Genomic DNA, 57,671 nt, shown 5'->3' with positions numbered 1-57,671 from the left:
ACACTCAGTTCGTCGAACGCGTGCTCATGACCCTGCAACAAGAATGGCCCGCTGCCCGTGAGCAGCAGGCCGTCAAGGTGATCGACCCACTCAACTGAGTTGTACACCGCTACTTGAGCCCGGCCCGCAAGGCCGGGCTTTTTCATGCCCGGCGCGGTCTCACGCAATGGGATCAATGAGGCGTCAGGATGATTTCTTGGCTGGCACCCGTGGCGTGAAACGCCCTTTCTTGCTGCGCTGCAAGTGGGCCGGCTGAAGCTGCTCGGATTCGTCGTGGGTCATGTTGGCAAAACCCAGGTGAAAGGCCGTCTGGCCGCAACGCACCTGGTTATTGATCGGGAATGCGTCGTTCAGGTCTTCGATATAGGACTCGCTCATGCCCTGTCTCCCTCCAAAGGCGTCCGCGTCGGCAAGCAACCTGCTTGCCCAGAGAAACACGGCCCGTAGAAATGAGACTAGTCGGTCATTTGCAGACCACTCGGACGAAAGTCCTTTGCCCGACCAATGGCACCTGGCCGCTATCTAAGGCGCACAGCCGTGCCGGTGGCGAACACCACGACCATTCCGCCCTGTACGGACGGCATGCTGATTTCGAAGTCCACGCCAACCACTGCATCGGCCTGCAAGCGACGTGCCCGCTCCAGCAACTCCTCGGTGGCCTGCTCGCGCGCCTGGCGCAATGCGCTTTCCAGGGTTTGCGAGCGACCGCCGAAGAAGTCGCGCCAACGTGCGAAGAAATCGCGCACGAAGTTGACGCCCTGCACCGATTCGGCGCTGACCACGCCGAGGTACTCGGCGATCGGGCGACCTTCGAGCTGGCTGGTAGTGGAAATGATCATGGGCGCGGCTCCGTGGTTCTGGAAAACCCCAGATCCTAACAGAGCCTTGCACTGAACAGCGCTAGTGCGCGCTGGCAGCTCGCAGGCGCTGGCTCAGGCGAGGCCCGAAGACGTTGATCAGCAGCCCCAGCATCACCAGCAGCGCCCCCCAACCCTGCGCGGCGCTGAGGCGCTCGCCGAGCAGCCAGGCCGAAGAGCTCAGGCCAATTACCGGCACCAGCAGCGAAAATGGCGCGACCTTGCCGGCCGGGTGACGCGACAGCAATGTGCTCCACAGGCTGTAGCCGAGCATGGTGGCGACCAGCGCCAGGTAGAGCAGCGCCAGCACCGAACTCATGCCGATGTTGGCCAACGCATGGCCAATACGCTCCGGCCCCTCCAACCACCACGACAGCGCCAGGAACGGCAGCGGCGGAATCAACCCGCCCCAGATCACCAGGGCCACCAGATCCACCGAGCCGAAGCGACGGGTAATGATATTGCCCATGCCCCACATGGCGCCGGCGCACAGGGTCAACAGCAGCGCCACAAATGGCACATGGCTGCTGTCTTCGCTGCCGATCACCGCAAGGCCGCCGGCCGCCACAAGCAACCCGAGCACACTGGCCGGGCGCAAGCGCTCGCCCAGAAACAGCGCGGCGAAACCCAGGGTGAAGAACGCCTGCGACTGCAGCACCAGCGAAGCCAGACCCGGGGGCATGCCGCTATACATGGCCTGGAACAGGAAGGCGAACTGCCCCAGCGAGATGGTCGCGCCATAGGCAATCAGCCAACGCCAGGGCAGGTTCGGACGCTTGATGAAGAGGATTGCCGGAAAGGCCACCAGCATGAAACGCAAGGCACCGAGCAGCATGGGCGGAAGGCCATCGAGCCCGACCTTGATGACCACGAAGTTGACGCCCCAGGCAATGATCACCACCAGAGCGATCAACAGGTCCTTGACTGGCATTTCGGTGTTCCTTCTCTCAGGCTTTACTAGACATATTTCGTTACAGCATAAGGGTATTCCGTCGACAGCGACCAGCACAGTTGCGGCCCAGGGTTGCGCAACAGTCAGCTGTTTGCGCAAGGGTTGAGCGGTTTTGCAGCGGTCGTCTCGCGGCAAGTCGGAGCGCCTAATCGCTGCTTGTGTCCTGAAAGGTGCCGCGTAGCGGGTCCAGGATCTGTGCAGATACACAGAGTATCGGGGGCTGCTGCGCAGCCCTTTCGCGACATGAGGCCACTCCTGCAGGGCCGATGGCCGTCGAGGGCAGAGACCGAAGTCACTCCGGCAACCGATACCGCTCGGCAAAGTACTGCCGGAAGAACTCCACCGCCACCCGCACTCTGGCCGATCCGGCCAAGGGCGCGGTGTACACCGCCCAGATGTCCGCCGCCTGCTGGTAATCCTCCAGTACCTGTACCAACCGGCCATCGACCAGGTTGTCGTGCACATCCCACCACGAGCGCAGCAGGATTCCGCGCCCATCCAGGCACCACTGGTGCGCCACCTCGCCATGGTTGCTCGACAGCGGCCCGGTCACCCGCACGCTTTCTTCGCCACTGGGCCCCTCCAGGTGCCACAGACCGAATGGATGATCGCGTTCCTTGATCACCAGGCAGTCGTGGCTGGCCAGCTCCGCCAAGGTGCGCGGTGTACCGTGCCGGGCCAGGTAGGCCGGCGCCGCGCAGAGCACCCGGCGATTGCGCGCCAGAGGTTTGGCAATCAGGTGCGGTGCGATGACGTTGCCCACGCGAATGTCCAGGTCGACACCTTCGGCGATCAGGTCCACCAGCCGATCGTGCACGTCCAGACGGATGTCCAGGCGCGGATAGCGCGCCGCCAGCTCCGACAGTGCTGGTGCCACGAAACGTCGCCCCAGCCCCAGGCTGCTGGCGATGCGCAGTTGCCCGGCAGGCTCACGCTGGCCGGCGTTGAGATCGTCGTCCATGCCCTGAAGCGCATTGAAGATCTGTTGTGCCCACTGATAGACCCGTTCGCCCTCCTCGCTCACCGTCACCCGTCGCGTGGTGCGATGCAGCAGGCGTACGCCCAGGCTTTCTTCGAGTAGCCGAATACGCTTGCTGACGAACGCCGGCGACATGCCGCGCTCGTCCGCCACTGCAGCAAAGCTGGCACGACGGGCCACGTGCAGGAAGATATCGAGGTCGTCGAGGTTAGGCAGATTATTCACGATATGTACACTAAGAATAAATGAATGGATGGATTATCTCTGAATAGCCTCCTTATAGCATGAGCCGCATCTGTTCCCACACACGAGATGCACGTCATGACCAAGACCTTCAAAATCGCCGCCATCCCGGGTGACGGCATCGGCAACGAAGTCCTCCCCGAAGGCATCCGCGTGGTCGAGGCCGCGGCACGCAAGCACGGCCTGGACCTGCAATTCGAGTTCTTCGAATGGGCCAGCTGCGACTACTACCTGGCCCACGGCAAGATGATGCCCGATGACTGGTTCGAACAGCTCAAGGGCTTCGATGCGCTGTTCTTCGGTGCCGTCGGCTGGCCAGACAAGGTGCCCGACCACATCTCGCTGTGGGGCTCGCTGCTCAAGTTCCGCCGCGACTTCGATCAGTACGTCAACATCCGCCCGGTGCGCCTGTTCCCTGGCGTGCCCTGCCCACTGGCCAACAAGCAGCCGGGTGATATCGACTTCGTGGTGATCCGCGAGAACACCGAGGGTGAATACTCCTCGCTCGGCGGACGCATGTTCGAAGGCACCGACAACGAATTCGTGCTGCAGGAATCGGTGTTCACCCGCCGCGGCGTCGACCGCATCCTCAAGTACGCGTTCGAAGTCGCCCAGACCCGCGAGCGCAAGCACGTGACCTCGGCGACCAAGTCCAACGGCATGGCCGTGAGCATGCCCTACTGGGACGAGCGCACCGCCGCAATGGCCGCGCACTACCCCGAGATCAGCTGGGACAAGCAGCACATCGACATTCTCTGCGCACGCTTCGTGCTGCAGCCAGAACGTTTCGACGTGGTGGTGGCCTCCAACCTGTTCGGCGACATCCTCTCCGACCTGGGCCCGGCGTGCGCTGGCACCATCGGCATCGCGCCCTCGGCCAACCTCAATCCCGAACGCAAGTTCCCATCGCTGTTCGAGCCGGTGCATGGGTCGGCGCCAGACATCTACGGCAAGAACATCGCCAACCCGATCGCGATGATCTGGTCCGGCGCGCTGATGCTCGAGTTCCTCGGCAAGGACGGCGACGACGCGCGCTATCAGGCCGCTCACGACGACATCCTCAAGGCCATCGAGACCGTGATCGCCAACGGCGACACCACCCGCGACATGGGCGGCAGCCGTTCGACCCAAGAGGTCGGCAAGGCCATCGCCGAACTGCTCGACGCCTGACCAGCAGTATGGATATCCGTGAGAGCGGCGGGTCGCCGCTCTCACAGGGATAGAGCGGGCTTCGCGCGCTCACCGGAACTGCACCAGCCTCGCTTTGACCACATCGCCACAAAACCCGCCATCAGGATTGTCCGACGATCCTCTTGCGGCCCTCGACAAATCCATGCACACTTTCCGTTAACCAATGGATTTGTGTTAATCAATGGTTAACAGAATAAAAAGCCTCACCGATACGGACTTCCCCAACGCCTGACTCCTACTACAAGAAAAGCTCCAGGAGACAATTGATGTCCCCCGATAACAAAAAGATCGACGTGTTCCTGATTGCCATGAGCCTGCTTGCTGTACTGCTCACCGTGATCGGCCTCGCAGCCTTCCCTGTTCAGGCAGAAGGCATGGCCAACCAGCTGTTCGAACTGTCCACCCGTACCTTCGGCACCAGCGTCCAGGTGCTGGTGTTCGCCAGCACCCTCGCGGTGCTGTACATCGCCTTCAGCAAGTACGGCAACATCCGCCTGGGCAGTGGCAAACCCGAATATGCCACCACCACCTGGGTGTTCATGTTCATCTGCGCTGGCATGGGGTCCTCGACCCTGTACTGGGGCGTGATGGAATGGGCCTACTACTACCAGACACCCGGCCTGAACATCGCACCGATGTCCGCCCAGGCCCTGGAATACAGCGTCAGCTACTCGTTCTTCCACTGGGGCATCAGCGCCTGGTCGATCTACGCCTTGGCATCGCTGGCCCTGGCCTACCACTTCCACGTACGCAAGAAGACCGGCCTGAACCTGGCCTCGATCATCGAAGCGGTGACCGGCTTCAAGGCCACCGGCCCCGTTGGCCGCGCAGTGGACCTGATCTTCCTGCTGACCATGATGGGCGCGCTGACCGTGTCGCTGGCATTGACCGCCTCGACCCTGACCCGCGGCCTGTCGGACCTGGCCGGCACCCCCAACACTTTCACCGTGCAACTGCTGGTGATCGGCGCGGTGGCGCTGCTGTTCTCGCTCAGCTCCTACATCGGTATCGATGGCGGCCTGCAGCGCCTGTCGAAGATGGTCTGCATCGGCGCCCTGGTGTTCGCCGGCGTGGTGCTGCTGGTCGGCCCGACCCAGTTCACCATCAACAACACAGCCAACGCCGTCGGCCTGATGTTCCAGCACTACGTGCACATGAGCCTGTTCACCGACCCGGCCGGCGACGGCGCCTTCACCCGCAACTGGACAGTGTTCTATTGGCTGTGGTGGGTATCCTATGCCCCAGGCGTTGCCATGTTCGTCGCCCGTGTATCGCGCGGCCGGCAGATCAAGGAAGTGGTGTTCGCCCTGCTGATGGGCGGCAGCTTCGGTTGCTGGTTCTTCTTCGGCGCGCTGGAAAGCTACAGCATGCACCAGTTCATCAACGGTCAGATCGACGTGCCGAAGATGCTCAGTGAACTGGGCGGCGAAGCGGCGGTAACCGACCTGCTGCTGGCGTTGCCGTGGGGCACGCTGTTCCTGGCGGCGTACCTGTTCATCATGGCCGTGTTCTGTGCCTCGCACATGGACGCCGCCGCTTACGCCGTAGCCGCCACCAGCACACGCAACCTGCGCGAAGGCGACGACCCGAGCCCGACCCTGCGCCTGTTCTGGTGCGTGGTGCTGACCCTGGTACCGCTGGCCATGCTGTTCGCCAAGGCCTCGCTGTCGACCATGAAGACCGCTGTGGTCCTGACCGCGATACCGTTCATGGTGATCCTGCTGGTGAAGATCTACGGATTCTTCAAATGGCTTGCCGCGGACTACGGCGACATGCCGGCCTACCGCATCGAGGAAGAAGCGGCGCGCCTGGCCGGTGAGCAAGCGCCCGCGAAAGCACCGCGCAGCGCGGCGGCGGTTCACTGATCGGCGGTGAGCATGTGGTGAGTGGGCGGGCCTCTTCGCGGGCAAGCCCGCTCCTACGAGGATGCTCGACACGGGATCGAAAATTTTTTTGCCCTGCTTGTTAACTGACAGATACGCGTTAACCCAAAATAAAACCGAGAGACAGCCATGAACGATTTCAAACGCCTGCCCGCCGACTTCTGCACCAACCCTGAAGAGGCCTACACCATCCCGGCCAACTTCTATACCAAGGCCTCGGTGTTCGAGCACGAGAAGGAAGCCATCTTTGCCCGCAGCTGGATCTGCGTCGGCCACGGTAGCGAGGTTGCCGAGAAGAATGCCTACATCACGCGCGAAGTGATCGGCGAAAGCATCATCGTCGTGCGTGGCCGCGACGATGTGCTGCGTGCCTTCTACAACGTCTGCCCGCACCGCGGCCACCAGTTGCTCGAAGGCAGCGGCAAGGCCAAGAACGTCATCACCTGCCCCTACCACGCCTGGACCTTCAAGCTCGACGGCGAACTGGCCCACGCGCGCAACTGCGAGAACGTGGTCAACTTCGACAAGCAGAACTCCACCCTGGTGCAGCTGCGCGTTGAAGAGTACGCAGGCTTCATCTTCATCAACATGGACAACGATGCAGGCTCCGTCGAAGACCAGCTTCCAGGCCTGCAGCAGCGCATGCGCGCGGCCTGCCCGGTGATCGACGACCTGCACCTGGCGGCGCGCTTCGTCAGCGACACCCCGGCCAACTGGAAATCCATCGTCGACAACTACCTGGAGTGCTACCACTGCGCCCCAGCCCATCCTGGTTTCTCCGCGTCGGTCGACGTCGGCCAGTACAGCCATAGCCTGCATGGCAACTGGACCCTGCAGTACGGGGTGGCGACACCTTCGGAGCAGTCGTTCACGTTCGACGAATCGGTCAAGGACCCGTCCTTCGCCGGCTTCTGGGCCTGGCCGTGCACCATGTTCAACGTACCGCCAGGGGCCGACTTCATGACCGTGATCTACGAGTTCCCGGTCGATGCCGAAACCACCCTGCAACACTACGACATCTACTTCCTCAACAAGGACATCAGCCAAGAGCAGCAAAAACTCATCGACTGGTACCGCGAAGTGTTCCGCCCCGAAGACCTGCGCCTGGTGGAAAGCGTGCAGAAGGGCCTCAAGTCCCGCGGCTACCGCGGCCAGGGCCGGATCATGGTTGACCAGCAGCGCAGCGGTGTGAGCGAGCACGGTATTGCCCACTTCCACAACCTGATCGCCGTCGCCCACCTGGACGACTGATTTCCCGAAGTTCGTCCCGCGCCAGGGCCTGGCGCGGGGCTTTGCTGTCGAGGTACGCCATGGCCAAGCAATACGAAATGTTCAAGGTAAAGGTCACCGGCGTGGAGCAAGCCACCCCGCTGATCAAGCGCTTCACCCTGGCCCGCGCCGACGGCGCCGCCCTGCCGGCCTTCACCGGTGGCAGCCACGTCATCGTGCAGATGCAAGGTGCCGACGGGCGCCAGTTCAGCAATGCCTACTCACTGATGAGCGACCCGCGCGAACTGTCCAGCTACCAGATCGGCGTGCGCCTCGAGGAGCAGTCCAAGGGCGGCTCGGCGTTCATGCATCACCAGGTGGAGGTGGGCAGCGAGCTGACCATCTCCAGCCCCAACAACCTGTTCGCCCTGGAGCCGGAGGCCGGTCGCCATGTGTTGGTCGCCGGCGGCATCGGCATTACCCCGTTCCTGGCGCAGCTGCACGAACTCGAAGGCGGCGCGACGCCCTATGAATTGCACTACGCCTTCCGCGCCCCCGAGCACGGCGCATTCCAGGCCGACCTGGAAAATGGCCCGCATGCGCACAGCACACGGTTCTACATCGACAGCCTCGAGCGCAAGCTTGACCTGGCCGCCCTCTGCGCCAACCTGCCCGATGATGCGCACCTTTATGTCTGCGGCCCCAAGCCGCTGATCGACGCAGTGATCGCCAGTGCCGCAGCAGCCGGGATCGCCGAGTCACGCGTGCACTGGGAGCAGTTCGCCGCTGCCGCCCCTGCCGCCGGCAGCGCTTTCACCGTGGTGCTGGCGCGCTCGGGCACCGAACTTGAAGTCGAGCAAGGCATGACCATCCTCCAGGCCATCGAGAAGTCCAAGGCGGCCAAGGTCGAGTGCCTGTGCCGCGAAGGTGTGTGCGGCACCTGCGAGACGGCCATCCTCGAAGGCGAAGCCGAACATTTCGACCAGTACCTGAGCGATGAGGAAAAAGCCTCGCAGCAGACCATGATGCTGTGCGTGTCGCGCGCGCGCAGCGCACGGCTGGTGCTGGACCTGTAAGGCACGCCACCCGGCAGCTCGGCACCGCGGCCTCGCCCGCGGTGCAGTACCATGTAGACGTCCTTCCAGCGTCGACATGCCCATGACCCATCCCGCCAGCTTCCCGGATACCCCCCACGTCTGCCACGACCTGCCGCGTCGAGTGTTGTTCCTCGCCTACCCGCAAATGGGCCTGCTTGACCTGACGGGCGCACAGACCGTGTTCTGGGCGGCGAGCAAGGCCCGCAACGAACGAGGGCTGCCAGGCTATGAAGTGCGTACGGCAAGTCTTGGCGGTGGGCTGATCACCACAGCCGAGGGCCTGGCGGTGGCCAGCGAATGCCTGCAAGTCCTGCTCGACCAGGCCCTGGACACGCTGGTGGTGCCCGGAGCACCGCAGATGATCGGGCTGCTGCCTGACCAGGGCGAGTTGATCGAAGCCCTGCGACACGCCAGCCACAAGGCACGACGCACGGCATCGGTGTGCAGCGGCACCTTCCTGCTTGCCGCGGCCGGTTTACTGCAGGGGCGTCGTGCCGCCACCCACTGGGCGATGTGCGACGACCTGCAGCGGCTGTTCCCTGAGGTGCAGGTCGATGCCGAGTCGATCTTCGTCGAACAGGAGCATTTGTGGACCTCGGCCGGCGTCAGCGCCGGCATCGACCTGGCACTGGCCCTGGTCGAGGCCGACTGTGGCCGGGAGGTCGCCATGCAGGTGGCACGGGAACTGGTGGTGTTCCTCAAGCGGCCCGGCGGCCAGACCCAGTTCAGCCAACTGCTCAAGGTCCAGGGTGAAGACAGCGCAGCCTTCGAAGCCTTGCACCTATGGATCAACGACAACCTGGGCGACCCGCGCCTGAGCGTGGAGCGCTTGGCGGACCAGGCGAACATGAGCCTGCGCAACTTCACCCGGGTGTACAAGCAAAAGACCGGTCGCACCCCCGCCAAGACCCTCGAGCTGTTTCGCGTGGAAGCCGCGCGCCGCCTGCTGGAGACCTCCGCGCAGCGTATCGAGCAGATCGCCCGCCTGTGCGGCTTCGGTAACGAAGAACGCCTGCGCCTGGCTTTTCAGCGTCACCTGCAGGTCAGCCCACGCGATTATCGCGCCCGTTTTGCCCGTAGCGTGCCACTGGCCGAAATCCAGGGATCTTTGACCTAGGGCCGCCCCGGCAGCGCACGTAGCATCGCCGTGACAGATCGAGCCTTGCGGCTACGCCTGTCGGGCCACGGCCGTGCGACGCCAGCAAGCCTCATCATCGACTTCGGCCAGTCAGGCGAACCGCACTGCGCCGCCAACCGTTCGAGCGACCCTTCCTGCGTCATCGCATGCCGTGCCCGTTACCGACAACACCCATAATTTGCGGTATCCGGAATTTTCCAGGAGCACAACGATGAAACAGATCCTGATCCTCGGCGCAGGCTTCGCCGGCCTCTGGAGCGCCCTGGGCGCTGCGCGCCAGCTCGACCTGCACGCACGCGACGACGTCCAGATCACGGTGCTCGCACCACAGGCCGAGCTGCACATCCGCCCACGCTTCTACGAGCCTGACGTTCACCAGATGGCTGCCCCGTTGCAGGCGCTGTTCGACGCAGTAAACGTGCGCTTCGTACAAGGTACGGCCCACCACATCGACGAAGCAGGCCAGCGCGTCGGCTATCGCAGCGCAGATGGCAGCGAGGCGACCCTGGCCTACGACCGGCTGATCATGGCGTGCGGCAGCATCCTCAATCGTCCGGCGCTTGCGGGCATCGAGCGAGTCTTCGATGTCGACAAGATCGACAGCGCCACACGCCTGGAAGAGCATCTCAAGTCGTTGCCTACCCAACCCGATACACCGGCACGCAATACCGTGGTGGTTGCCGGCGGAGGCTTTACCGGTATCGAGACCGCCACTGAACTCCCCGCACGGCTGCGCAAGATCCTCGGCGACCAGGCCAAGCATCGCGTGGTGGTGGTCGATCGCGGTGCACGAATCGGTGCGGCGCTGGGCGACGGCATCAGCCCGGCGATCGTCCAGGCATCGCAAGCGCTGGGCGTGGAGTGGATCTGCGGCGCGTCAGTGGCCGCAGTGGACGCCGCCGGCGTCACGCTGGACAACGGGCAGCGCATCGATGCAAATACCGTGATCTGGACCGTCGGCTTCCTGGCCAACCCGCTCACCGCACAGGTCAGCGGCGAGCGCGACCGGCAAGGGCGCCTGCATGTGGATGGCACCCTCAAGGTCAAGGGCAACGCGGCGGTCTACGCGGCGGGTGACGTGGCCTATGCCGCGTGCGACGAGATGGGCAACTTTGCGGTGATGTCGTGCCAGCACGCCATTCCGCTGGGCCGCTATGCCGGCAACAACGCTGCTGCCGAGCTGATCGGCGTGGCGCCGATGACCTACAGCCAGCCCAAGTACGTGACCTGCCTGGACCTCGGTGCCTGGGGTGCGGTGTACACCGAAGGCTGGGACCGCAAGGTCAGCCCGCCGGAGGACAAGCACGAGGCCAAGGCGCTCAAGAGCCAGATCAACAGCATCTGGATCTACCCGCCTGCGGCCGATCGCAAGGCGGCCCTCGCCGCAGCCGACCCCTTGATCCCCGTGGCCTGATGCAGACCGCTGCGCGTCTGCAAGCCCCTGGCAGACGCGCAGCGGTTATAACCCCTGCGCAATACTTCACTTCCCTTGACCACTTCTCCTGCCCTAGTCTTGGCCAATCGCACCCTGATCGCATCAGGCGATCGCAATGGGATCGAAGACCATCAGGAGATTTCATCGGATGAGCAACAGCCCCTACGTCCCACCGAAGGTCTGGAAGAACGACGCCGCAGCCGGCGGCCAGTTCGCCAGCATCAACCGCCCGATCGCCGGCCCCACCCACGACAAGGTCCTGCCCGTCGGCAAGCATCCCCTGCAACTCTATTCGCTGGCCACGCCCAACGGCGTCAAGGTCACGGTCCTGCTCGAAGAGCTGCTGGCCCTGGGGCACAGCGGCGCTGAATACGACGCCTGGCTGATCCGCATTGGTGATGGCGACCAGTTCTCCAGCGGCTTCGTCGAGGTCAATCCGAACTCCAAGATACCGGCCCTGCTCGACCGCAGCGTCGAGCCGCCGGTGCGGGTGTTCGAGTCCGGTTCGATCCTGCTGCACCTGGCGGAAAAGTTCGGTGCCTTCCTGCCGAAAGACCCAGCCGCCCGCGTCGAAAGCCTGAACTGGCTGTTCTGGCAGATGGGCTCGGCGCCTTACCTGGGCGGTGGTTTCGGCCACTTCTACGTGTATGCGCCGGAAAAGATCGAGTACGCCATCAACCGCTTCACCATGGAAGCCAAGCGTCAGCTCGACGTGCTCGAGCGACGCCTGGCGGTGAGCCGTTACCTGGGTGGCGACGAGTACAGCATCGCCGACATCGCCGTATGGCCGTGGTACGGGCAGTTGGTGCGCGGCAACCTGTACGGCGCGGCCGAATTCCTGGCGGTGGACGAATATCCGCACGTGCAGCGCTGGGCCGAAGAAATCGCCCAGCGCCCGGCCGTGCAGCGCGGCACCCGGGTCAACCGCACCTGGGGTGACGAGCAAAGCCAGGTGCCGGAGCGACACTCGGCGGCAGACTTGCAGTAAAGGCTCTACCCGCGAACACCGGCCATCGTGATGGCCTTTTCGCGGGTAAACCCGCTCCCACAGGTACGCGTCAACGCACCAGGTGCAGGAAGTGCAGGTGCCGTTCGAAGTGATCGAGAATGTCGCCGATCACTTCGTCCTTCGACCAGCCCATCACATCGTGGTCCTGCCCGCCCTCACGCAAGTGCACTTCGGCACGGAAGTACTTGCGCTCCTCCCCGGCGGCATCGCTCAGGACGAAGCTGGGCATGGCATAGGCGCGTGGGCGAATCTCGTAGACGAACACCTCATCGCTCGGCCCGACCTTGAGCGTCACTCGGCCAGCCTCGCCTTCCTCGACACTGCATTCATAACCCTGGCGACGCCACTCCTCGGCCACCGATTGGCAGGCCGGCAGCGCTACGTCAGCGATGAAGCGCTGCACATGTGAACGGCGCGGGAACATCGCCAGGGTGCGCAGACGTCGCTGCCAGTTGCCCGCAGCACGCGAAGCCGTCGGCGAGATAGCCAGCGCCTGGTAGCGCAGGTCACGCTTGGTGGCGTCGAGTTTGAGCGCCTTGAGCAGCCCGCGCATGCTCAGCAGCAACGCCAGGGTAAACGGCAGCGCACTGGCGATGGTCGCGGTCTGCAGCGCCTTGAGGCCGTCGGCCAGCAGCAATGCGATGGCGACGATGCCCATGCTTGAGGCCCAGAAGATCCTCTGGCGGATCGGTGTGCCCTCCTTGCCGCCGGAGGCCAGCATGTCCACCACCATCGCGCCGGTATCGGCCGAGGTGACGAAGAACACCACCACCATGACCACCGCCAGGGTGCTGATGATGCTGGCGAAGGGGAAATGCTCGAGGAAGGCGAACAGTGCAAGCGACGTATCCTGCTCCACCGCCGCGGCCAGGTCGGTCAACCCCTCGTCAAGGATCATGTGGATCGCTGTGTTGCCGAACACCGTCATCCACAGCAGGGTGAACGCAGTCGGCACCAGCAGCACGCCGGTCACGAATTCACGGATGGTGCGCCCGCGCGAGATGCGCGCGATGAACAGCCCGACAAAGGGCGACCAGGCCAGCCACCAGCCCCAGTAGAACAGGGTCCAGCCACCGATCCAGTCGGTCGGCTGATAGGCGTATAGGTTGAGCGTGCGACTGACGATCTCGCTCAGGTAGCCACCCGTGTTCTGTACGAAGGTCTGCAGGATCAGCACGGTCGGCCCCAGCAGCATCACCATCAGCAACAGCAGCACCGCCAGGCCCAGATTGAGCTCGGACAACCGCCGAATGCCCTTGTCCAGCCCGGACATCACCGACAGCGTGGCCAGGAACGTGGTACCGATGATCAGCGCGATCTGCACCGGAATGGATACCGGCACACCAAACAGGGCATTGAGCCCGGTGTTGATCTGCGACACGCCAAAGCCCAGCGAAGTGGCGACGCCGAACACCGTGCCGATGATTGCAAAGATGTCGACCGCGTGCCCCAGTGGCCCGTGGATACGCTCGCCGATCAGCGGGTAGAGTGCCGAACGCAGGGTCAGCGGCAAGCCATGGCGATAGCTGAAATAGGCCAGGATCAGTGCGACGATGGCGTAGATCGCCCAGGCATGCAGCCCCCAGTGGAAGAAGGTGATACGCATTGCCTCGCCCGCCGCCAGCACCGTGCCGCCCTCACCCAGCGGTGGCTTGAGGAAGTGCATCACAGGCTCCGCGACACCGAAGAACATCAGGCCGATGCCCATGCCTGCGGAGAACAGCATGGCGAACCAGGTGGCATTGTTGTAATCGGGGGTGCTGTGGTCGGGGCCGAGCTTGATATCGCCGTAGCGACTGATACCCAGAAACACCACAGTGCCGAGAATCAGCGCCACACCGAGAATGTAGAACCAGCTGACATTGACGATGATCCAGCCCTGGATATGTGCGAACAACGCCTGTGCATGGGCCTGGAACACGCTGGCGTACAGCACCAGAATCAGCAGCAGGACCGCGGAAATCCAGAAAACCGGTGGGTTGATGGTGGGCTTGCGAGGTTGCTCGGGCGGACTTGCCATGTACGGGTAATCTCCATCAGGGCGCTTCATGCGCACGGTTAGCTACGACAAACGGTAGACGCTGATGGTTTTGCCCGTCGTGACATATCGGATGTTTCTGAATTTTTCAAAGCGCACCCTCCTGAGCACACGCCTTCCTGCCCGCACATGCCGTGCTGCAAACAGGTTTTTCCCTGGTGCAAACCTGCGCCCGCGCAGGGCTTCTTGTACACTCGCCTGCATAAAATCCACCTGTACATTTTGGTGACAGCATGATCGAGGTAACCGAGGTTTCCATTGCCGAGCTGCGCAACGCGCTCGAGTCCGGCCGCACGACGGCGGTCGAACTGGTCAAGGCCTACCTGGCCCGTATCGACGCCTACGATGGAGCCGACACCGCCACCGCGCTGAACGCCGTCGTGGTGCGCAACCCCGAAGCGCTCAAGGAGGCCGAGGCCTCCGACGCCCGCCGCGCCGCCGGCATCACGCTTGGCCCGCTGGACGGCATCCCCTACACCGCCAAGGACAGCTACCTGGTCAAGGGCCTGACCGCCGCCTCCGGCAGCCCGGCATTCGAGCATCTGGTCGCCCAGCGCGACGCGTTCACCGTTGAGCGCCTGCGCGCCGCAGGGGCGATCTGCCTGGGCAAGACCAACATGCCGCCCATGGCCAACGGCGGCATGCAACGCGGCGTCTACGGCCGCGCCGAAAGCCCGTACAACGCGGCCTACCTCACCGCCCCTTTCGCCTCTGGCTCCTCCAACGGCGCCGGTACCGCCACGGCGGCCAGCTACAGCGCCTTCGGCCTGGCCGAGGAAACCTGGTCGAGCGGTCGCGGGCCGGCGTCGAACAACGGCCTGTGCGCCTACACCCCGTCGCGTGGGGTGATCTCGGTGCGCGGCAACTGGCCGCTCACGCCAACCATGGATGTGGTCGTGCCTTACGCACGGACCATGGCCGATCTGCTGGAAATCCTCGACGTGGTGGTGGCCGACGACGCCGATACCCGTGGCGACCTGTGGCGCATGCAACCCTGGGTGCCGATCCCGGCAGCCTCGAGCGTGCGCCCCGCCAGTTACCTCGACCTGGCCGTCGGTGCCGGCGCGCTTAAAGGCAAGCGCTTTGCCGTACCCCGCATGTACATCAATGCCGACGCCGAGGCCGGCACTTCGGAAAAACCCGGCATTGGTGGCCCGACTGGCCAGCGCATCAACACCCGCGCCAGCGTCATCGACCTCTGGGAGCAGGCCCGCAACGCGCTGGAGGCGGCAGGCGCCGAAGTGGTCGAAACCGACTTCCCGTTGGTCTCCAACTGCGAGGGTGATCGTCCGGGTGCGCCGACCGTGTACAACCGCGGTATCGTCAGCAAGGAATTCCTGCACGACGAGCTGTGGGAACTGTCCGGCTGGGCTTTCGACGATTTCCTGCGCGCCAACAACGACCCCAAGCTGAACCGCCTGGCTGACGTCGACGGGCCGAAGATCTTCCCTCACGATCCGGGCACCCTGCCCAACCGCGAAGACGACCTGGCGGCCGGCATGGACGAATACGTCAACATGGCCAAGCGTGGCCTCAAGTCCTGGGACCAGATCGCTACCGTCCCGGACGGCCTGCGCGGCCTGGAGCAAACGCGCAAGATGGACCTGGAAGACTGGATGGACGAGCACAAGCTGGACGCGGTGCTGTTCCCCACCGTCGCCGATGTCGGCCCGGCTGATGCCGATATCAACCCAGCCTCGGCAGACATCGCCTGGAGCAACGGGATCTGGGTCGCCAATGGCAACCTGGCAATCCGTCATCTGGGTGTGCCGACAGTGACCGTGCCGATGGGCGTGATGGCCGACATCGGCATGCCAGTAGGCCTGACTTTCGCTGGCCGGGCCTATGACGACAATGCCTTGCTGCGCTTTGCTGCAGGTTTCGAAGCCACCGGCTCGCGCCGGGTGATTCCACCGCGCACTCCACCACTGAGCTAAAGTTCGAGCGCAATCCACACTCGCCAGATTTAACTATTTGTGTAAAATTCAACACAATTAAGAATCTGGCGATTTCCCATGCCCACACTTCCCCTTCAGCAAGAACGCCAGCTCACCCTCACCGTCCTCAAGGCTGCGCTCCAGGCCTTGGGCAGCGTTGCGCCGCGCAACCTGGAAATCCTCCTGCACGACCTCGACAATCCCGAGCACTCGGTGATCGCCATCGTCAACGGCCATCTTTCGGGCCGTCGAGTGGGCAGCCCGATCCTGGCCGCACCGGAACAGGACCAAGGCTTCAAGGCACTGATGCACGCCGGCCGTACTCAGGACGGCTGCGAACCGGTGGTGCTGCCGGACTACCCCACAACCCTCAAGGGGCGCACGCTGCGCAGCGCCACGGCAATCTTTCGCGACAGCGGCGGCCACCCGTTCGCCAGCCTGTGCGTGAACACCGACATCACCGGCCTCGATGCGGCCATGACCTTTCTCCAGCACTTTCAGCCACTCGGCGCCCTCGCGGACACACACACGCCCCGTGAGGCGGCCGACATGACGCTGCTGATGAGCGAGATCATCCAGGACTCGCTGCAGCGCTCGGGCCGAGGGCGGATGAACAAGCAAGCCAAGGTCGAGGCCGTACGAGTGATGCAGGAGCGCGGCCTGTTCATCGTCAAAGGTGGCGTGGAGAAGGCTGCCGACGCCCTGGGCGTGACCCGCTACACCATCTACAACTACCTGGAGCAGCTGCGCGGCGACGCCACGCCGGCTGCCCGCGAACGCTGAATGCGGAGCCCGCCATGACCTTGCATATCCAGACCCCTTTGATCGAATCCCGCCCGCTGTCACTGGCCGCCGGCCGTACCCTGTGGCTCAAGCTCGAGGCACTGCAGCCCTCTGGCTCTTTCAAGCTGCGCGGCGTAGGCCATGCCTGCGAAGTGCACCATGCACGTGGCGCCCGGCACTTCGTGTCGTCTTCCGGAGGCAACGCCGGCCTCGCCGTGGCCTATGCCGGGCGCAAGCTCGGCGTGCCGGTAACCGTGGTGGTGCCGGAAACCACCAGCACGCGCGCCATCGAACTGCTGAAACTCGAAGACGCCCAGGTCGTGGTCAAAGGCAGCTCGTGGCAAGAAGCCAACCAGCATGCGCAAGGCTTGCTGGGCGCGGGTGATGCGTTCATCCACCCGTTCGACGACCCGCTGCTGTGGACCGGACATGCCAGCATGATCGACGAAGTCGCCCAGGCTGGGCTCAAACCCGATGCAGTGGTGTTGTCGGTAGGGGGCGGCGGACTGCTCAGCGGCGTGGTCGAGGGGCTCAAGCGCAATGGCTGGCACGACGTGCCAGTGCTGGCGGTGGAAACCGAAGGTGCCGCATCACTGCACGCTGCCATCGCTGGGGGCCATCCGGTGGAACTGCCGGCCATCACTTCGGTGGCCACCTCGCTGGGCGCCAAGCGTGTGGCGGACCAGGCGCTGGCCTGCGCACAAAACCATCCACTGCACAGCGAGCGAGTAACCGACCATGCGGCGCTCCAGGCCTGCGAGCGCTTTCTGCACGATCACCGGATACTGGTAGAACCTGCTTGCGGCGCAGCGCTGGCCTTGGCCTACGCACCCGAGCGCCTGGCGCAGTACAACAACGTGCTGATGATCGTCTGCGGTGGCGCGACTGCCACGCTGGAGCAGATTCGCGACTGGCTTGCAGCCTAGCGGCCAGTGCTCGCGAAACAAGGCCACTCCTGCAAGAACTGCAGGAGTGGCCGTTTCTTCAGGCGTGGTTGATATCCCGGTCCTTGGTCTCAGGCAGGAAGAAGATACCCAGAACCGCGGTCATCACCGCGATGACGATCGGGTACCACAACCCGTAGTAGATATCCCCCGTGGCCGCCACCATGGCAAAGGCCACCGTCGGCAGGAAACCGCCGAACCAGCCATTACCGATGTGGTAAGGCAGCGACATCGAGGTGTAGCGGATACGCGCCGGGAACAGCTCCACCAACCAGGCAGCGATGGGGCCGTAGACCATGGTCACGTAGATCACCAGAAGCGTCAGCAGCAGCAACACCATCGGGTAGTGGATCTTCGCCGGGTCAGCCTTTTCGGGGTAGCCGGCCTCCTTCAGCGCGCCGGTCAGGGTCGCGGTGAACGCATCGCCCTGGGCCTTGAGCTCGGCCGCCGCCAACCCTGTGCCCTCGAAGCTTGCAATGACCCGTTCACCGATACGCACCTGCGCCACACTGCCGGGCTGTGCACGTTCGTTTTCATAGGGAATGGCGCGCTTGGCCAGCAGGCTCTTGGCGATATCGCAGGAACTGGTAAATTTGGCCTTGCCCACCGGATCGAACTGGAACGAGCACTGCGCCGGGTCGGCCACCACCACGACGGGATTCTGCTCCTGGGCGACGAACACGTCCGGGTTGCCGTACTCGGTCAGGCCCTTGAAGATCGGGAAATAGGTGAGCGCGGCAATGATGCAGCCCGCCATGATGATCTTCTTGCGCCCGATGCGATCGGACAGGCTGCCGAACAGGATGAAGAACGGCGTGCCGATCAACAGCGAACCTGCAATCAGCAAGTTGGCGGTCTGGGGGTCGATCTTCAGGGTCTGCAACAGGAAGAACAGCGCGTAGAACTGCCCGGTGTACCACACCACGGCCTGCCCGGCAGTACCGCCGAGCAGCGACATGATCACCACCTTGAGGTTATCCCAACGCGCGAAGGATTCGGTCAGCGGCGCCTTGGATGCCTTGCCCTCAGCCTTCATCTTCAGGAACACCGGCGACTCGTTGAGCTGCATGCGGATGTACACCGAAATCACCAGCAGCAGGATCGAGATCAGGAACGGAATCCGCCAGCCCCAGGCTTCGAACGCTTCGGTACCCATCACCGTGCGGCAGGTCAGGATCACCAGCAGCGACAGGAACAGGCCCAAGGTGGCGGTGGTCTGGATCCACGACGTGAAAAAGCCACGCTTGCCGGGCGGTGCGTGCTCGGCCACGTAGGTCGCTGCGCCACCGTACTCGCCGCCCAGCGCCAAGCCTTGCAACAGCCGCAGCGAGATGAGAATGATCGGCGCCGCCACGCCGATGCTGGCGTAGCTGGGCAATATGCCGACCACGGCAGTGGACAGGCCCATGATGATGATGGTGATGAGGAAGGTGTGCTTGCGCCCGATCATGTCGCCGAGTCGGCCGAACACGACGGCCCCGAACGGCCGCACGGCAAAGCCTGCGGCAAACGCCAGCAAGGCGAAGATGAACGAGGTGGTTTCGTTGACGCCGGCGAAGAAGTGCTTGGCGATGATCGCCGCCAGCGAGCCGTAAAGGTAGAAGTCGTACCACTCGAACACGGTGCCCAGGGACGAGGCGAAGATGACCTTGCGCTCCTCCCGACTGATGCCGCGTTGGGGCGCACTGCCCGTCGATGTGCTGTCGATTGCCGCCATGGGTTGCCTCCGTCTTGTTCTTGTCAGGCCGGAGTACCTCAGAAAAACAGCATCGCACCCTGGCCCCGGGTCTAAGCAGGACTACGGTTGCGCGAAGCACGACAGGGCGGGCTGCCCAGAATCGCAGCAAGGTACGTTGAAGCATAATCGGGATTACGCGGATATCCACTGCGCCCTTGATGACGCTAGGGACGGGTAGCCTGCTCGCCAACAGGCCCTTTCAGCTCGACCTGGTTGCCATCGGGGTCATAACAGTAAAGCGACAGGCCCTCGCCCTCGGCGCCGTATCGCACTTCGGCGGCATCGACCGCAACCCCGGCGGCTTGCAGGTAGCGGGTCAACGCCTGCTCGTCGAACGGTTCGATACGCAGGCAGAAGTGATGCAGGTTACGCCCGCTCTCGCCTGCCGCAGCACCGCCCGGGCGTCCCAGCTCACCGTCCAGGCTCACCAGATCGATCATCGCGGTACCGGTGGCCAGATGGATCATGCCCAAGTCCGGCCGCTCCTTGCTCACCCGGCAGCCAAGCACGTCACGGTAAAAGGCGACACTGCGCTGAAGATCGCGCACGCGCAGCACCAGATGATCGATATGACGAATGGCAAAGGGACGCATGGGGGCAGCTCCTGGTCGTCGCTTCGAAAGGGCATCGCAGCACCATAACCGATCCCTCGCAGAGAGGACAATTCACGATCAGGTGCTAGCCATCTACAGGCGCGCGCGCCCTCCTGGCCCGTCCAATGGACGCTCCCCACGAACGGAGCATTCCATGAGCAGCCTTCCCTACCAGCATGAACAACAGATCCTGCGCACCTTGCCGAACTGGAGCAAGGACCTGCATCCGCAGCACTTCAGTGCGCTGCTGGACACACAGCGCAGCCCCCACCTCTACCCCAGCGGTCACGCGTATGACTGGTACGCCTCGGCACTCCCCGAAGATCAGGCGGCCCTGCGCAATGCACTCGACCAGCGCGCCAAGAGCGTGCGCGCCCTGCAAGCCAGCCTTTCGGAGCTAAAGGGCATCAGCGATTTCTGTCGGCCATTACTGCAACAGTACTTCAGCAATGAGCGCACGCCCGATGGCGAGGAGCATTCGGTCGATGTCATGCAGTACTACACGCAAGCTGCCAAGGTCGAACTACCAAAACCCGGCCAGACGGAAACGGTTTACACCCCTACAGGCACTCCTGTTTATCGCTCCGTGCTGGCTGCTGCACTGCACAACTTCAAGAGCGAGCAAGACAGACCCCGATTCGCCGGCCTGCGGCATTTCAAGGGTGATAATCGAGAGTTCCTGATCCACAACCTGACGGACTTCATCGTCCTGACGCGGCGTCTGGATCTGGGTCAGCAGTACCAGGCGCACCTGGCCTCGATCTATGACGGCAGCAATGCCGAGCAGATCAGGCAAGATTCAATGCTTGCGCGCCGGGACGAGCTGAGGGTGCAAGCTCGTATCGCCTACCTCAAAGGCGACATCAGCCAGACGACATACACCGCCCTGCACGAGCTCTGCGCCGATTTGCCCACGGACGGGAGCAAGACACACGAGGTCAAATGCCAGTCGCTCAGTGTTTTCGGTTTTGAGCTGTACGAACTCATGCTGATTTCGATTGTGACCCCCAAGGCCAGATGCGTGGTGCTCTACCTTCCGGGGAACAGCAGCGAAACGCTGAGAGAATTCAAATCAATGGCCGAATGTCATATCCACCTGCGCACACGCTTGCTCGATGCAAATGTACGCCAGACATTCATCGGGTACACCGCACACGCCGTGCAACCTGCACTCAGCACGCGGCTGCGCAATGCGCTGTACAGCAACCCGACAGCGAACGATGCGGCGCTGATCGCGCGGACCACCGTCAACCTGGACACCAGCCTTACGGACCTGCCGTCTAGTCCGTGGAGTGAGCTGGAGAGACGCCATGTCAAACGGATGAAGGCCGATGCCCGCTCGATCGCAGTGCCGACCGCCGACGTCGATGCCCAAGCCCGTCTGGAGCGCCTCGAGTTCTGGGCTGTCATCGGGATGGACATCCTCAACATCGCCGCCGCCTATATACCAGGGCTCAACCCCGTCATGTCCCTGGTGGTCGGCGCGCAGATGATGGAATCGGTATTCGACGCGCTCCACGCCTGGGAAGAAAACGACAATGCCCAAGCCATCGCGCACTTGAAGTCGCTGGCGATCAATACCGGCCTGCTGGTTGGCACGGTGGCAGGTGGCGCGGTACTGCAATCGCACTTCGTCGATTCGATGCAAAGCATTCACGTCAATGGCCAGGAACGGCTGTGGAGCCCGAACATGGGGGGATACGCCAGTGACCTTCAACTCCCGTCCGAGCTCGAACCCAACGCACGGGGTCAATATGTCTACCAGGACAAGACCTATGTACGCCTGGGCGAAGATCTCTACGAGCAGTTCCAGGACATGGACGGCCAGTGGCGCGTACGCCACCCAAGCAACCCGCACGCCTACAGCCCTCTGCTCGTTCACAATGACGCCGGGGCCTGGCGCGTGGCGCACGAAAATCCCCTGGCATGGGACAGCGACACCCTGCTCGAGCGCCAGGGTTCGGTGGCACGCAGCCTCAGCGTAGAGCAACGCAACAGCGCGCTGCTCAGCACCGGATTGGGCGCAGACGCGCTACGTCGCCAATTGATGGAAAATACTCGTACGCCTGCACAATTACTGGACGCCTTCGAGCGTCTGCGCACATCCGAGGAAATCTCCGGCCTGACACGCAGCGTTCGCGAAGGAACGCGCTTCCCCGCGCACAAGAATTTTGCTCTCAATGCCCTGACCCAACTGCCAGAATGGCCAAGCGATCACGTTCTGGAAGTGTTCGCAGGGAACGAGCGTGCAGGCGAATCCATCACCTACCCCAGGGCCAGCAGGCCCGACGATCATGTGGTGCAGCTCAGCAGGGAGGAGCTGGAGAATGGCGAGCTAGCAAGCGTCGTGCTGGCTCAGATGGATGCCGAACAGGCCTCGCACCTTGCACCAGTCGGAGCTGAACAGACGTCCCAGGTAGTGGTCTTGCAGGAGCGCCTCGCCAACCAGCTCGAAGCTGACCGCCAGTCGATCTTTGCCAGCCTGCGCGCGGCCAAGGTCGAACACACTTCACTGGCGACCGAACGCCTGTCGCAGCAGTTCCCCGGCCTGCCCGAGGTGGCGGTGGATGAGATCGTCGAAAGTGCCAGCCCCCAGGAGCGTGTGAGGATGAACAGCCATGATGGACGCATCCCTCTGCGCGTCGCCGAGGAAGCGCGCCTGCTGCAAGCCAGCATCCGTCTGGATCGGGCCATCCTCGGTTTGAAACAGACCGACCTGGCGACCACGGATACCGCGATCCTGCGCGACGGCCTGCAGACACAACCACCAAAGGTAGATGCCGCGCTGTTCGAGCTCGCCACAGCCGACCGTAACAAGGCACGCCAACTGATCGGCCAGCAACCGGTCAGGCCTGGCTTCCGCTCTCCCCTGCGCCTGAGTGACGGTCGGCTGGGCTATCCGCTCAGTGGCCGTGGCGTGCCAGGTCCGCGGGCAAGACTCCGCGTACTGTACCCCGGGTCCACCGACGCACGGATCAATGAGCTGATAGCGACCCTGGGCGAAGGCCGCGTACTGCGCGACAACATTGCTCGTCTCGAACACGAGTGGCGCACGCTCAACAGGGATATTGACCAATGGACGCAAGCTTCATGGGAGGCCGGCATAGATACCGGCAGCATAGGCTGGGACCTGATGGCCGCTTGGCGAAATACGCAGGCACGCGAACTGGAGCTCATCGCACTGGGTGATGAGGTCTCTACACTGCCCAGGATCTCGGCGCGCTTCCCGAATGTCCGTACATTAAGGCTCAATCGGCTGGGGTTGACGGCACTGCAACCCGACCTGCTTGACTGCTTCCCAGCTTTGGAAAGACTGGAGATACTCGGCAACCCGCAGATAGGCGAACCCTCCCTGACACTGGCCCTGCGAGCGGCTCCAAACCTTCGCAGGCTGGTACTCGTCGACAATGGGCTGACCGGGCTAAGCATGCAGATGCAGGAAACCCTGGCCGCCATGCCTTATCTGCGTGATCTGGACCTTGGGTACAACTCACTCTCCCTGAGTGCCGCAGATATCGACTTTCTCGCCGCCCGCCGCCTTGAAACCCTCAACCTGAACAACAATCACATCACTCTCGATGCTACCAGTGCCGGGCGTTTCCGGCAGATGGTCGACGTACGGCACTTGAACCTGCGAGGCAACCCTCTTGGCGTGGCACCTGATGTTGGCTATATGGCTCGGCTGTCGCACCTGAACTTGTCCCGTTGCAACCTGGAGCAATGGCCACAAGGGTTGACGACCCTGATGAGTCAAAGACAGTACCAGTTGCGCGAGCTCGACCTGTCGAGAAACCGCATCAGCACCCTGCCCGACCTCGACAACATCCTCGTCACGCCTTTCGCCCAGGGCATCAGGGCGCGCCAGGTGGGCCTGCGCTGGAGCTTCAACTACAACGCGCTGGAACGAGAGGCCCGCTCCGGGCTTGCGCGTATCCAGCTCGTTGTCCACGAGCACGAAGGTGTAATGAGCCCGACAGAAGCATTCATGCAGACCGACGCCACGCCAGCGCAACGTCTCCTCTGGGCGGATCTGTTCGGAGCAGGCGAAAACCAGGCGCTGCTGGACAAGTTGGGCTTGTTGCGTGAGTCGGCGGACAGTCAGCAACAACCCGTCGCCATACGCAGGCGGGTTTGGGCATTGCTTGAAGCGGCTGGTGAAAGTACTGAACTTCGCGAGAAGCTCAACGATGTCGCTGAGCAGTACCCCACCAGTTGCGGTGACGCCGGCACCGATGCGTTCAGCGCACTGGAGACGGAGGTCAGCTTGCAGAAGATCAACCAAGGCGACTTCAGTCTCAAAGACAAATGGACCTTGCTACGCCAGCGCTACCGTCGTGAGCAGGTCAACAACCTGGCTGATCGCATTGCCCTTGCCCGCAGCCTGCGCAAAGCCGCCCTGCAGCGGGTACTGGAGGGTAACGGCGAAGACATCCCTGCACTCGATGACTTGGACGATCCGGCCGCTGTTCCGGATCAGGTGTTGTTAGACGGGCCGGTCGACGACATAGAGATCCGCCTTGCACTGCGTCAGACACTCGCTGACGATCTGGACTACCCAGAGCCGAGCGATAACATGCTCTACAGGCCGACCGCCCAACTGTCGCGCAAGATAGAGACCAATGTAACCAAGGAAGTGACGCGCCTGGACCAAGACCCGAAACAGGTCCGCGAATGGATCGTCGAGCAGCCGACTTGGCAGCTCAGTCTCCGGCGTGCCAATGCCTCACAGTTCGAGGCGGTCACCGAGTTCTGGCGACCCGGCCTTGAATACCTGCAGTATTGCCGGGACTTCGCAGCACAGTTGGATGGTGAGACCGTGGAGCTCCAGCCCATTACATCCTTGTCGGCCTCGGTCAAGAAAGCGTTGGAGAACGCGATCGGCCAGGAGTTGCCCAGCAGCAACGCTGAGCTGCAGCCGCTGGTGCTCACCGATGCACAGGCTGCAGCGGCATACAACGCGCTGCGCGATGAGCAGGCCAGCGTCGAGCGCGGCCTGTTCGACAGCCTGACCCGTGAGGTCGAAACCCACTGACACTCTCCACCCTCACTGGCCGCGCAAGTCCTCGAAGAAGGCTTGCCGGCCCTGTACCTGGCTGGACGCACGATGCAGCGCCGCCGCCTCGCCGCTGACAGCTTCCACATGCCAATAGCAGTGCCTGATCGCCCGCGTCACCCCGACGTAGGCCAGGCGCTGCGCTTCGTCTTTCTGCGCGCTGTCGAACGGCTGTGCATCCCCGGTACGCCCTAACCCAGCCATGCGATACACCTGGTTCTTGTAGGGTGAACTGGTCAGGTACTGACAATCTCCAAGCATGAACACGGCATCGGCCTGCAGGCCCTTGGCGCTGTGATAGGTGAGCTGACGCAGACGACGCTGCTCAGGCGGCAGGCTCGAATCAGCCCTTACAACCGCGTCTATATGATTTGAAATCAATGACTTATCGCTACTTCTTCGAAACAGCATCATCACCGTTTCGCCCCGTTGGTAATGCTCGATCAGGGTCTGCCCGAGAGCGGCTTCGTCGCGCTCGAACACCTTGACTGGCGACAGTGGCAGCGCGGCAGCGCCACCGCAGGCCCTGGCTTTCTTGCCGTTGATCGCCGTTGTACCGCGCACAAGGTGTTCGGCCGCATCGATGATGTGCTGCTGGCTCCGGTAGTTCTCGACCAGCATCACCCGGGTATTGGCCGGTGATGGGAAGGTCTTGCCAAACTCCATGAAGTACTTCGGTGAACTGCCGCGCCAGCCATAGATCGACTGCCAGTCATCACCCACGCACATCAACGACGAATGCCCCGCGTTGCGCCCGGCATGCATGCCTGGGCCACGCCTGCGGATCTCGCCCAATGTAGCGCGCAACCAGCTGACGATCTGTGGCGAAACATCCTGGAACTCGTCGATCATCAAGTGCGCCAGCGGGCGTAGCAGCCGGTCTGGCAGCAGTTGCAGGTTCTCGGGGTTGTTCTCGCCGAACAGGGCGAACATGCGGTTATAGGTCATCACTGGCGGCGACTGCCCAAGCAGGTGAGTTTCCAATGCCTTCCAGTACAGGGCCAGCGCTTCGAAAAACGGCGCATCGCTGTCGCCTGGCGCAAAGCTCATGCGAGCCACGGCGCTCCCCACCTCAAGCCCCAGGTTCTCGATGAAGCTCGCCGCACCGACGAAGGCATCGAGCAACGGCGCAGGGGCCAGTTCGCCCTTGACCTTGAACTCGAACCCAGGCCCCGCCACCGCATCACCCGCCAGCGACGCGGCGAGACGTTTTGCCGAAGTATAGTTATCAAGCCAAATCAATGGCTTATCACAGAAAGCTTGAAACAACGTGCGCTTTACAGCCCACTCGGCACGCACCGACAGCTTGGCGTTGGCACGCTGATACTGGGCGCTTTCCGACGGATCGAAGCCCAGCACTACCCAGGCATCGAGCCCTTCGAGACGCCCGTGCACATGGAAACGCTGGCCACGGATCTGCACGGTTTCCCGACAGGGCTCGATGCCCTTGATCGGCCAGGCGCCCGCAGCGAACCACAGGTCTTCGATCACGTCGCACAGTTCTTCGTCGCGCTGGGCAGCCAGTTGAGTCACCTGCACGCGCTTCTGCACATCGGGATGATCCGGATCGAGGGGCTTGAGCTGCAGGGCCTCGCGGCGCATCGTCGCGACCAGTTCGGCAAAGCGTGGGCTGTCACGCAGCAGGTCGCGATAACACAGATTGAGCTGCTGGCGCTGGGCATCGTTCAGGCGCAGGTCGAAAGGATTACCTTCGCTCTCGGCTTCGCTGCCAGCCGGTAGATCGTTGCCCAGTGTCTCGAATGCGCGCAGTTGGGAGAACCCCGGCAAGCTGCGCACCAGCGGCAGGATGCGCGAATGGAAGGTGCGAACCAGGTCACGAGCACGGGCCGGCGGCAGGTCGATCTGCCAGATGGCGAAGACCTGCACCAGCCGCTTGATGAAGTCCTTGCGCGACTCACGCGTGAAGGTGACCACGGTCATGGCGTCCAGCTCGAAGCCCAGGTAGTGGCGCAGCAGCAGGATACGCAGCACCAGCGAAGTGGACTTGCCGGCACCGGCACCCGCCACCACGCAGGTAGATGGCGTGTCGCTGAAGATCAGCTTCCATTGTGCGGCGCTGGGCTGGGCGTCGGCAGGCAGGCGCTGGGCGACATCGGCCTTGAAGCGTTTCTTCAGCTCTGCTGTCAGCGGCAGGCGCCAGTCGTCGAACAGCTTGTCATCCTGGCCTGGCACTGCAGCGCTGTCAGGGCGGCTGTCGCGGATCACCAGGACCTGCCGCCCGGCCTCGTACCCTTCGGCACGCCCACGTTCGTAGCCGTCACGCAGGCCATCGGCGTGCCCGCTGCGTTGGCCGGTGGCGTGGCCGAGGAACCATGAGTCGCGGTGCTGCGCCTGCAAACGGCTCAATCCTCGCCCAAGCAGGCGTGCGGCCAGGCGGCGCAACCAGGGTAATTGCGCGGGCGGGGTCAGGTCCGGTGGCGCCGGGGGCTGCTCGAGAGACACGGTCACTCCATTGCTAGTCGAATCAGTGGAGCATGTTCCACCGGACGGCTGAAAAGTGCCAGCTAATGCTTGCAGATCATAGGATTAGGCGATGAAACGCAGAAAGTACCGCAACGAAAAACATCGATTTATCAGATAAAAACAAGTCGATATTTACGCTTATTTTCGATACTTGAAAAAGGCATCATGAGCCCATTCCCACCTACCGAGGACCCTGATCATGCTGCAACTGCGCCCCTTCGAAAGCCTCGGCCATGCCAACCACGGCTGGCTGGACGCCCATCATCACTTTTCCTTTGCCGAGTACTACGACACCGAACGTATGCACTGGGGCAACTTGCGCGTATGGAACGACGATCTGATCGCCGCCGGCAGTGGCTTCCCGCCGCATCCGCACCGGGACATGGAGATCATCACCTACGTGCGCGAAGGTGCAATCAGCCACCAGGACAATCTGGGTAACAAAGGCCGCACCGAAGTCGGTGACGTACAAGTGATGAGTGCGGGCACGGGTATCGTGCACAGCGAGTACAACCTGGAGAAGGTCGACACCCGCATCTTCCAGATCTGGATCGTGCCGGACAAGGTCGGAGAGGCGCCGTCCTGGGGCACTCGACCCTTCCCTAAAGGTGACCGCGGCGAAGGCTTCGTGACCCTGGCCAGTGGCCGTGTCGAGGATCAGGATGCCCTGCGCATCCGCGCCGACGCCCGGCTGGTGGCCGCGACCCTGCGCGCCGGCGAGAGCGCCGAGTACCGCTTCGATGCCGGACGACGTGGGTATCTGGTTCCAGCCAAAGGCGTGATCGAGGCCAATGGCGTGCGCGCCAAAGCCCGGGATGGGGTTGCCGTGGAGGGTGAAGAAGTGCTGCGCGTCACGGCGCTCGAGGACAGCGAGATCGTGCTGGTGGACGTGGCCTGAGGCAGATGACCGAACCGCGCTTTTCGCGGGCTGGCCCGCAAAAAGTACGGTTCGGCATGCGCGTAGGCAATCAGCTGATCGCCGCATCCACCAGTGCCTGGGCCTCTTGCACCAAGCGCTGCAGATGCGCCTCGTCAATGAAGCTTTCGGCGTAGATCTTGTAGATGTCCTCGGTACCCGAAGGACGCGCGGCAAACCAGCCATTGGCGGTCATCACTTTCAGCCCGCCGATGGCCTGGCCGTTGCCCGGTGCGTGGCTGAGGATCTGCTGGATCGGCTCGCCGGCAAGCTCGGTGGACTTCACCTGCTCGGGTGCCAGCTTGCTCAGCAGCGCTTTCTGCCGCGCATCGGCCTTGGCCTCGACCCGGGTGGCGTAGGGCTTGCCTAGGGCGGCGGTGAGATCGGCGTAGGCCTGGCTCGGATTGCGTCCTGTGCGTGCAGTCATCTCGGCCGCCAGCAAGGCGGGAATCAGGCCATCCTTGTCGGTCGCCCAGACGCTCCCGTCCAGACGCAGGAACGAAGCACCCGCACTCTCCTCCCCACCAAAACCGAGCGAGCCCTCGAACAAGCCCTGGGCGAAGAACTTGAAGCCCACCGGCACTTCATGGAGCTTGCGCCCTAGCCGCTCGGTAACCCGGTCGATCATGCCGCTGCTGACCACGGTCTTGCCGACAGCGGCGTCGTTGCGCCACTGCGGGCGATGGCGGAACAGGTAATCGATGGCCACGGCGAGGTAGTTGTTCGGCTGCAGCAGGCCGTCACTGGTGACGATACCGTGGCGGTCATGGTCCGGATCGCAGGCAAAGGCCACGTCGAAACGCTCGCGCAGGCCGATCAGGCCCTGCATGGCGTATGGCGACGAAGGGTCCATGCGAATCTGCCCGTCCCAGTCGACGGTCATGAACCGGAAGGTCGGGTCGACCTCGGTGTTGACCACTTCAAGGTTCAACTGGTATCGCTCGGCAATCGCCGACCAATAGCGCACGCCCGCACCACCCAGCGGATCGACACCCAGGCGCAGATTGGCGTTGCGGATGACCTCGAAATCGATGACGTTTTCCAGGTCTGCCACGTAGCTGCTCACATAGTCATGACGCTGGGTGGTGGCCGCCTGCAGAGCCTGAGCGTATTCGATGCGCTTGACACCCTCAAGGCCTGCGGCCAGCAGTTCGTTGGCCTTGGCTTCGACCCACTTGGTCACATCGCTGTCGGCCGGGCCACCATTGGGCGGATTGTATTTGAAACCACCGCTCTGGGGCGGGTTGTGCGAGGGGGTGATGACGATGCCGTCGGCCAGGCCCTGTTGACGCCCGCGGTTGTAGCACAGGATCGCATGGGACACCGCCGGGGTCGGGGTGTACTCGTCGTCCTTGGACAACCGCACCTGCACGCCATTGGCCGCCAGGACTTCCAGCGCGCTGGCCGTGGCCGGCGCCGACAAGGCATGGGTGTCAGCCCCGATGAACAGCGGGCCATCGATGCCCTTCTCCTGGCGGTACAGGCAGATCGCCTGGGTGATCGCCAGCACATGATGCTCGTTGAAGCTCAACTCAAACGAGGTGCCTCGATGTCCGGAAGTGCCGAAGGCCACGCGCTGCGACGCGACCGTAGCGTCCGGGCGACCGGTGTAGTAGGCGGTCAACAGGCGGGGAATATCGACCAGCACGCTGGCCGGAGCCGGCTTGCCTGCCAAAGGACTGAGCGTCATGCAAAACCTCGAGTTCAACGGATGTAGATGTTGGAACGCGCAGTGTACTGGGAGTTGCAACGGCGCGCGATGGGGCTGGTTCAGTTGATAGCGGTCTGCCACCAGATGGGAAACATCTGTTGTACCCGCGGCTCATTGAAACGCTCATCGATCAGGAACAGCACGCCACGGTCCTGGTCGCCGCGAATGACCCGACCGGCCGCCTGGATTACCTTGCGCACGCCAGGGTACAGGTACGCGTAGTCGAACCCGCTGCCAAACTGCCGGGCCAGACGTTGCTTGAACTGTTCGTTGACCGGATTGACCTGAGGCAACCCCAGGGTGGCGACAAAAGCACCAATCAGGCGGGTGCCTGGCAGGTCCACCCCTTCAGCGAAGGCCCCACCCAGCACGGCGAAGCCTATCCCTCGCCCATTCGCCACGAAACGCGCCAGGAATCCCTCGCGTGCGGCCTCGTCCATGCCCGGCGCCTGACGCCAGTACGGCACTTCAGGATAGCGATCGGCAAACAGGGCCATTACCTGCTCCAGATATTCGAAGCTGCTGAAGAACGCCAGGTAGTTGCCCGGCTGACGCTGGTACTGCTCGCCGATCAGCCCGACAATCGGTGCCAGGGACGCATTGCGCTGCTGAAAACGGGTCGAGATCTCACTGACGATACGCACCTGCAGCTGCTCGGCACGAAATGGCGCGGCCACGTCCAGCCAGGCGGTATCTGCCGGCATGCCCAGCAAGTCGGCGTAGAACCGTCGTGGCCCCAGCGTCGCCGAAAACAGCGTGAGACTGCGCGCCGCAGCCATGCGTGGGCCGAGCAGGCGCGCGGGCACCACATTACGTAGCGTCAGCGTCGCCAGACGACGGCTGCGCGGGCCGTTGCGCAGGCTGATATCGAACAGGAAATGCTCATCGAACAGCTCGGCCACACGGCTGAACTGCAGAGCCTGGAAGTAGAACTGCAGGACCTGCGGCTCGATGTGCGCAGGCGCCTGCTCCATGCCCTCCTGAATCAGGCCGATGCATTGTTGCAACGCCCGCAGGAACGCCTCGGGCAGTTGCTCACTCGCCTGGTACGGCGCCACCTGAGCCTTGTACAGCGCATTCCACTGGCGATTGAGGCGCTCCAGTGCACCGCTCAAGCCCGCCGGTTTGGTCTTGCGCAAGGCCAGCAGCTGTCCCTGGTCGAGGCTGGCGCTGTACATGGCGCGCCCGCGCTCCACCAGGTTATGCGCCTCGTCCACCAACACGGCAACCCGCCACTGGTTGAGCTGGGTGAGGCCGAACAGCAGCGCATGGGCGTCGAAGTAATAGTTGTAGTCAGCGACCACCAGATCGACCCAGCGTGCCATCTCCTGCCCCAGGTAGTACGGGCAGACCTGGTGTGCCAGCGCGACCTCGCGCAACCCGGCCCGGTCGAGCAACACCACCTGAGAGGCCGCTTCGCGAGCCGCTGGCAGCCGATCGTAGAACCCCTTGGCCAGCGGGCAGGACTCGCCATGACAGGCACTGCCCGGGTATTCGCAGGCTTTGTCCCGAGCGATCAACTCCAGCGCTCGCAGGCTGGGCTGTGCGGTGGTGTCGGTGATCTGACGCAGTGCATCGAGCGCCAATGCCCGGCCTGGTGTCTTGGCGGTAAGGAAGAACAGCTTGTCCAGTTGCTGCGGGGCCATGGCCTTGAGCAGCGGGAACAGGGTGCCGAGCGTTTTGCCAATACCGGTGCTGGCCTGGGCCATCAGGCAGCGGCCGGTGGCCACCGCCTTGTACAGGGTCTCTGCCAGTTGGCGCTGGCCCTGGCGAAACTGTGGGTAAGGGAACGCCAGCCCCTGCAGGTCGTTGTCCCGCAGGCGCAGCCGTGCGGCCTGGGCCTGTGCCCAGCCAAGAAAGCGCTGGCACAAGGCCTCGAAGAACTGCTGCAACTGTGCGGCATGATGCGGCTCGCTGAACAAGGTCTGCCGGTCGCTGTCGACATCCAGGTACACCAGCGTGACCTCGATCCGCTCCAGCCCACGCGACTGGCACAATAGCCAGGCGTAGACCCGGGCCTGCGCCCAGTGCAATTGCCGGTGGTTGTCCGGCTGACGGTCGAGACTGCCACGGTGAGTCTTGATCTCTTCCACACGATTGCGCAGCGGATCATAGCCATCGGCTCGCCCCCGCACCCGCAATCCCTGGTACTCGCCCTCCAGCGACACCTCCGCCTCGTAGCCAGCCCCGCGCCGGGCAACGACCCGCCGATGGCCATCGATGCCCTGCTGGGCAGTGGGCGACGGCGTAAAGCGCAAGTCCAGGTCGCCGACCTTGGCAGCAAACTCACACAGCGCGCGCACCGCCACACTCAGACTCACGGCGCAACCTCGCACCACCGCACATGACATACCGCGACCGGCATGCCGTGCTCACGGCAGAAGTCCAGCCAGCGCAACTGGTTATCCTGCAGGCGATCACCCGGCCCCTTGACCTCGATCATGCGGTAGCGCCCTTGCCCCGGCCAGAACTGGACGAGGTCGGGCATGCCTGCGCGGTTGTTGCGAATATCCTGCAGCAGGCGCTGGAAACACCGCTTCAGATGCTCGGCAGGAATGCAGGCCAAGGCCTGTTCGAGCAGCACCTCATTCAGTACCTGCCAGAACACGAACGGTGACTGCAGGCCGTGCTTGGCGGCAAAACATTCGCGTATCGCCTGTCGGTAGCTGCCATCGTCGAGCCGCCCCAGACAGGTTTCGAACAGCGCGGCGCGGCGCGTCAGGAAATCACTGTCGTGCAAATCCTGCGGCGCCGCCTGATAAGGGTGAAAGAAAGCGCCGGGCAGTGGCGCGAAAATCGCCTCCCAGCACAAGAGGCCGAACAGGCTGTTGAACAAGGTATTCTCGACATAGTGGACCTCCCCGTCAGCGTGCGCCAAGTGCAAGCGCACCGCCTCCTCCACACCCCGTTCGGCCATTTCCACGGGCAACTCCAGTTCGATGAGCGTTTGCGCGGCAGGCGACGGGCGGCGTCGGGGCGGCCCTCCGAGCTTGCGTGCAAGGCGCGGCAGCATGCGCGCCAACGCCTGGCTCTCGAGAGGATTGGCCACGGTCTGGGCCATGTGTGACGCCAGTGCCTGCGCCCTCTGCCACTGCTCGCTGCGCTCGAGCACGCGCACCTGACGAATGCGCGCCTCGGGATGGTCGAGCCCATCGTAGACGCTCAAGGCCAGGTCCCACTGCCCAAGCCGCTCGCAGCGCTGGCCAATTGCAAACAGCAGACGTGCACGACGCCGGGCCAGCCAGGGATTGGTGCTGTCGACCCGTTCCAGTGCCTGCAGCAACGTACTCGGCGCCTCTCCCTGCTCCAGACGCTCGGCGCAAGCATGCAAGGCCATCGCCAGATCGACCTCATCGCGCTGGCGCAAGGCGCGTGAATCCGCACTGAAGTTCACCTGCTCGTAGCGCAGCACGCCCAGATCGGCCAGTACGAACTCCGACCAATCCTGATAAAGATTGCCAAAGAACAACAGGCGCAGGCGGTCGCACAGGGGTTGCAGGCGCCATTGCAGGATCTGCACCGGCGCCTGCGCGAACCAGGCAGAAAGAGGCCTGCCCGGCAGATCCAATGGCAGCAGCGTGGCCAGCAACTGGGTCTTGGTCGCGCGAGGATGGGCCAGGTGATCGGCAAAACAGGTGAGCAGTTCGTCCCGGCGCAACAAGGCGAACAGCTGTTCCAGACCCAGTACCGGCCTCGGGCAGACCCATCCCAGGGTGAGCAAAGGCTGCAAGGCCGCGTCCGTGTCGCCGATCTCGGCATACTCAAGCCGGTCGCCGCGAAACAGCTCGCCTTTGCGCATGACCATGCGCACCAGCAGTGCCTGCGTCGGCTGGGCTAGCCCGCTGAAGACTCGAAGAAAGTCTTGCTCGTGCGGGTCAAGGATATCGGCGTATCGGTGTTCGACCCACCTCAGCACCTGGCGGAAGTTATGCAGGTAATAGAGCGGATCTTCGACGGAATGGGCAATCACGGCATGGCGTCGCAGGCTGGCATGAGCACTGGTTATACATACAGATACAGCCGCCTGGCAAGCGCGCCGGATCGACGGTCAGTCCGACCTGTCCTTTGCGTTGGCACGCAAGCACTGCAACCGCTGCCCGAGTTCCCCGAGTGCATCCTCCAGCTCGCCTGCATCGTCCCCCTGCCAGGCCAGCAGCAGGTGGCGACCGTAACTCTCTTGCAAACTGAACAGATTTCCAGGCGCCGCCAGCAGCGCCGGGGTACTCGAGGCCTCCAACAACTGACGCACATCCACTGCCAAGTCCAGGCGACACCAGAGCACACGTCCGCCTTCAGGCACGCTGAATGCCAACAGGCTGCCCAGATGCTGTTCGACGGCATGGCATAAAATCGCCATGCGCAACTGCAGCCGGTCGCGCATTTGCTGCAGATGACTGTCCACATCACCTCGGGTCAGCAGACAGGCCACAGCCTGTTGGCGCCGAGGGGGCAACACAAAGCTGCGGCGCACGAAAGCCTCACACACTGCTGGATGCCGACTCAGCACATAGGCATAGGGCGCTTCGGCACCGATCATTCCTTCCAGCGAACCCATGACCAGCAGCCAGTGCGGATCGACCCAGTCGCGCAGGCGTGTCGCAGGTGGCGCGGCAAAACACTGCTCGCTATCCAGGTCATTCTCCAGCAGCCATGTCGGATATCCCGCGAGCAGACGCGCCACTTCACGCTGTTCCTCCAGCGACATCAGGCGTCCGGGAGGTGTCGCCAGACACGACGGCATGAGCAGCAAGCGCACGGTTTCACGCTTGAACAGCTGCGCCAAGGTACCCAGGTCCAGCCCCCCCTGGTTATCCAACGGCCACTCGATAACCCGTATTCCCAGCTGTTGCAAGACCTGCAACTGCTGCCAGCAACAGGGCGTCGCCACCAGCACCGCGCCGCCCTGCAAGTCCAACGCAAGCAGCAATGTCTGCAGCAGCGCCTGGACATCCGTCGCCAGATGCACGTCCTCAGCCCGCCAGAACTGCCTGGAAGAACGGGTATGGCGGGCCGCCAGCGCACTGCGCAACAGCGCGTTGCCGGTCTGCGTCGTCGCGGATTGACGCGCCAGACGCCGCTCATGCGCCAGCAACAGCGGCTCGAGCGCCTCACATGACAATGGCGGGAGAATGAACGGTGCGCACTGGCCAGATCTCGCAATTGCCCTCGGCGCACTGGCGCCCCCATCGGCTGGCACCAGTGCAAAATATCCGGACTTGGGCACCGAATGTACCCGTCCCTCGCGCTCCAACAGGCTGTAGGCATACTGCACCGTGGCCAGGGAAACCCGCAGGCGCCGGGCCAGGTCACGCAGCGATGGCAAGCGCGGGTCCCCTCCCTCGCAGGCATGGCTGATCAGCGTTTCGAGGTAGCGATAGACCGTTTGATAGGCGAACTCGCGCCGCACGGAACGCCCCATCAACTGGCGACCTGCGCCATCTCGGCCCGGGGCGAGAGGCGCCCCAGCAATCGCAGCCGCACATCGCGCCGTGTCAGCTTTGCCATCAGGCGAGATGCCGTCTGCGGGAGCTCACCCGAATAAATGACCCGCAACTGCGCCAGGCTCAGCCCGCTGGTGCCAATCAGCCAATGGACCACGGCTTCCGGGCAGGGTTGCCCCTGAAGCGCGCGGTGCAGATAAGGCAGTGCGACACGCATGGCCGGGTGACAACGCTGCAGGAATGCCGGCAATCCACGGCCCTGCTCGGCGAACGGGGCGTACAACAGGCAGGTCAACTGGTTGTCGTCGATCGCAAAGGCCTCCTGAAACAGGTGCCTGCCCTCCCCCGAGCGGACGGCGTCGCACTTGTCCAACTGCCATTGATCACGCAGCCGCTGCAGGTGTGTCAGGTACATCGGGTCGAAAAACGCAGCCAGCGGCTCTTCACAAGCCGACACAGGCAACTCGATACCCAGCATGTGAAACAACGTGTCGTCCGCTCGACTGTCGTTGATCAGATCATCGACCGCGATCACTCGCAAGGTTGCCTCGCTCTGGCATGACGGGACTCTTGCCTCGACATGCTCCGTCGGCTTGGCAGCCAGCGTTCGCAGGCGCCCCAGCGTTTCGCACAACACCGCGGCGCACTGGTGCATGGCATGGCTTCCGCGCTCGCCGGTCAGGCGCATGAGCGTGCGACTCCACGCCAGGTACCGACGCCGCTGCCGCACCGGGATCGCCGTGACCAGCGCGCTTGGGAGCGTCCCTTGGGACAGGACGCAGCGCAGCGTCTCGGCCAGTTCAAGGTACAAACGGCTGCCTAGCAAGGATTCTGGGCGCCCGGTAGCAATATGACCGAACGTCAGCAGCGCCTCGCGCTCCAGCGGTGTGCCGGCAACTATCGCGGCGTGGCGGCTGAAAGGCTGCAGTTGTTGGCCGCCAGCCAGCAGTAACTCCACACGGGGGTCATCCTGCAGGAACAGTGCATTGAAGGTGCTCTCCAGGCTGCGAAGCACTGCTGCCCCCGGTGCGGGCTGGCACGCGACCACTACTTGCAGGCGAAAGGTATCGGGCGCTCGCAGCGCAATGCTCAGTTGCGCAGCACGTAAAAATGCCAGCAGGCGTGTGTTACATCGGTCATGCCCGTGTATGACCAGCACGCGGAAGTCCCCGATGTACTCCACACCACCTGCCGCCACCAGCAGACGCTGGATCAGCAATTGCACGCAGGCCCGTTGCGCCTGGGACATATGCTCCAGCAGACGATCCAGTACTTGCTGATATATGTAGTGCATGGCCTGCTCATGGATATTACTCATATAGTCCACTCCATTCCTTGAGCACAAAGAAAGCCGGCATTAACCGACGTAAGAAACAAGTCGCGATTCACTTCAAAGAACTTTCCCACAAACCGTTAGGAGATTTCTAAGCAGCAACAGGCCGGCATTCATTGGAAGCAAAGGCATTTGCCATGCCCCTGCATGCGCCCTGTGCCTCACCAGCAGTGGCCACGTACTTGACTCCGCCGAGCCGCGCCAAGTATCACAGCGCCATTATCGAGGGTTGTCGACTGAATAAAAGATACAGATCCTGGTAAAAAAACCATTCAGTAGAGCAGCATTGATCTACAGACAATAAAGAAAAACCCAAGCATGGAATCATGACCGCAGTGGCAATTAACCGTCGTTGCCGCGGCAGTGTTATTACGTCGGATAGTTATTAATTTTTTGTAGGAAATATCAGAAAAAAACCGGGCCTAAGCCCGGTTTTTTAAGCAACTCGACGCGCTGGAATCACGCAGATCCCATGTCCAGCACAATCCGCCCACCACATGGGCATTCATCCATCAGGCGATGGGCCTCGACAACCTGCTCGAACGGGTAGACCTTGATGATCTGCGGCGTCAGCAGCTTGTCGGCGGTGAACTGGTTGATGTCTCGCAACGCCCGCTGCAGCGCGACCTGGTCCTGGGCAATACCCAGCTCCGGCTTGCCGGTGAAGTTGCCAATGCAGTGCACGTAGAACTGGATGTTCTTCTGGAATGCCGCACAAGCCGGGAATGGCGTCTGGTTACCACCCTGCAGGCCGTACAGCACCAGGCTGCCACGCGGCGCAAGCACATCGCCGAGCAGCGACATCTGCGGCCCACCCATGCCGTCCAGGACCATGTCCACACCGCGGCCATCGGTGTATTTGCCGATCTGCATCAGCAGGTCCTGCTCCTCGGTGACGATCACCTTGTCAGCCCCCAGGCCCAGCAGGTATTCACGCTGCTCCGGCTCCTTGGTGGCGGCGAACACCTTCAGGCCCAAGGCCTTGCCCAACTGCACGAAGGCGGGCCCTGCGCAATGGCTGGCATCGGTAACCAGCGCCGTCTGCCCAGCCTTGGCCCGCGCCAGGTCGACGTAGGCGAAGTAGGCGATCAGCAGCGGTGTGTAATGCACACTGGCCTCGACCGGGGTGAGGTGCTCGGGATAGCGGGTAATGGCCGTGCGGGGGAGCACGATCACATCCCCATAGACCGGATGCTCATTGGGGCTGGTCGCCGGGAAACTGGCGACACGGTCGCCCACGACGATATCGTCGACACCCTCCCCGACCTGCGTGACCACCCCGGCCATTTCGTGACCGATCCCTGCCGGCAGGCGCGCCTGCGACGGTGCCAGGTTCTGGCGCCAGAGCACGTCATACCAGCTCAGGCCGATGGCCTCGACGCGCACTTGCACCTCGCCCGCTGCGGGAGACGGCTCGGCCTGCTCCTCGCAACGGAGCACATCGGCCGGGCCGAACTTGTGGAAACGGATCATGCGGGACATCGCATACCTCGCCTTTGTGAACCTCGTATTACCACGGACTTTATCCGGGCTTTGCACGTTAGACCATCAGTGGCCGTTAATAGTCGACATGCCTGTCATTGATTGGGCTACGGGCAAATCGCTGCATTGGCACCCGTAAACCCGTGCAGGGTAACAGCCTTTGGCCTTAATATTCACCCCGACCCACCTGAGCAAGGCGAAACGCACCGATGAATCGTAACGACCTGCGCCGCGTAGACCTCAACCTGCTGATCGTGTTCGAGACGCTCATGCATGAGCGCAGCGTAACCCGTGCAGCCGAAAAACTGTTTCTCGGCCAGCCGGCGATCAGTGCGGCACTGTCACGTCTGCGCAACCTGTTCGACGATCCACTGTTCGTCCGTACCGGGCGCAGCATGGAGCCCTCGGCTCGCGCCCACGAGATCTTCGCCCTGCTCTCACCGGCCCTGGATTCGATCTCCACCGCCGTCAGCCGCGCCGCTGACTTCGACCCAGCCACCAGCACCTCGGTATTTCGCATCGGTCTGTCGGACGACGCCGAGTTCGCCTTGCTGCCGCAGTTGCTCAAGCGCATCCGCGCCGAAGCGCCGGGCATCGTCCTGGTGGTACGGCGGGTCAACTATTTGCTGATGCCGACGCTGCTCGCCTCTGGGGAGATTTCGGTGGGTGTGAGCTATACCGCCGACCTCCCGGCCAACGCCAAGCGTAAGGTGCTGCGGCGCAGCAAGCCGAAACTGCTGCGCGCCGACAGCGTACCGGGCAACATCACCCTCGACGACTTCTGCGCCCGTCCGCATGCGCTGGTCTCGTTCGCCGGCGACCTCTCCGGCTTCATCGACGAAACCCTCGAGGAAATCGGTCGCAAGCGTCATGTGGTGCTGGCCGTGCCGCAGTTCAACGGCCTCGGCACCCTGCTCGCCGGCACCGACATCATCGCCACGGTACCGGACTATGCAGCAGAAACCCTCACCGCCGCCGGCGGCCTGCGCGCCGAAGACCTGCCATTGGATGTGCGTACCTTCGAACTGCACATGGCCTGGCGCGGAGCGCAGGACAACGACCCGGCGGAGCGGTGGTTACGGTCGCGGATACAGATGTTCTTCGGCGACCCTGACAGCCTCTAGAGGACAATGTCACCGTGCATGCGCTTCGTGCTCTTCTGGGCCGTTGCCAAAAACATCTGGTGATGTACTCGTGCAGAGAGGTGACAGAACCGCTCACCAAACAAGCCATTGAGGCCATGCGTAAGTATCACTAGCGGGGCCAGGAGTTCTACCAAAGCCAGGGTGGGCATTGATCGGCTTCGATGCCGCCCGTTGGTTGACGTGCCGCGAGCCGCCAGGCTGTGGCCTTCTGAAGCCGAAAAAAAGGCCCGCAGCGAGGCGGGCCGAAGACCTGATGTGGAGAGTCGAACCAACTCTACAACTGTTCTGACGAACGCAATCATCAATGGTTTTGCATATCCGTGTCCCCCTCCGACGGGCGGATAACTCTTGATTGCCGCGGCATGGGTTGCGCTGGCGCGCTAACCGTCCCTTAGTCGGCCAAATGCTGCAGTCTGATGAAAGTGGGGGGCAGAGGCAGATGCTGAAGCCCCCAGTAGAAGATCTCCTCCCAGCGTTGCTGGCATTGCAAGATGCCCGTCCAGATTAAAGACCGATCAGATGGAGACTACCTGAGCCGTTGCGCAGCTCGAGCTCGGCAAGCGGCTCCAAACGCCTCGAAAATCGCGCGATATTGCGGATAGAACATCACCTGCCACTCCGGATGCCACTGCACCCCAAGGGCGAATGAGCGACTGTCTTCCACCGACAACGCTTCGACGAGGCCATCCATTGCCACAGCCTCAATACGCAAACCTTCACCGACCCGTTCTATACCTTGCCCATGTACCGAGTTGACTTCGATCACCTCGGGAAACCCCAACCCATGTAACACCCCACCTGATCGTACCGTGAGCCTGTGAGCAGGCGCGTACTGGTCTTCAATAGGTTCGTTGCTTGGGGGCTCATGCTCTACCCCAGGTTGATGGAGCTGCTGGACGAGCGTCCCGCCGAACGCCACATTCATCTCCTGAAAACCCCGGCACACGCCTAGCACTGGCAGCCCTTCTTTTATTGCCGCACGCCAAAGCGGTAGTGTGAGGTGATCACGAGCAGCATCTTTTTTTGTACCAGGCGGGCTCGGGGGCCATCGTAATGGTGAGGCTCGATATTGGACGGCGAGCCGGTGAAGAACAGCCCATCCAGTCCATCGATCATGTCTGCGATGTTCAGCAACTCTGGAAACATCGGCAAAATCAACGGTAATCCATTGGCAGCAGTGGCTACTGCCCGGGCATTCTTGTCGTCATTCAGTTGCACTGCATGTGGGCCGACCTTATAACTACAGGCCGTCACCTCGATTATTGGCAGCCGTGACATCTTCTGCCCCTAGTCATGTCTCCTGTCGGTGCAGCCGGTGCGCATGGCTGCACTCTAGTAATCAGCACCGGCAATGGCTTTGAGAAAGGCCCTGTCTGCGAGCTTGCGCAGGTCTCGCCATTCGTGCCAGTCCACCAATCCAAGGCGGTCCATCTCATCGGCTTGACGCAGCAGTTCTTCATGATGGGTACTGGGGCAATCACGTCTTTGCTCCACGTCGTCGTAACGCAGAAACCACCTATTGATCGCAACGAGTCGGCGCTCTTCCTGGTCTATCTGTCCGCTGATCGCGTTCATGCTGATAACCCGTCAGGGTTGCTAGTAGTGTCCTGGCGATGTGCCGGGCTTGTGGTCATGCACGACACGCTGAACTTGCACATCGGTGAACGATGACGCTTCGTTACGATGCAAACCCTGCAAATACTCGTGCGCAGCCTCGCGAGTAAGGCCCTCCTGGTGACTGCGGAACTCGCAGGTGTCCGGTTGGTTGTCGAAGATGTAGCTGATCAAGTACAGGTAGTTGGCCATCTTGAGGATCCCACGGCAAAGATAGAGTGAGACGCGAATCTACTGGGTTGAGCCTGACACAGTGGCATCCGTTCACCCCGATTGACGATTGGCGTATCCGCAACGGTTCCATGGGCCGTACGTCCGTGGTCATTAGAGCTATGGTTTTCAGCCCCCCGACGGCGACTCGGTCCGCAGCTTCATGGCTTCAAGTACCGAGCGATCGGGAGCTGACAGCTCTACCGAAGCAGGGCCGTCACCACCATCAACGGATTTTCGACGTACTCCCACGCCTCCCCTTAATTCCAAGGGGCCCGCCGTCTGGTCCACCCGACATATTGAAATACTTATTGGTGGATAGGCGTGTTGAAGAAAGAATTGGGTGCAAAGCGCAATCAAAAACGAACGGAACACGCGAGAAAGTTCAGATCGGCTACGCAAATAAGCCCACCCAAATAGTTTGCGCGCCAAACCATTCGTCAGGCCACTTGAACACGTGCTGGCGACAGAAATTCTCAATTACTCTGGCATAACGGAGAACTATCATGACTCAGCCTACCGAGAACCTTCTTGATTGGTTGCGCGACGCCCATGCAATGGAACAGCAAGCGGAAAAAATGCTTAAAGCACAAGCGGAACGGCTGGAGCATTACCCAAAATTGCGCGGGCGTATTGTTCAACACATCGCCGAAACCGAGGGGCAACAGCGATTGCTAGTTGAGTGCATTGAACGGTTGGGAGGAAGCACCTCAACCCTGAAAGATCTGGCAGGAAAGCTTATGGCGTTTGGACAGGCTGTGGGCGGCATGACGATGAGCGATGAAGTGGTCAAGGGCGCGATGTCCGGTTACGTATTTGAAAATCTAGAGATCGCTTCTTACACCGTGCTTATTGAAGCGGCTAACTTCTCCGGTGATGAGCTGACCGCAGAAGCCTGCCGGTCGATTTTGAAAGAAGAGATCGCCATGGCTGACTGGTTAAGGGAGCACCTACCCGAAATAACTCGAGCGTTCCTTAGCCGCTCGGCTACACCCGGGGAGGAAGCGAAACGGTGAGCAGCGCTCACGGCCGCATGCTCATGCGTGCGGCCCAACACACCAATTAAAGGGCCGAAGATGAGAAGCTCAAAGAGGATATGGCGCCGGCTTGAGCATAGTTAAAAAGTCATGCGAAATTGCACACTGGTAATGCAACATAAATAATTAAGCTCCCAATTAGATGCCTGCATTACCGCCCGTTTGATTATTACCGGTGCGAGGCCAAGGGCAGAAAAGCTCCGAGCATGTTCAGCACTCCTTGAATATACAAAGACTGGCACTGCCAAGCCGCAGTCCTGTAGCGACCATGCTCGCTCCTGCAGCCGTGTGTGTTCCCGTTGCAGGATCGTGAATTAAGTTTTGTTTGGCAGAGAAGTACCGCGGCCCGACGCGACGAGATCTTCTGTCGCGTGTATCGCAATGTATCCACGCAGCCCTCCGATACAGTCCCCGTAATTTCCCAGCTTCCCCGAACACAAAGTAGATACAAAGCTGCGCTGAACTATGCAGGCTGTTTGACCCTTCTCGGGCTGCCTCAGCCGGCAGCCGTTCGCGCCTGATTCCCAAGGGGACCACAATGACAACGCCTGTTCCTGATTCCACCCTAAATGTCACGCCGGTCGACCGCCTACGGGTCGATCAATACACCCATGGAATCATCGGGCCGAGCCTGGCTATGCTCGGCCCGCTGGCTGATGGCGGTACCCTGATCACCGGCACTCCGCCGGGCTGCTGGGGACCGATGATCACCCCGGACTTCGAGGGCGGCCATGAGGTGACGCAACCGGTGGCCATTGACGGCGCTGAAATCGGCGATGCCGTGGCGATCAAGATCAAAACCATGCGCGTCACCTCCCTGGCCACGTCGTCCGGGGTCATGTCGTTCGTCGAGGGTCGCTACAATGGTGATCCGTTCGTTTCCAAGTTCTGCGCCAATTGCGGCACCGAACACCCAGCCAGCCATGTCGAAGGCATCGGCGAAGACTCGATTCGCTGTAACCACTGCGGCGCCGAAGTCAGTGCGTTCCGCTTCAGCCATGGTTACGTTATCGTGTTCGATGCGCAGAATCAGGTCAGCCTGACGGTCAATCAGGACATCGCCAATCGACTGGCCGGCAAGGCGTCTGAAATGTCAGCACTGCCGGAATTCGCCGCCCAGCATTCGATCCTGTCCCTAGCCCGCGCCGATATCCCTGGTGTCGCCGCGCACATGCGGCCGTTTCTCGGCAATATTGGCACCCTGCCGTCGCGAGACTTGCCCGATTCCCATAACTGTGCGGATTTCGGCCAGTACCTGATCAGCGCCCCGCACCGTTTCGGTATGACAAGAGAAGAGCTGCACGCGGCCAAGACCGATGGCCACATGGACACCAACTCGGTCCGCGAGGGTTGTGTGCTGATCTGCCCGGTGAAAGTGCCGGGCGCCGGGGTGTACATGGGCGACATGCACGCCCAGCAGGGCAACGGTGAAATTGCTGGGCATGCCACCGATTGCTCCGGGGAAACCGAAGTGGTGGTGGAGGTGGTGAAGAACCTGACGCTGGAAGGTCCGATCCTCCTGCAAAACATCGATGATCTGCCGCCGATGGCGCGGCCGATGAATGCCCGTCAGCGCGCTGATGTCCGTGCGCTGAGCGAGCACTGGGGCCAGCAGGAAATCGAGCAGAGCGGTCCGATCACCTTCATAGGCAGCGGCGAAAATCTCAACCTGGCTGTGGAAAACGGCCTGCAGCGCGCCGCTAATGTCACCGGCCTGCCGTATGACGAAATACTTAATCGCGCGACCATCACCGGCTCCATCGACATCAGCCGCCTGCCCGGTACGGTGCGCGTGACTTTTCTGTGCCCCATGAGCGTGTTGGAACGCATGGGCATCGCTCATCTGGTGCGTGAGAAATACGATTTGGCGTAATGGCCTGGTCCGAGGCCGAGCCGTCAGCGCCCGGTGATACCGATTCATTGCTGGAGCGTCCGTTGAAGGTATCGCCCCAAGGCCTGCCCTTTGGCATAAAGCGTGTCTGATCGGCCCGGTGACACACAGACTTACCAGGCAGATCAAAATCGAAATCAACTGGATACGCTAGTGAAATTGGCTGGCGCCCTACCCTAATATTCAGAGGTTGCTGCCATGATCATTCGCTCGAAACTCAAGACCGCACGCATCCCCACCGGCTGGATATCAGCTCTCGCCTTGATCGCACTCCATTCCCAGTTTTCAGCGGCTGCGACTTCACCTGGCGGCGATGCGGTCGTGACAACCACAAACGCGCCAGCCGCCATAGGGCCCTATTCACAAGCGATTCGCGCTGGAGATACGCTGTATCTTTCAGGGCAACTGCCAATTGACCCGGCTACCGGAAGCCTGCCTATAGATGACACTATCGAATCACAGACTCGGCAATCACTGGAAAACATCAAATCCATTCTTGCAGCCGACGGGCTGAAGATGAGCGACATCGTGTCCACCACCGTCTACCTCACGGACCTGGAAGATTTTGGCAAAATGAACGAGGTGTATGGCACCTATTTTTCAACTGCCTATCCCGCCAGGGTCACTGTTGGAATCACACGCCTGCCGAAAGGGGCGAAGGTCGAGATCGCATCGGTTGCAAGCCGACATGAATAATCCAAGGCCGAGCCAAGGAGCTCGACCTTCACCTCTTTAGCTGTCTAACTGTCAAGGCTACAGCCATGCCGAAGCGGCCCGTTCGCAAGGCTTGTTCGAGTCGGCACTGCGCCGATGGGTTAATCAGCTTCAGCAGGAGCGCGGCGGCGTTCTTTGCCGAGTTGGGCACAATGTCGATAGCCTGGTAAGGACGGTCATCACACTGGGTCTGGCCCCCTGGTTCAGCCAGCCCAGCACCGAAGACCTCGGAGAATGTTACGGGATCATTTCACGCCGGTGTGGGTTCGTTGGTGAACTGGTCCACGATCTTCACCAACCCCTGAACAGCCATCATCACCAACTGCCGGCCCTTTTCCGGCGACGCCTGGCCTGGGTCAGACCCCATTCGCCCGTCCGGGTGGCGCGCGCGAAAATCCAGCGCCTCGCGGATGGGACCCCAGTTGGCGATCTGGGGTGCATAGTCGGCTGTCTTGATACACGCTGGGTATGCCCATTGGGTCACGGCAATTTCCGACGGCGTGGCATGGATGCCATGCCCGGTCGGGAACTGTTCCTTGACTAGCGCTTCCACCCCGTCCAGATCCCACCAGTTGCACAGCTTCAAAGCAAACCCTGCCGGCCGGCGGGCAAAGCTGGCCTCGGTGTAGATTTCCGAAAACGCAGCCTCGATCGAGGCCACGTTGCCGCCATGGCCATTGAGAAAGAGGATTTTCTCGAAGCCATGCACCGCCAGCGAGCGGATCCAGTCGGTGATAGCGGCAATGAAGGTCGATGGTCTGAGCGAGATCGTGCCGGGGAAACCGAGATGGTGCTGGGCCATACCGATGTTGAAGGTCGGGGCGATAAGGATGTCGGCCGTCTTCTGCGCCTCAAAAGCGATGATTTCCGGGCACATCCAGTCGGTACCCAACAGTCCCATCGGCCCATGCTGCTCGTTGGAGCCGATCGGGATGACGATGGTTCGGCTGCGCTGTAGGTATCGTTCGGTTTCAACCCAGGTCGATTGATGTAGGAGCATCTTGGTTTTCTCTTGGGAAAGGTGGTTGACCGGTTACGCCTGCCCAGTGATAGCACCCTCACACCTGGCCCGACAGCATACGAAGGTATCGATGCCGCTCCCGCAATCCGCGGCTAATAACAGCTAACAGCAAATAACGGGCAGTCCGCTGCCTGGCGCCTCACGCTGGAGGCCAGAGTACGGATCACGAGAATTACCCAAGCTGAGTGTCGAAAAATTTCTGTACAGCGCGCCCCCAACTCTGCTGGTGCAGGCGGCCAACCGGAATTGCCCCTCCCCCAAGGCGACACGGGACAACATTACCGTGACGCTGAGCCTTGCACCGACACCTTGATGCAATAGCGCAACACTCAAGCAACCGCTAGAAGTGCGTGCCTCAAGGTTCAAGACGCAAAAGGTAGCGCAGATGGAACATGTGGATCACATCCTGATCGTAGATGACGATCGCGAGATCAGGGAGCTGGTGGGCAACTACCTGCGCAAGAACGGCCTGCGCGCCACCGTCATGGCCGACGGCAGGCAGATGCGCAACTTTCTGGAGTCAAACCGTGTCGACTTTATCGTGCTTGACATCATGATGCCTGGCGACGATGGCCTGGTGCTCTGCCGCGAACTGCGTGCCGGCAAGCACAAGGCAACGCCAGTGCTGCTGCTGACCGCGCGCAACGAAGAGGCCGACCGCATCGTCGGCCTTGAGATGGGCGCGGACGATTACTTGGTCAAGCCTTTCGCCGCCCGCGAACTGCTGGCGCGCATCAACGCGATACTGCGTCGCACGCGCATGCTGCCACCCAATCTGATCGTCAGCGAGGCCAACCGGTTGCTGGCGTTTGGCGCCTGGCGGCTGGACACTACGGCGCGTCACCTGCTCGACAGCGAGGACACCATCGTGGCCTTGAGCGGCGCGGAATACCGCCTGTTGCGGGTATTCGTCGACCACCCACAGCGGGTGCTGAGCCGCGACCAGTTACTCAATCTGACCCAAGGCCGTGACGCCGACCTGTTCGACCGCTCGATCGACCTGCTGGTCAGCCGCCTGCGCCAGCGCCTGGGCGATGACGCCCGCGACCCGGCCTATGTGAAGACCGTGCGCAGCGAGGGCTATGTGTTCTCCTACGCTGTGCAGATCCTGGGGGAACCCGCATGAAGCCTACGCGCTGGCCACGCACCCTGGCCTCCCGACTGTCGCTGATCTTCCTGGTCAGCCTGGTGATCGCTCACGGTCTGTCTTTCGGCCTGCAGTTCTATGAGCGCTACCAAAGCGCCAAAACCCTGATGCTGGGCAACCTGGAGCAGGACCTGACCACCACCGTGGCCATGCTCGAACGCCTACCAGCCGAAGAGCGCCAGGCGTGGCTGCCGCGTTTCGTACACCCCAACTATCGTTACCAGCTGGATGAGGGCCTACCCGGCAAGCCTCTGGACATGGCGTCGTCGCCCGAATTCGTGCGATCCATGGAGGCGACCCTGGGCCGCGAGTACACCTTGAACTATATCCAGCTGGAAGACCTGCGCCCTCACTATCAGGCCCACTTGCGCTTGCACGACGGCAGCCCCTTGACCATCGATGTGCGACCTTCAATTTCACCGCTCTCAGCCTGGCTGCCGCTGGTGCTGGTCGGCCAGTTGCTACTGCTGCTGGGCTGTACTTGGCTGGCGGTGCGCACGGCCATTCGCCCGCTGACGCACCTGTCCAAAGCCGTCGACAGCCTCGACCCAAACGGCGCCGGCACGCGCCTGGATGAGTCGGGCCCGGTGGAGGTCGCCTACGCCGCTGTCGCCTTCAACACTCTGCAGGCACGCATTGCCGCCCATGTGAAGGAGCGCATGCAACTGTTGGCGGCCATCTCACATGACCTGCAAACGCCCATCACGCGCATGAAGCTGCGCGCCGAGCTGATGGACGATTCGCCCGAAAAAGACAAGCTGTGGAGCGACCTGAGTGAAATGCAGCATCTGGTCCAAGAGGGCGTGGCCTACGCCCGCAGCATGGACAGCTCGACCGAAGTAAGCCGCCGCATCGATGTGCAGGCTTTCCTGGAAAGCCTGGTGTTCGATTACCTCGACACCGGCAAGCACATCAACCTGGACATGGCTTGCGAGGCTGTACTCGACACCCGCCCCCATGCCCTGCGCCGGCTGCTGGTGAATCTGCTGGACAACGCCCTGAAATATGCTTCAGACGTCGAGATCGCGGTAACGAGACCCGGCGCTGGGAGCCTGTCCATCGAGATTCTTGACCGTGGCCCCGGCATTCCCGAGGAGTTGCTGGCCGAAGTGCTCAAGCCTTTCTATCGCCTGGAGAGCTCACGCAACCGCGACACAGGCGGAACCGGGCTCGGTCTGGCCATTTCCCAGCAACTGGCGATATCGCTGCAAGGCACGCTGCTATTGCGCAACCGTGAGGGCGGTGGGTTGTGCGCTCAGTTGAGCCTCCCTGCCCTCGTTACCGAGCAGGTCAGAGCGTTGACCAACATCTGAGACCGTCTTCAGCGCGCAGCCATGAACGCACTGGGCGAATCACCCATCACCCGACGGAACATGCTGCTGAACGCGCTGACGCTGGAATAACCGAGCGCCTTCGCAACGACGCTGATCGCCTCGCCATTGTCGAGCCGGTCCAGGGCGCTGGCCAAACGTACCTGCTGTACCCAGTTGCGGAATGTCATGCCGGTCTGTTTGAGGAACAGACGGATCAGCGTGCGCGAGCTGGCTCCGACCTTGTCCGCCCAGTATTCGATGGTACGGGCATGCCCTGGTGCCTCAAGGATCGCATTACAGATCAGCAACAAGCGTCGATCGGCCGGCCAGGGAATCTGCAGCGGCAAGGTCCGGGCAGACTCCAGTTCACTGAGGATCAGCGCGACCACGTGAGCATTACGCCCCTCCAGCTCATATTCGATGGGTTGGCTGGCCAGTATCAGGATCAGCTCGCGCAACAGCGTGGAAACCTCTAGCACCCGGCAGCGTTCACCGTAGCGGGCGGCGAGATCGGCCTGGATGTAGATAGAGCGCATGCTGACCGCGCCCAGCATCAGCTGGTCATGCACCACGCCCGCCGGGATCCACAGGGCGCGCCTGGGTGGCAAAAACCATAGCCCGTCGTCCGTCGCCACGCGCATGACACCATGAGTGGCGTAGAGCAATTGGCCGTGGCGGTGGGTATGCGGTGCGTTGTAGGCGCCGGCGGGCTGGTTGCGCAACAGCGCCGTCATCGGCAGCGCGACGTCCTGATAGTCGCGATAGTCCTCACTACGCCCACACAACGCATCGGTGTCGTCGCGCGCCCGTGCTTCTTTGTTCATCTCATACCCTTTGAGGTTGTCACTTGGCCGATACATTTTGGCACTTATCATCGCCAATGCCTCGTTACGATCCTTTGCAACCACCCGATACAAGGCGCGTCAACATGGCATCCGACAAACATCATCTACGGGCCATCATCGGTCTGCTGGTGCTTTCCCTGGCACTGCGCCCGGCGATCGTCTCCATCGGCCCGATCCTGCTGCCGATCCAGCAGCACTTCGGCCTGAGCTTCACCCAGGCAGCCTTGCTAACCGCCATCCCGGACGTGTGCATGGGCCTCATGGCCTTGCTGGCACCCAGCCTGGCCCGACGTCACGGCACCGATCGCTGCGTGGTTGCCGCACTGGTTCTGCTCGGCGCCGCCGGCCTGCTGCGAGCGTTGGCCGGCACCACGATGCTGCTGTTGTTCAGCACCTTCCTGGTCAGTGTCGGCATCGCCATCGCCGGAGCGCTGATCGGTGGCTGGATCAAAACACACTTTCCCCAGCGTCCGGCATTGTTCATGGGTATTTACGCCGCCGGCCTGAGCGTCGGGGCCAGCCTGTCAGCAGTCCTGACCGCGCCCATTACGGCGCTTGCGCAAAGCTGGCGCGTAGGCAGCGGGATTTGGAGCATGCTGTGCGTGAGCGCGGTGCTTAGCTGGCTGTGGATGGGCAGGCGCGGCGTAAGCACTCCGATAGTCGCACCGCTCGACAACCAGCCGACCAGGTTGCCCTGGGCCGAGCCGCAGGCCTGGCGGGTAGCGCTGCACTTCGGCGCCAGTCAGTTCGTGGTCTATGCGCTGTTCGCCTGGCTGGCGCCGGCGTCCAGTGAACGGGCGCTGACATCCCTGCCTCCCGGCATTCTGCTCGGCCTGTTCACTGCGGTGTTTGCCGTAGCGAGCATTGTCGCCGGAGTGGTTCCCGGTAACCCCGAGGACCGCCGCGGTGTGCTGGCGGTGTCGACCTTGCTTGCCCTGGCCGGCGCTGCCGGCATGGCTTTCGCCCCTGCCGCAGCGCCGACGCTGTATGTGCTGCTGGTCGCTACCGGTCTGGGCATGGGTTTCACCGTGGGCATGACGCTGCCACTGGACCATGCGCAAACACCTGCGCAGGCCAGCGCCTGGACCGTTTTCATGCTGTTCATCGGCTATCTGATCGCCGCACTGGGGCCCATCTGCTTCGGCGCCCTGCGCGATTACACCGGCAACCATGACCTTGGGTTCGAGCTGCTGTTTGCCGTGCTCGTCTTGATGCTGTGCCTGACCACGGCGCTCAAACCGGCCCGCTCAAGCGCAGAAAGATTGAATCAGCTAACAGAAGCTGACAGGGCATAACGGGTAGTCGCCGGCATCGGCCCTCACTCTGGGAACTCGCCACTCTGTGCGCTGGCAAGCAGTGGCATCGACCTGTTACTTGCCATCGGACGACTGTGCGAAATTCTGTCGCCCAGCGTGGCCTGCTTGCTACTCGAGGCCCAGTGGACATCACAGATCTGCTCAATCTGTACACCGCCGGCCTGCTGCTGGCGTCCCTGCTGGTCTGGTGCAGCTACCGGTCGCGCAGTGACACCCAGGTAACTATCGGCACATTTCCCGCCGCAGTGCACGCTCACTCGGCGGCGCACGCAACACAGAGAACCGCCATGCCCAACGAACCAGACCTAAGCCACCTAATCAATGCCGTGCCCGGCTTCGTCTGGAGCGCCGACGGCAATGGCGAGGTCAATTTCATCAACCAGCGCTGGTGCGATTACACCGGCATGTCGCAAGAGCAGGCACGTGGCCAAGGCTGGACCGCATCGCTGCACCCGGACGACGCCGGAGGACTGCAGCAGTACTGGGTGGCCTTGATGCAGGCCGGCACGCCAGGTGAATACGAAGCTCGGCTACGGCGCCACGACGGTGCCTTTCGCTGGTTCCTGATCCGCGCCGTGCCGCAACGTGATGACACCGGAGCAGTGGTGTGCTGGTACGGCGAAAACACCGATATCGAAGACCGCAAGCAGGCTGAAGAAGCGCTGGACAAAGTCCGATCGGAAATGGCCCACCTGGCACGGGTAGCAAGCCTCGGCGCGCTCACGGCCTCCATTGCTCATGAGGTCAATCAGCCGCTGGCAGGCATTGTCACTAACGCCAGCACCTGCCTGCGCATGCTCGGTGCCACCCCACCCAACGTCGATGGCGCGATGGAGACCGCGCGGCGCACCATTCGTGACGGCAACCGTGCTGCGGATGTGATCAAGCGCCTGCGCGCCTTGTTCGCCAGGCAAAGCGTGATGACCGAAGCAGTCGATGTAAACGAGGCGGCGCACGAAGTCATCACACTGCTGCTCGGCGAGCTACGGCGCAACGGCATTGCGCTACAGGTGCAGTTTGCCAAGGGGCTGCCAGCGGTCATGGGGGACCGCGTGCAACTGCAGCAGGTGATCCTCAACCTGATCATCAACGCCATCGAAGCCATGCGCAAAGCGGCCGGCACCGCACGGCAGCTGCTGGTGACCACGGTTCTGGACGGCCAACATGGCGTGCACCTGGCTGTACGCGACAACGGCAGCGGTTTCGACCACCAGGCCATGGAGCGCCTGTTTGAGACGTTCTACACCACCAAGGAATCCGGGATGGGAATCGGCCTATCCATCAGCCGCTCGATCATCGAACGCCACAATGGGGAGCTCTGGGCCACACTCAATGATGGCCCGGGGGCAACCTTTCACTGTGCCATTCCGTTGCCGACAGCCAGCAGCGAAGCAACAGCCGACGGTGTCACCAAGGAGGTTAACGGATGAAAGGGCCCTTGCTCGTAGCGGTGGTCGATGACGACGAGTCGGTCCGCGAGTCGCTGCCCGACCTGCTTAGAGAGTTCGGGTTCGCGGTAGAAGCATTCGCCTCGGCCCAGTCTTTCCTGAGCGCGTCTGGCCTGCAGCAGATCCGCTGTCTGATCCTGGATGTGCTGATGCCCGGCATGTCAGGCCCGGATCTGCTCCAGGCCCTGCAAGCCTGCGGCCACGCCATGCCGGTGATCCTCGTCACCGCCAACACCGATGCTTGCCGGGACCCGCGCCTGCAGGGCGCCGGCGTGATCGACTGCCTGGCCAAGCCTTTTAGCGAGGCACAACTGCTCAAGGCACTGAGTGCCGCGTTGCCGGTTGGTTGATCAAGGAATTCAAAGGAACTGACCGGATGATCGCCCGCCCCCTCACAGCCCCCGTGACGGCCACTGCAACGCCTGTGGTGTATGTCGTGGACGACGATATTTCCGTGCGCGAGTCGCTGGAACCGCTGATCCGCTTCGCCGACTGGCAGCCGCAGCTGTTCGCCTGTGCCCAGACCTTTCTCGCTCACCCCCGGGAGGTCGTGCCCAGTTGCCTGGTGCTGGATATCAATCTGCCGGGCCTGAACGGCTTGGACTTGCAGGCCAACCTGACCGGCGCGAAGCCGACCATGCCGATCATTTTCATCACCGGCTACGGCGATATTCCAGGCACGGTTCGCGCCATGAAGGCCGGCGCGCTGGAGTTCCTGACCAAGCCGTTCGACGCTGACATTCTGCTCGCGGCCATCAGCGCCGCGCTGGAAAAAAGCCGCAGCGCGCTGGAGCGCGAAGAGCACCTGCACGACCTTCGCATGCGCCATGCGTCATTGACCCCTCGCGAGCGGGAGATCATGAACCGGGTGGTGGCTGGCTGCATGAACAAGGTCATCGCCGCGGACCTCGACATCAGCGAAATCACGGTGAAGGCCCACCGCGGCAAGGTCACCCGCAAGATGAAAGCACGTTCGGTGGCTGAGCTGGTGCGCATGGCGTCACAGCTGACGGGGCCCACTGCTGACGAGCAGTGAGCCCCGCGCCTGCGTGGCAGGCGTTGGTGGTTCCGGGTTTACCAATTCATGGCGGCGCTCCCTGTAGACGGATCGAGTCGGTTGTTGATTTCAGTTTTCACCGATGCAGTTGCTGGAAAGGGTACGGTAGTTCATCACTTGGGTCTGATTGTGCGAGTCGAGGTAGGTCAGCCGGGCATTGACCGGTCCGCAGGTCGGCGCGTGATCCTGGCTGGTCGACACCACCTTCTTGATATCCAGCTGAGTGCCGTAGGTGTAGTTGCGCACGTTGTCGGCCGCTTCTGCGCGGGCAGCCAGGGTGCAGACATTCAGTGCGGCGAACAGGCAGGCGGCGTAGACGGTTTTGCGGTTCATGGTCGGGTTCTCCAGGCTTCAATGGGCTGTTCGTTTGAACCGAGGCGTTGCTGCTTCGCTTCGATGGAGCCCATTTAAAGCCGGCAAAGTACCTGGCCTGTGTCACGAACCCGGATTAATCGATCACAAGGTATCAACGCCGCCTGCCAATACGCTGTGATACAAACCCGCTGACACTGCTCGATCTAAAAAAAACGAATCTGTCGAGCAGACTGGGGGCGTCCAGTCACCCCAAACCCCAGGTAGCGGAAGATCTCGCTAAGCGCTCATCCATACGGGCGCGCTTGCCCAGAACCATGAGCCCTAACCCCACCCCGTATTGATGCCGAAGTCTCGATGAACGCGCAATCCACCACCCTGAACAAATTTGCAATGTAAAAAAATAATGATGGCATAAAGCCTCTTCAATCGGCAAAATCCACACGTCCCCAAAGGATTTGAAGGAGCGGTTCCGATGACATGGCCAGTCACGCTGAAACTCGACAGCGCAGCGTACCCGCTCAGCGTGGCGCAACGTGCAGCTTATTCCCTGTCCGACACTGTCACGATCCAGGTCGGTATTGAAGCCAATCAGATAAGCCTCACAGCCCATCCTGCTGAAGTGAGACTCACGCTGTCCCCGGAGCGGGCTCACTCGCTGATCCTCCAGCATCTGAACGACTTCGCGTTACGCGACCATATCAACCGCGAAACAGCAGGGTTGCGCGAAGCCTTGGTCCGAGCCGCCTTCGTTGGATGTGGGATTTCGCAGTGACACTGATCGCGACAGACGCCAAGCAATACCGCTTGCTGCCTTTTCGATTCATGCGCATGAATACGGGACATGATCGTGACATCCTGCTCACCTCCGATACCGGTGAGTACATGCACGTGAACGACGCGCAATTACGAGCCCTCAGTTACTTCGACGTTCCAGCAGGTACGTCTTTATATAAGGACCTGCTGGCCCGCCACTTCATCTATGAACCAGGCCGCCACGATCCGCTCCCGGAAATGGCCGCGCAGTATCGCAGCCGCAAGGACTTCCTCTTCCAGGGCCCTGCACTGCACTTGTTCGTGGTTACATTGCGCTGCAACCACACCTGCCAGTACTGCCAGGTGTCGCGTGCCCCTGTGGGAGGAACCGGTCACGACCTGTCGGAAGCGGATGCACAAGCGGCGGTCGATCGCCTGTTCGAATCGAATGCTCCCGCCCTGACTGTGGAGTTTCAAGGTGGCGAACCGCTTTTAGCCTTCGAGCGCGTCCGCCAGATTGTCGAATGCGTCGTTGAACGGAACGTGGTCGAAAAACGGGATATCCAGTTCGTCATCACCACCACGCTGCACCACCTGACGGAAGAGATACTCGACTTCGCAGAACAGCATCGCATCCAGTTTTCGACCTCGCTCGACGGGCCAGCGCCCCTGCACAATGCCAACCGCCCTACTCCGTCACGAGACTCCTACGAACGCACTGTAAAAGGCATCCAGTGGGTCCGTGAGCGCCTAGGCCATGATGCGGTTTCCGCGCTGACCACGCTGACTTCAAGAAGCCTCGAACAACCTGAAGCGATCATTGATGAGTATGTTAGTCAGGGCTTCTCCAGCATTTCGCTTCGGCCTCTGAGCCCTTATGGGTTTGCCATCAAGAGTGCCCATCGACTTGATTATCCTATTGAGCAGTACCTGGCCTTTTACAAGAAAGCACTGGCCTATTTGCTGCACATCAATCAACAGGGCGTATACCTCTCTGAGAGTTATACGAGTCTGTTACTGAAGAATATCTTGACCCCTTTCTCCTCCGGCTATGTAGACCTGCGCTCCCCTACTGGCGCTGGTACTGCCGCGCTGGTTTACAACTATGACGGTTACGTCTATCCCTCGGACGAAGCCCGAATGTTGCTGGAAATGGGAGAGGACGGCTTGAGGCTTGGCACCGTCCAACAACCCTTGTCTGAATTGCTCGCATCGCCCGTTATGAATGCGTTGCTCGCCAGTGGTGTTGCAGAGGCGCTGCCTGGCTGCTCCGATTGCGCACTTGTCCCATACTGTGGTGCTGACCCCATCGAACACTATGCCCGCCAAGCTGACCCGATCGGGCACAGAGTGTTCAGCAACTTCTGCAAGAAGAACATGGGGCTGCTGAAGCATCTTTTCGGCCTGCTTTGCGATGGCGACGACACCGTGCAGAGGGTGCTGCTGTCTTGGCTAAACAGGCGCTCTTACAACGATGTCCGGTTCCCGGGTTACAGGGGCTGAAGGCAATGCTGCGCAAAGATACCCACTTCGAAATCCATCACCTGAATGAGCCGAAACTGCTCAAAGTCATCACTCTTGATGAGTTCATCGAACAAGGCCTGGCTGTTTGTGCCGGAAGCGCTGAGTTCTGTGACCTGCTGCTATGGCTGCCAAACGAAGAACGGCTACGCAGCCCGCATCTGCTCTCATTACCAGTGGGTGGATTCCTGATCCCGGAGCCATTGATCGGCGACTTCAACAGCGCAAGGCCACATCTGCACACCCCCAGAGATGCGGATGTCGTGCAGCCCGGCGATGTCATTGCCATCACACCAGGCAACACGCTGGTGCGAGTGCTCTATCGACGAGGCTCAGACAGCAACCTGCTATTCATGACCGATCGTTGCAACAGCCTCTGTCTGATGTGCTCGCAGCCGCCCAAAGATATCGATGACCGTTGGCACATCGAAGAGAACCTACGGCTGATCGACCTGATGGACCCGGGCGAGGAAAATCTGGGAATCAGCGGCGGAGAACCAACGCTTTATCGCGACGGCCTGCTCGAAATCCTGGCCAAGTGCAAAGCCGTTTTGCCGCAGAAATCCATTCATGTGCTCAGCAACGGGCGTCTGTTCCAAGACCCGAGCTGGACCGCAGCGCTCTCTGCCATCAGCCACCCTCAGTTGAGCTGGGGCATCCCGCTGTATGCCGACAATGCCGAAGACCATGACCATGTGGTGCAGGCTCCAGGCGCGTTCAGCGAAACCCTGCAAGGTCTTTACAACCTGGCGCGCGCCAACCAGATCATCGAGATACGCGTGGTGCTCAATCGCCTGACCACGCCACGCCTGCCAGAGCTCGCCCACTACGTGTTCAGGAACCTGCCATTCGTGCGGCATGTTGCGCTGATGGGTATCGAAAGTACCGGCCTGGCCAGGAAGAACTACGAAGAGCTGTGGATTGACCCGCTGGACTATCAGGAATCGTTGAGCCAGGCCGTGTATTTCCTGTTCAACCGCGCAGTGGCGGTTTCGATCTACAACTTGCCCCTGTGCCTGATCCCGGCACACCTCTCGCGTTTCGCCCGCCAGAGCATCTCGGACTGGAAGAACCTGTTCATCGATACCTGCCAGCAATGCGCTGCATTGAAACATTGCTCTGGTTTCTTCAAATCGCACACCGACCGTTGGCAAAGCCGCGGCGTACAACTGCTATCGACTGAGGCGTTTAGCGCCTATGCAAGGAGTGCACAGTGAAATTGCTTGATCGCTGGAAAGTGCTGATCAGTGGGATCAGCTTGCTGCCAATAGCAGGTACCCCCCTGGCACAGGCAGGCCATCTGTCGCTCGCCGATGCGAACTGGCAACCCAACGATAAGTTACAGCCGCCGGTATTTACCGATACGCTCAATGCGCCAGACACCGTCAACATCTATGCGGCACATCGCTCGCACAGTTCGCACCGGTCCCACAGTTCGCACAGCTCCCACTACAGCGGCTCGGGTGGCTACAGCGCACCTCGTTACTACAGCCCACCCGCTACCAGTACCCGAAGCTATAGCGCGCCGAGTGCTTCGAGCGGCACGTCCAGCAGCAACAGCCTTTATCAGTCGTCTGGCGCTACCAGCGGGACAAGTTCGAGCACTTCAAAGAGTCGCGCGACCAATGAGCAGAAAAACAACCTGATAACCCGTGTGCAGACCGCGCTGATGGTACGTCAGTATTACCAAGGCGCCATTGATGGGGTCATGGGCAAAGCGACACGTGGTGCGCTGATGGCCTTTCAGATGGACAGTGGGCTAACAGTCAATGGCCGGATGGATACGCCATCGCTGAATGCATTGGGGATCAAAATTCCTTGAGTTGCGTGGGGGTGAAGCTAGCACACGTTCAACGAAGCACGAATTATCCCGTGCTG

The 57,671-nt window shown here is 61.9% G+C and carries 46 protein-coding genes and 2 pseudogenes (1 of these 48 cut by a window edge); 28 read left to right on the top strand and 20 right to left on the bottom strand.

Annotation, left to right across the window (positions count from 1 at the left end; translation table 11 throughout):
• Window positions 1-98, top strand: partial view of a hypothetical protein gene (locus tag ACTYOL_RS11865; protein WP_054893774.1) — the 3' end only. The gene continues 238 nt to the left of window position 1, outside the view; 98 of the gene's 336 nt are visible here — the last part of the coding sequence; its start codon lies beyond the left edge, outside the window; it ends in the stop codon at window positions 96-98.
• An 85-nt stretch (window positions 99-183) separates the two neighbouring features.
• Here the strand turns inward: ACTYOL_RS11865 and ACTYOL_RS11860 are convergent, their stop codons facing one another.
• The 4 genes from ACTYOL_RS11860 to ACTYOL_RS11845 all read right to left on the bottom strand — a co-directional run bounded on the left by ACTYOL_RS11860 (window position 184) and on the right by ACTYOL_RS11845 (window position 3,013).
• Window positions 184-378, bottom strand: a complete 195-nt coding sequence (locus ACTYOL_RS11860; protein ID WP_153774645.1) for a hypothetical protein — start codon at window positions 376-378, stop codon at window positions 184-186.
• A 140-nt stretch (window positions 379-518) separates the two neighbouring features.
• Complete coding sequence (locus tag ACTYOL_RS11855) at window positions 519-839, bottom strand: YbjQ family protein (protein ID WP_063544738.1); 321 nt, start codon at window positions 837-839, stop codon at window positions 519-521.
• 61 nt (window positions 840-900) lie between these two features.
• Window positions 901-1,788, bottom strand: a complete 888-nt coding sequence (locus ACTYOL_RS11850; protein WP_153774646.1) for an EamA family transporter — start codon at window positions 1,786-1,788, stop codon at window positions 901-903.
• Between the two features lie 313 nt (window positions 1,789-2,101).
• Complete coding sequence (locus ACTYOL_RS11845; RefSeq protein ID WP_197889611.1) at window positions 2,102-3,013, bottom strand: LysR substrate-binding domain-containing protein; 912 nt, start codon at window positions 3,011-3,013, stop codon at window positions 2,102-2,104.
• A gap of 96 nt (window positions 3,014-3,109) precedes the next feature.
• Between ACTYOL_RS11845 and ACTYOL_RS11840 the strand changes: the two genes are divergently transcribed.
• The 7 genes from ACTYOL_RS11840 (at window position 3,110) to yghU (ending at window position 11,972) form a co-directional block, all read left to right on the top strand.
• The gene (locus ACTYOL_RS11840) at window positions 3,110-4,201 is read left to right on the top strand and encodes a tartrate dehydrogenase (RefSeq protein ID WP_197889610.1); all 1,092 of its coding nucleotides are present in this window, start codon (window positions 3,110-3,112) and stop codon (window positions 4,199-4,201) included.
• Window positions 4,202-4,488: 287 nt separating this feature from the next.
• On the top strand, window positions 4,489-6,087 hold the full coding sequence (locus ACTYOL_RS11835) for a BCCT family transporter (RefSeq protein ID WP_444757972.1): 1,599 nt from the start codon (window positions 4,489-4,491) through the stop codon (window positions 6,085-6,087).
• Between the two features lie 147 nt (window positions 6,088-6,234).
• Entirely contained in the window at window positions 6,235-7,356 is a 1,122-nt protein-coding gene (locus tag ACTYOL_RS11830; protein ID WP_197889608.1) for an aromatic ring-hydroxylating oxygenase subunit alpha, read from the top strand.
• Window positions 7,357-7,415: 59 nt separating this feature from the next.
• Entirely contained in the window at window positions 7,416-8,390 is a 975-nt protein-coding gene (locus tag ACTYOL_RS11825) for a PDR/VanB family oxidoreductase (RefSeq protein WP_444757971.1), read from the top strand.
• An 82-nt stretch (window positions 8,391-8,472) separates the two neighbouring features.
• Entirely contained in the window at window positions 8,473-9,528 is a 1,056-nt protein-coding gene (locus tag ACTYOL_RS11820; RefSeq protein ID WP_153774650.1) for a GlxA family transcriptional regulator, read from the top strand.
• 232 nt (window positions 9,529-9,760) lie between these two features.
• A complete protein-coding gene (locus tag ACTYOL_RS11815; protein WP_153774651.1) occupies window positions 9,761-10,963 on the top strand; it encodes an NAD(P)/FAD-dependent oxidoreductase in 1,203 nt (400 codons plus the stop codon).
• Window positions 10,964-11,132: 169 nt separating this feature from the next.
• The gene (gene yghU, locus ACTYOL_RS11810) at window positions 11,133-11,972 is read left to right on the top strand and encodes a glutathione-dependent disulfide-bond oxidoreductase (RefSeq protein ID WP_197889606.1); all 840 of its coding nucleotides are present in this window, start codon (window positions 11,133-11,135) and stop codon (window positions 11,970-11,972) included.
• A 70-nt stretch (window positions 11,973-12,042) separates the two neighbouring features.
• Here the strand turns inward: yghU and ACTYOL_RS11805 are convergent, their stop codons facing one another.
• Complete coding sequence (locus ACTYOL_RS11805; protein WP_054893763.1) at window positions 12,043-14,013, bottom strand: BCCT family transporter; 1,971 nt, start codon at window positions 14,011-14,013, stop codon at window positions 12,043-12,045.
• 251 nt (window positions 14,014-14,264) lie between these two features.
• Here ACTYOL_RS11805 and ACTYOL_RS11800 point away from each other — a divergent pair, with 251 nt between their 5' ends.
• The 3 genes from ACTYOL_RS11800 to ACTYOL_RS11790 all read left to right on the top strand — a co-directional run bounded on the left by ACTYOL_RS11800 (window position 14,265) and on the right by ACTYOL_RS11790 (window position 17,677).
• Window positions 14,265-15,968, top strand: coding sequence for an amidase (locus ACTYOL_RS11800; protein WP_444757970.1), 1,704 nt, complete (start codon window positions 14,265-14,267; stop codon window positions 15,966-15,968).
• A 78-nt stretch (window positions 15,969-16,046) separates the two neighbouring features.
• On the top strand, window positions 16,047-16,751 hold the full coding sequence (locus ACTYOL_RS11795) for a helix-turn-helix transcriptional regulator (protein ID WP_200602549.1): 705 nt from the start codon (window positions 16,047-16,049) through the stop codon (window positions 16,749-16,751).
• Between the two features lie 14 nt (window positions 16,752-16,765).
• The gene (locus ACTYOL_RS11790; protein ID WP_153774655.1) at window positions 16,766-17,677 is read left to right on the top strand and encodes a pyridoxal-phosphate dependent enzyme; all 912 of its coding nucleotides are present in this window, start codon (window positions 16,766-16,768) and stop codon (window positions 17,675-17,677) included.
• A 58-nt stretch (window positions 17,678-17,735) separates the two neighbouring features.
• On the opposite strand, the gene ACTYOL_RS11785 is transcribed toward ACTYOL_RS11790, so the two are convergent.
• Complete coding sequence (locus ACTYOL_RS11785; RefSeq protein WP_197889603.1) at window positions 17,736-19,412, bottom strand: MFS transporter; 1,677 nt, start codon at window positions 19,410-19,412, stop codon at window positions 17,736-17,738.
• A 185-nt stretch (window positions 19,413-19,597) separates the two neighbouring features.
• Window positions 19,598-20,026 (bottom strand): VOC family protein, encoded by a 429-nt coding sequence (locus ACTYOL_RS11780; protein ID WP_054893758.1) that lies wholly within the window; start codon window positions 20,024-20,026, stop codon window positions 19,598-19,600.
• 154 nt (window positions 20,027-20,180) lie between these two features.
• On the opposite strand from ACTYOL_RS11780, the gene ACTYOL_RS11775 reads away from it, so the two are divergent.
• Window positions 20,181-25,058 (top strand): NEL-type E3 ubiquitin ligase domain-containing protein, encoded by a 4,878-nt coding sequence (locus ACTYOL_RS11775; RefSeq protein WP_444757969.1) that lies wholly within the window; start codon window positions 20,181-20,183, stop codon window positions 25,056-25,058.
• Between the two features lie 12 nt (window positions 25,059-25,070).
• Here ACTYOL_RS11775 and ACTYOL_RS11770 read toward each other — a convergent pair whose 3' ends face one another.
• Entirely contained in the window at window positions 25,071-27,542 is a 2,472-nt protein-coding gene (locus ACTYOL_RS11770; RefSeq protein ID WP_444757968.1) for a UvrD-helicase domain-containing protein, read from the bottom strand.
• Between the two features lie 220 nt (window positions 27,543-27,762).
• Here ACTYOL_RS11770 and ACTYOL_RS11765 point away from each other — a divergent pair, with 220 nt between their 5' ends.
• Window positions 27,763-28,461: a pirin family protein gene (locus ACTYOL_RS11765; RefSeq protein ID WP_153774659.1), complete on the top strand. Its 699-nt coding sequence runs from the start codon at window positions 27,763-27,765 to the stop codon at window positions 28,459-28,461.
• A 70-nt stretch (window positions 28,462-28,531) separates the two neighbouring features.
• Here the strand turns inward: ACTYOL_RS11765 and pgm are convergent, their stop codons facing one another.
• From pgm to ACTYOL_RS11735, 6 genes are all read right to left on the bottom strand, one after another.
• Window positions 28,532-30,169 (bottom strand): phosphoglucomutase (alpha-D-glucose-1,6-bisphosphate-dependent), encoded by a 1,638-nt coding sequence (gene pgm / locus ACTYOL_RS11760; RefSeq protein WP_153774660.1) that lies wholly within the window; start codon window positions 30,167-30,169, stop codon window positions 28,532-28,534.
• Between the two features lie 80 nt (window positions 30,170-30,249).
• Window positions 30,250-32,511: an ATP-dependent DNA helicase gene (locus ACTYOL_RS11755; RefSeq protein WP_444757967.1), complete on the bottom strand. Its 2,262-nt coding sequence runs from the start codon at window positions 32,509-32,511 to the stop codon at window positions 30,250-30,252.
• Entirely contained in the window at window positions 32,508-34,160 is a 1,653-nt protein-coding gene (locus ACTYOL_RS11750) for a VRR-NUC domain-containing protein (protein ID WP_197889599.1), read from the bottom strand. Before ACTYOL_RS11750 ends, ACTYOL_RS11755 begins: the two co-directional genes overlap by 4 nt.
• A gap of 78 nt (window positions 34,161-34,238) precedes the next feature.
• A complete protein-coding gene (locus tag ACTYOL_RS11745; RefSeq protein ID WP_197889598.1) occupies window positions 34,239-35,609 on the bottom strand; it encodes an aminotransferase class I/II-fold pyridoxal phosphate-dependent enzyme in 1,371 nt (456 codons plus the stop codon).
• Window positions 35,609-36,949, bottom strand: a complete 1,341-nt coding sequence (locus ACTYOL_RS11740; RefSeq protein ID WP_197889597.1) for a hypothetical protein — start codon at window positions 36,947-36,949, stop codon at window positions 35,609-35,611. Before ACTYOL_RS11740 ends, ACTYOL_RS11745 begins: the two co-directional genes overlap by 1 nt.
• 474 nt (window positions 36,950-37,423) lie before the next feature.
• Window positions 37,424-38,446 (bottom strand): zinc-dependent alcohol dehydrogenase family protein, encoded by a 1,023-nt coding sequence (locus ACTYOL_RS11735; protein WP_063544696.1) that lies wholly within the window; start codon window positions 38,444-38,446, stop codon window positions 37,424-37,426.
• Between the two features lie 209 nt (window positions 38,447-38,655).
• On the opposite strand from ACTYOL_RS11735, the gene ACTYOL_RS11730 reads away from it, so the two are divergent.
• On the top strand, window positions 38,656-39,570 hold the full coding sequence (locus ACTYOL_RS11730) for a LysR family transcriptional regulator (protein WP_054893748.1): 915 nt from the start codon (window positions 38,656-38,658) through the stop codon (window positions 39,568-39,570).
• A 547-nt stretch (window positions 39,571-40,117) separates the two neighbouring features.
• On the opposite strand, the pseudogene ACTYOL_RS11725 reads toward ACTYOL_RS11730, so the two are convergent.
• From ACTYOL_RS11725 to ACTYOL_RS11715, 3 genes and pseudogenes are all read right to left on the bottom strand, one after another.
• A pseudogene (locus ACTYOL_RS11725) lies at window positions 40,118-40,869 on the bottom strand (gamma-glutamyl-gamma-aminobutyrate hydrolase family protein).
• Between the two features lie 54 nt (window positions 40,870-40,923).
• Window positions 40,924-41,166, bottom strand: a complete 243-nt coding sequence (locus tag ACTYOL_RS11720) for a hypothetical protein (protein ID WP_112898119.1) — start codon at window positions 41,164-41,166, stop codon at window positions 40,924-40,926.
• 21 nt (window positions 41,167-41,187) lie between these two features.
• Window positions 41,188-41,397: a hypothetical protein gene (locus ACTYOL_RS11715; RefSeq protein WP_197889595.1), complete on the bottom strand. Its 210-nt coding sequence runs from the start codon at window positions 41,395-41,397 to the stop codon at window positions 41,188-41,190.
• Window positions 41,398-41,921: 524 nt separating this feature from the next.
• Between ACTYOL_RS11715 and ACTYOL_RS11710 the strand changes: the two genes are divergently transcribed.
• The 4 genes and pseudogenes from ACTYOL_RS11710 to ACTYOL_RS11695 form a co-directional block, all read left to right on the top strand.
• On the top strand, window positions 41,922-42,431 hold the full coding sequence (locus tag ACTYOL_RS11710) for a ferritin-like domain-containing protein (RefSeq protein ID WP_200602557.1): 510 nt from the start codon (window positions 41,922-41,924) through the stop codon (window positions 42,429-42,431).
• Window positions 42,432-42,990: 559 nt separating this feature from the next.
• Entirely contained in the window at window positions 42,991-44,325 is a 1,335-nt protein-coding gene (locus ACTYOL_RS11705; protein ID WP_197889719.1) for an acetamidase/formamidase family protein, read from the top strand.
• 282 nt (window positions 44,326-44,607) lie between these two features.
• The gene (locus ACTYOL_RS11700; RefSeq protein ID WP_444758150.1) at window positions 44,608-45,039 is read left to right on the top strand and encodes a RidA family protein; all 432 of its coding nucleotides are present in this window, start codon (window positions 44,608-44,610) and stop codon (window positions 45,037-45,039) included.
• Window positions 45,040-45,091: 52 nt separating this feature from the next.
• Window positions 45,092-45,190, top strand: a pseudogene (locus ACTYOL_RS11695) (transposase); the annotation flags it as partial.
• 117 nt (window positions 45,191-45,307) lie between these two features.
• Here the strand turns inward: ACTYOL_RS11695 and ACTYOL_RS11690 are convergent.
• On the bottom strand, window positions 45,308-46,057 hold the full coding sequence (locus ACTYOL_RS11690) for a creatininase family protein (protein WP_200602559.1): 750 nt from the start codon (window positions 46,055-46,057) through the stop codon (window positions 45,308-45,310).
• Between the two features lie 406 nt (window positions 46,058-46,463).
• On the opposite strand from ACTYOL_RS11690, the gene ACTYOL_RS11685 reads away from it, so the two are divergent.
• Together ACTYOL_RS11685 and ACTYOL_RS11680 are read left to right on the top strand one after the other, a co-directional pair.
• Window positions 46,464-47,204 (top strand): response regulator, encoded by a 741-nt coding sequence (locus ACTYOL_RS11685; RefSeq protein WP_151924531.1) that lies wholly within the window; start codon window positions 46,464-46,466, stop codon window positions 47,202-47,204.
• Window positions 47,201-48,538 (top strand): sensor histidine kinase, encoded by a 1,338-nt coding sequence (locus tag ACTYOL_RS11680; protein WP_197889593.1) that lies wholly within the window; start codon window positions 47,201-47,203, stop codon window positions 48,536-48,538. Before ACTYOL_RS11685 ends, ACTYOL_RS11680 begins: the two co-directional genes overlap by 4 nt.
• Before the next feature lie 8 nt (window positions 48,539-48,546).
• Here the strand turns inward: ACTYOL_RS11680 and ACTYOL_RS11675 are convergent, their stop codons facing one another.
• On the bottom strand, window positions 48,547-49,362 hold the full coding sequence (locus tag ACTYOL_RS11675; protein WP_197889592.1) for an AraC family transcriptional regulator: 816 nt from the start codon (window positions 49,360-49,362) through the stop codon (window positions 48,547-48,549).
• Window positions 49,363-49,466: 104 nt separating this feature from the next.
• On the opposite strand from ACTYOL_RS11675, the gene ACTYOL_RS11670 reads away from it, so the two are divergent.
• The 4 genes from ACTYOL_RS11670 (at window position 49,467) to ACTYOL_RS11655 (ending at window position 53,183) form a co-directional block, all read left to right on the top strand.
• Complete coding sequence (locus ACTYOL_RS11670; RefSeq protein WP_444757966.1) at window positions 49,467-50,678, top strand: MFS transporter; 1,212 nt, start codon at window positions 49,467-49,469, stop codon at window positions 50,676-50,678.
• A 308-nt stretch (window positions 50,679-50,986) separates the two neighbouring features.
• On the top strand, window positions 50,987-52,129 hold the full coding sequence (locus ACTYOL_RS11665; RefSeq protein ID WP_153774675.1) for a PAS domain-containing sensor histidine kinase: 1,143 nt from the start codon (window positions 50,987-50,989) through the stop codon (window positions 52,127-52,129).
• On the top strand, window positions 52,126-52,497 hold the full coding sequence (locus tag ACTYOL_RS11660) for a response regulator transcription factor (RefSeq protein WP_444757965.1): 372 nt from the start codon (window positions 52,126-52,128) through the stop codon (window positions 52,495-52,497). The genes ACTYOL_RS11665 and ACTYOL_RS11660 overlap by 4 nt, the downstream gene beginning before the upstream one ends.
• Window positions 52,498-52,523: 26 nt before the next feature.
• Window positions 52,524-53,183 (top strand): response regulator transcription factor, encoded by a 660-nt coding sequence (locus tag ACTYOL_RS11655; protein WP_444757964.1) that lies wholly within the window; start codon window positions 52,524-52,526, stop codon window positions 53,181-53,183.
• A gap of 90 nt (window positions 53,184-53,273) precedes the next feature.
• On the opposite strand, the gene ACTYOL_RS11650 is transcribed toward ACTYOL_RS11655, so the two are convergent.
• Complete coding sequence (locus ACTYOL_RS11650; protein WP_112898108.1) at window positions 53,274-53,537, bottom strand: DUF2790 domain-containing protein; 264 nt, start codon at window positions 53,535-53,537, stop codon at window positions 53,274-53,276.
• Window positions 53,538-53,991: 454 nt separating this feature from the next.
• Here ACTYOL_RS11650 and hxsD point away from each other — a divergent pair, with 454 nt between their 5' ends.
• The 4 genes from hxsD to hxsA are packed head-to-tail and all read left to right on the top strand — an operon-like array spanning window position 53,992 to window position 57,615.
• Window positions 53,992-54,291: a His-Xaa-Ser system protein HxsD gene (gene hxsD, locus ACTYOL_RS11645; protein WP_444757963.1), complete on the top strand. Its 300-nt coding sequence runs from the start codon at window positions 53,992-53,994 to the stop codon at window positions 54,289-54,291.
• Entirely contained in the window at window positions 54,288-55,775 is a 1,488-nt protein-coding gene (gene hxsB, locus ACTYOL_RS11640; protein WP_200602565.1) for a His-Xaa-Ser system radical SAM maturase HxsB, read from the top strand. The genes hxsD and hxsB overlap by 4 nt, the downstream gene beginning before the upstream one ends.
• Window positions 55,776-55,780: 5 nt before the next feature.
• Window positions 55,781-57,010, top strand: coding sequence for a His-Xaa-Ser system radical SAM maturase HxsC (gene hxsC / locus ACTYOL_RS11635; protein ID WP_444758149.1), 1,230 nt, complete (start codon window positions 55,781-55,783; stop codon window positions 57,008-57,010).
• Window positions 57,007-57,615: a His-Xaa-Ser repeat protein HxsA gene (gene hxsA, locus ACTYOL_RS11630; RefSeq protein WP_112898104.1), complete on the top strand. Its 609-nt coding sequence runs from the start codon at window positions 57,007-57,009 to the stop codon at window positions 57,613-57,615. The genes hxsC and hxsA overlap by 4 nt, the downstream gene beginning before the upstream one ends.
• Window positions 57,616-57,671: the final 56 nt, after the last annotated feature.

This window comes from Pseudomonas sp. A014 (assembly GCF_052378495.1).
Classification (GTDB): Bacteria; Pseudomonadota; Gammaproteobacteria; order Pseudomonadales; family Pseudomonadaceae; genus Aquipseudomonas; species Aquipseudomonas machongensis.
Note: the sequence above shows the minus strand (reverse complement) of the source record. Positions and strands in the feature narration are given on the sequence as shown.

Coding starts and splice junctions, on each gene's coding strand:
- ACTYOL_RS11860 (WP_153774645.1), bottom strand. CDS start 378: ATGAGCGAGTCCTATATCGAAGACCTGAACGACGCATTCCCGATCAAT.
- ACTYOL_RS11855 (WP_063544738.1), bottom strand. CDS start 839: ATGATCATTTCCACTACCAGCCAGCTCGAAGGTCGCCCGATCGCCGAG.
- ACTYOL_RS11850 (WP_153774646.1), bottom strand. CDS start 1,788: ATGCCAGTCAAGGACCTGTTGATCGCTCTGGTGGTGATCATTGCCTGG.
- ACTYOL_RS11840 (WP_197889610.1), top strand. CDS start 3,110: ATGACCAAGACCTTCAAAATCGCCGCCATCCCGGGTGACGGCATCGGC.
- ACTYOL_RS11835 (WP_444757972.1), top strand. CDS start 4,489: ATGTCCCCCGATAACAAAAAGATCGACGTGTTCCTGATTGCCATGAGC.
- ACTYOL_RS11830 (WP_197889608.1), top strand. CDS start 6,235: ATGAACGATTTCAAACGCCTGCCCGCCGACTTCTGCACCAACCCTGAA.
- ACTYOL_RS11825 (WP_444757971.1), top strand. CDS start 7,416: ATGGCCAAGCAATACGAAATGTTCAAGGTAAAGGTCACCGGCGTGGAG.
- ACTYOL_RS11820 (WP_153774650.1), top strand. CDS start 8,473: ATGACCCATCCCGCCAGCTTCCCGGATACCCCCCACGTCTGCCACGAC.
- ACTYOL_RS11815 (WP_153774651.1), top strand. CDS start 9,761: ATGAAACAGATCCTGATCCTCGGCGCAGGCTTCGCCGGCCTCTGGAGC.
- yghU (WP_197889606.1), top strand. CDS start 11,133: ATGAGCAACAGCCCCTACGTCCCACCGAAGGTCTGGAAGAACGACGCC.
- ACTYOL_RS11805 (WP_054893763.1), bottom strand. CDS start 14,013: ATGGCAAGTCCGCCCGAGCAACCTCGCAAGCCCACCATCAACCCACCG.
- ACTYOL_RS11800 (WP_444757970.1), top strand. CDS start 14,265: ATGATCGAGGTAACCGAGGTTTCCATTGCCGAGCTGCGCAACGCGCTC.
- ACTYOL_RS11795 (WP_200602549.1), top strand. CDS start 16,047: ATGCCCACACTTCCCCTTCAGCAAGAACGCCAGCTCACCCTCACCGTC.
- ACTYOL_RS11790 (WP_153774655.1), top strand. CDS start 16,766: ATGACCTTGCATATCCAGACCCCTTTGATCGAATCCCGCCCGCTGTCA.
- ACTYOL_RS11785 (WP_197889603.1), bottom strand. CDS start 19,412: ATGGCGGCAATCGACAGCACATCGACGGGCAGTGCGCCCCAACGCGGC.
- ACTYOL_RS11780 (WP_054893758.1), bottom strand. CDS start 20,026: ATGCGTCCCTTTGCCATTCGTCATATCGATCATCTGGTGCTGCGCGTG.
- ACTYOL_RS11775 (WP_444757969.1), top strand. CDS start 20,181: ATGAGCAGCCTTCCCTACCAGCATGAACAACAGATCCTGCGCACCTTG.
- ACTYOL_RS11765 (WP_153774659.1), top strand. CDS start 27,763: ATGCTGCAACTGCGCCCCTTCGAAAGCCTCGGCCATGCCAACCACGGC.
- pgm (WP_153774660.1), bottom strand. CDS start 30,169: ATGACGCTCAGTCCTTTGGCAGGCAAGCCGGCTCCGGCCAGCGTGCTG.
- ACTYOL_RS11745 (WP_197889598.1), bottom strand. CDS start 35,609: ATGGGGCGTTCCGTGCGGCGCGAGTTCGCCTATCAAACGGTCTATCGC.
- ACTYOL_RS11740 (WP_197889597.1), bottom strand. CDS start 36,949: ATGAGTAATATCCATGAGCAGGCCATGCACTACATATATCAGCAAGTA.
- ACTYOL_RS11735 (WP_063544696.1), bottom strand. CDS start 38,446: ATGTCCCGCATGATCCGTTTCCACAAGTTCGGCCCGGCCGATGTGCTC.
- ACTYOL_RS11730 (WP_054893748.1), top strand. CDS start 38,656: ATGAATCGTAACGACCTGCGCCGCGTAGACCTCAACCTGCTGATCGTG.
- ACTYOL_RS11720 (WP_112898119.1), bottom strand. CDS start 41,166: ATGAACGCGATCAGCGGACAGATAGACCAGGAAGAGCGCCGACTCGTT.
- ACTYOL_RS11715 (WP_197889595.1), bottom strand. CDS start 41,397: ATGGCCAACTACCTGTACTTGATCAGCTACATCTTCGACAACCAACCG.
- ACTYOL_RS11710 (WP_200602557.1), top strand. CDS start 41,922: ATGACTCAGCCTACCGAGAACCTTCTTGATTGGTTGCGCGACGCCCAT.
- ACTYOL_RS11705 (WP_197889719.1), top strand. CDS start 42,991: ATGACAACGCCTGTTCCTGATTCCACCCTAAATGTCACGCCGGTCGAC.
- ACTYOL_RS11690 (WP_200602559.1), bottom strand. CDS start 46,057: ATGCTCCTACATCAATCGACCTGGGTTGAAACCGAACGATACCTACAG.
- ACTYOL_RS11685 (WP_151924531.1), top strand. CDS start 46,464: ATGGAACATGTGGATCACATCCTGATCGTAGATGACGATCGCGAGATC.
- ACTYOL_RS11680 (WP_197889593.1), top strand. CDS start 47,201: ATGAAGCCTACGCGCTGGCCACGCACCCTGGCCTCCCGACTGTCGCTG.
- ACTYOL_RS11675 (WP_197889592.1), bottom strand. CDS start 49,362: ATGAACAAAGAAGCACGGGCGCGCGACGACACCGATGCGTTGTGTGGG.
- ACTYOL_RS11670 (WP_444757966.1), top strand. CDS start 49,467: ATGGCATCCGACAAACATCATCTACGGGCCATCATCGGTCTGCTGGTG.
- ACTYOL_RS11665 (WP_153774675.1), top strand. CDS start 50,987: ATGCCCAACGAACCAGACCTAAGCCACCTAATCAATGCCGTGCCCGGC.
- ACTYOL_RS11660 (WP_444757965.1), top strand. CDS start 52,126: ATGAAAGGGCCCTTGCTCGTAGCGGTGGTCGATGACGACGAGTCGGTC.
- ACTYOL_RS11655 (WP_444757964.1), top strand. CDS start 52,524: ATGATCGCCCGCCCCCTCACAGCCCCCGTGACGGCCACTGCAACGCCT.
- ACTYOL_RS11650 (WP_112898108.1), bottom strand. CDS start 53,537: ATGAACCGCAAAACCGTCTACGCCGCCTGCCTGTTCGCCGCACTGAAT.
- hxsD (WP_444757963.1), top strand. CDS start 53,992: ATGACATGGCCAGTCACGCTGAAACTCGACAGCGCAGCGTACCCGCTC.
- hxsC (WP_444758149.1), top strand. CDS start 55,781: ATGCTGCGCAAAGATACCCACTTCGAAATCCATCACCTGAATGAGCCG.